The following is a 55396-nucleotide window of genomic DNA, read 5'->3' as shown; positions in this document are numbered from 1 at the left end:
ATGAAGGAGTGCACCCTCGCGGTCGAGAACCAGGAACCGTTCTACGACTACTCGGCGTTGGCGGTCACGACCGAGGGCGTCGAGGCGTGGCTGACCGGGAACCGGAACGTCGATGCCGAACTCATCTCCGTCCAGGGATTTCCAGCAGCGCAGTTCAAGTTCCGCGGTGTCGAGGACGAAGGCTGTGACATCGCGGTCGGCGTGGCGGAGGGGCAGTCTCTCTGGATCGACGTCGTGCCGTTGGAGCGCGTGTTCGAGCAGGACGAGTTGTGCCAGATGGTCAAGGAGGCCACGGAGATGGCCATGACGACGCTGCAGACGTTGAAGTGAGGAAGTGTTATGGCCGGGGACCACGGACTCAGTGATCTGCGCTTCGCGGGCTATTCCCACGGGCAGCTGGCGGACCAGATCGACGCACTGCGCGGCGGCGAAGGGTCGGGCTCGCTCCAGAACGCGATGGAGGCACTCGTCACGATCGCGTTCGGGCTCGCGGAAGCCGATGCCACGCTGCGCGAACAGCTCAAGGCGATCGGGGTGAACTGGCAGGGCGCGGCCGCCGAGGGCGGCACGTCCGCGACCGAGAACGCGAGCATCTACGCCGAGACCGCGATCGACCCGGTGGCGGAGTCGGCGCGGGGGGTCGGCAGCCAGGGCGATACCTTCCACACGACCCGCAACGGAGCGCCCGACTCCAGCGCACTTCGTGGCCCGACCGAGGAGTCGACCGTCGACAAGGTCGCGGGGTTCTTCGGGCACACCACCGATCACGCGCAGCAGGTCAGGGAGACGAACGCGGCCAAGGACGCCGCGATCGACTCGATGACCGGCTATCAGAAGAACAGCTCCGATGCGCTCGGCCAGGCGCAGGCGCTGCCCGTTCCGCCGGGCATGAACCTCGTCGCGCAGCCCGTCGACACCAGTACACACGTCTCCTCCGTCAGCACCTACGTGCCGCCGGGCGGGTACACCCCCGGCGTCGGCACAGGTCCCGGCACCGGCGGTCCCCCCACGTCCTTCTCGCCCGGCACCAATGGCGGTCCCTTCGGTCCGCAGGTTCCCCCCGGTGGCCCCAACGGCCCGCTCGGCACGCCGCCCGTCACCGGTACCGGGCCGACGCCTGGCAACCCGCTCCTGCCCAACGCCGCGAACCCGCTCGCGCCGGCGCTTCGTGCCGTGAACCCCCTGCTCATGGCCGAGGCCGCCACGGTGATGGGCACTGGTGGCGCGGGTGGCGCCGGTGCGGGCGCGAACGGCGATCGGCTCGCTCGCAACTCCGGGGCTCGTGGCGGTGGTGCCGGTGCCGGTGCCGTCAAGAACGGGGTGCCGCTCGGTGCCGCGCCCGACGAGGATGCCCGCGCGGCGCGCAACGCCGAGAAGTTCGGGGCTCGTACCGGCCGGCCGGGTAGCTCCATCATGCAGCCCGCCGCGGCCGGAGCCGGGCGGAACGCGGAGGGCGAGGAGGACCAGGAGCACGTCCGGCGCTACGGGGTCGAGTCGAGCGATGTGTTCGACGACGAACGGGTCGTGGCGCCGGAGTCGATCGGCGACGATGACGACCGGTAGATGATCAGCGGCACCATCGTCCTCTCCAAGCTGGAGTTCGACGTGTTGTGGGAGCACGAGAAGCTCCCGCCCAAGCACGAGGCGCTCACCGTGCCCAGCCCCGGCCGCACGCACACCGAGCGCCGCCGGCTCGTCGCGCAGGCGTTCGCGGACCTCCAGGAGCGGGGGCTCGCCGAGCGGGAGCGGGCCACGCCCGAGCTGCTTGACCGGCTGAACCTGCTCGCGTACCCACAGCTCGCCATCGACAGCTGGGTGTGGACGGACCACCGCATCTCCTCGCTCGCCGTGGTTTCCGGGGCATCGGCGGCGCTGGCGGCCGTGGACGGGGACGAGGTGTGGTTGATCCCCGCGCGGGAGACGGCCATCGCCGAGGCCGCGGTGTCCGTCGCGGGGGACGTGGTCGCCGGGCCGGGGTTGTCGGTCAGCGTGCCGGCCGACGTGCTCGCCGCCGCCGACGGTGCGGCGCGCGGGGACGCGCGGGAGCTCGCCGCCGCCCTGAACCGGTCGGGCGTGTCCGGTCCGGACGCCAAGACGATGGCGGACATGGTGCGCGACATGAACGTGCGCGGCCAGTTCGGTGTCAGCCGGATGCAGCGGGACCAGCGCATGGCCCGTGCCGACCGGGTCGTCGCCTTCCACGACACCCCTCGCGGGCGTTATGTCCACCTCGCGAAGCCCAACGCGGACGGTCGCGTGTGGAGCACCGTCACGCCCGCCGACAGCCGGCGGCTCGTGGCCTGTGTGCAGGAGCTGATGACCGAGGTCTGATCGCGGCGAGCATCGAGCCGGTGCCGGTGGGTTGATCGCGGGTGGGGACCGGCGGCAGGCTGGGGGCATGTCAACCCGCCTGCTGCAGGTCGCCAAGCGCGCGAACATCCCACCCTTCCACGTGATGGACGTGCTGTCCGCGGCCAACGCCCGGCAGCGCGCGCAGGGGGACGTGGTGTCGCTGGCCGCGGGGCAGCCGTCGGCCGCGGCACCACGCGCCGTTCTCGACCGGGCGGCGCAGGCGCTGCGCGGCCCACTCGGCTACACCGAACAACTGGGCGTTCCCGAGCTGCGGGACGCGATCGCCCGCCACTACGACCAGCGGTACGCGCTCGACGTCTCCCGCGAGGACGTCGTCGCCACCACCGGCTCGTCCGGCGGTTTCCTCCTCGCGTTCCTCGCCGCGTTCGACGCGGGTGACCGGGTCGCGCTGGCCCGGCCCGGCTACCCGGCCTACCGCAACATCCTGACCGCGCTGGGCTGCGAGGTGGTCGAGCTGCCCTGCGGTGCGGACACGCGGTTCCAGCCGACGGTCGGGATGCTCGAGCAGGCCGGTCCGCTCGACGGGCTGGTCATCGCCTCGCCGGCCAACCCGACCGGCACGGTGCTGCCCGCCGGTGAGCTGGCCGCCATCGCGGGCTGGTGCGCCGACCGCGGTGTCCAGCTGGTCAGCGACGAGATCTACCACGGCATCGCGTACGGCGAGGAGGCCACGGCGTCCGCGTGGCAGTTCTCCCGCGAGGCGATCGTGGTCAACTCGTTCTCCAAGTACTTCGCGATGACCGGCTGGCGGCTCGGCTGGCTGCTGGTCCCGCGGCGCCTGATGCGCGCGGTCGACTGCCTGACCGGCAACTTCACCATCTGCCCGCCCGCGATCGCGCAGCACGCCGCGACCGACGCGTTCCAGTACGACGAGCTGGACGGCCACGTCGCCGCCTACCGCCGTAACCGGGACCGTCTGGTCACCGGGCTGGCGGAGCTGGGCATCGACAGGGTGGCGCCGGTGGACGGCGCGTTCTACGCCTACGCCGACGTGTCCCACCTGACCACCGACACCATGTCGTGGTGCCAGCGCCTGCTCGCCGAGACGGGCGTCGCGATCGTGCCGGGCGCCGACTTCGACCCCGAGCTGGGCCACCGCTTCGTACGGCTCTCGTTCGCGGGCCCCGCGCGGGACGTGGCGACCGGTCTCGAGCGGCTGGGCGCCTGGCTCGCACCCTGAGGCGCGAACCAGTGGTTTCCCCGATGTACCTGCGGAAAAGGAGTGGTTGACTGAAGGAACCGCCGGGGAGCGCCAGTCGTTCACCCGGTGAGTCCCCGGAGAGGAACCTCACATGCTGTTGAAGATCATCGGCGCGATCATCGTCATCTGGGTGGCGTTCACCGTGCTCGGCTTCGTGTTCAAGGCGCTGGGCGTCCTGCTCGTCGCCGCGGCGGTCGTCACCGTCGGCGCCATCGGGTACACCGCGCTGAAGGGTGGTTCCAACCGGAAGCAGATCCGCTAGGAGTGCAACTTCGCGACCCTGGACAGCACCTCGTTGATGTCCTTGGGCCTGATGTCCCGGTGCAGGGTGAACCGCACGCTCCTGCCGATGGGCAGCCCGAGCACGCCGACCCGCCTGAGCCCGGTCAGGGTCGCGTCGATGTCGGGCGTCGACGCGAGCACGATGTTCGTCTCCGGCTCGTCGACCTCCCACCCGAGGTTCTTGAGCCCGGCCGCGAGTTTCGTGGCGTTGGTGTGGTCCTTCGCGACGTCCTGGATGCGGTCCAGGGCGACCAGCCCGGCCGCGGCCACGATGCCGCCCTGCCGGACACCGCCGCCCAGCATCTTCCGCACGCGGCGGGCCTCGTCGACGAACGACGGCGTGCCGCCGACCAGCCCGCCCATGGGGGCGCCGAGACCCTTGCTCAGGCAGACCTGCACGGTGTCGACGCCGACCGTCAGCGCGGCGGGTGGCACCGACAGCGCCACCGAGGCGTTCCACAGCCGCGCCCCGTCCAGGTGCACGCGCAGGCCGACGTCGCGCGCGTTGGCGACCAGTTTCGCGTGCTCGTCCGGCGGTGTGACCGTGCCGCCCGCCGCGTTGTGCGTGTTCTCCAGGCATAACAACGTGGTGCGCAGCGTGTAGTACGGGCCGCTCCGCGCGGCCTGCCGCACCGACTCGACCGGCATGCGACCCGGCCAGTCGCCCCAGTCGACCGCCTCCGGCATGCCGCCGGCGAGCCACGCGGGTGCGCCGAGCTCGTCGTCCAGCACGTGTGCGCCCCGTGGCGCGATGAACCGGTCGCCTCGCCTGAGGTGGATCATCAGCGCGACGAGGTTGCCCATGGTCGCGCTCGGCACCCACAGGGCGGCGTCGACCCCGAGCAGCTCCGCGGCGCGGTCCTCGAGAGCCCGCATCGTGGGGTCTCTGTCCAGCACGTCGTCGCCGACGTCGGCGCGCGACATCGCGAGCCGCATCGGCTCGTCCGGTTGGGTGACTGTGTCCGAACGAAGGTCGATCTCCCGCACTTTGGTCACGATCTGATCACACCACACCGGCACGCGGACACCCTCAGGGGTCTCCCGGACGTCTTCCAGGGGTGGCGTACGTCACGGCGGAACGGTCGTGCAACCTTATGAGTCTCACGTTCCGTCCCCCGTACGCAGACGACGAGCAGAGAGAGTCCGCGTGGATCAGCGCGACGAGCAGGACTTCGCGGAGTACTTCGCGGCTCGGCGAGACGCCGTGCGGAGGTCCGCGTACCTGTTGTGCGGTGACTGGCACCGTGCGGACGATCTCGCACAGACGGCGTTCGTCGCGCTGCACCGGCGGTGGCGCAAGATCCGGGACCGAGGGGCCCTGGACGCCTATGTTCGCAGGACGCTGGTGCGCGCGGTGATCGACGAGTCCCGTCGCCCCTGGCGGCGGGAGCGGTTCGTCGAGGAGCTGCCAGAGACGCCGAGGACGGACGGCGAGATCGGCGACTCCGTGGCGACGCGGTCGGCGTTGCTCGACGGTCTGCGGGCGGTCCCGCCCCGGCAACGGGCGGTGCTCGTCCTGAGGTTCCTCGAGGGACTGGACGTCGCGGCCACGGCCACGGCACTCAAGTGCTCAGAGGGCACCGTGAAGAGTCAGACAGCCAGGGGGCTGAACGCGCTGCGTGAGGCCCTGGGAGACACGATCGATGACTTGCGGTCGGCGTCATGAGTGCGGGAGGAGGTGGCGGAATGGACGAGAACAAGCTTGCTGACCTGCTGAAAGGCGCGGTTTCGGAGACGCCGCCGGCCACTTTCACCATCACCGACGTCGCCCGGGAGTCCGACCGTCAGCGGGCCCGTCACCGGAATGGCGTACTCGCAGGTTCCGCCTTTGGTGTGGCCGTCCTCGCGGGCGCCACGGCGCTCGGCGTGGCATTGTGGACAGGGCCGGTCTCGACCACCGGCGCGATGAGTGCGGAAAGTAACGCGTCAGGCGGTAACGGAAACGCTGCTCCATACGAGTTACCAGAAGAGGACAACGAAGTGGCCGCGCCGACAGAGCGTGGCCGCGCCGAGGACTCCCCGTCGGAGACGCCCAAGCAGGGGGGCTATCCGGACGGGAGTGGCGGGCCTGCGGGGCCCGCCGGCACCCCTAGTGGGTGCGAACAGGTGGACCGGGAGCTCGCTGCTGCCCTCGCGGGCGAGCTCCCGGCCGCCGCCAGAATCAAGGTCGACGACGCGGTACCGGTCTCTTTGAGCTGCCCCACGGGCGCCACCGGTGCCGCCTACGACCTGCCGGGTGGCCGCATCAGCGTCGTGATCCTGCCGGATGATGTGATGATCGCCACACAGCGGCCGGATGGTGTGCGGGCGGACGCGCCGACTGACGACGGCCGCCAGGTGTTCGTGGTCAGTGAGCCGGTCAGCCCGAACGGCACTGCCCCATTCGGGTCGGACATCCAGCGGATCGCGACCGACCTGGGACAGCTGTACTGAACGTCGGTCCGGACCGGTCGTACGATGCCCCGCAAATGACAGCCGCCAGTACTCCCAAGGGTGAGCGGCGTCGCCAGGCACTGGTCGAGGCCGCGGCGGCGCTGCTGGTCGAGGGCGGCTTCGAGACCCTGCGGCACCGGGCGGTCGCCGAACGGGCCGACCTCCCGCTGGCGTCCACGACCTACTACTTCGACTCGCTGGACGAGCTGATCGCGGCCGCTGTCGAACACCACGGCCGCACGGAGCTGGAACGTGGCCGCGCGCTGCTCGCGGCACTGCCCGCCGAGCACCGCGACCTCGACTCCGTCGTCGACCTCGTGCTCGACCAGCTCCTCGGCCCACCGGCCGGTGTCCGGGACGCCGAGCTGGTGCTGCTGCGCTACGAGCGCCTGGTCGCGACCGGTCGCCGCCCGTACCTGCGCCCGCTCATGCGGACCCTGGGCACCGAGCTGCGCCGCCTCCTGCTGGAGGTGCTCGCCCGTTCCGGCAGCCCGGTCGGCGATCGCCGCCTCGAGCAGCTGATCGCGCTGGTCGACGGTGCCGTGGTCAACGCGCTGATCGAGATCGACCCCGACCCGCGCGCGGTCGCGCGCCGGATGCTCCTGGAGTCCCTGCAACCCTGAGGGCCCCCGCGTCGTGGGTAAGGGGCGAGAGGGGGTCCGATGCGACAGGCCGACGAGGAGAGCTTCCGCCGTTTCGCCGTCGAACACGCGGCGAGGCTGCGCAGGTCGGCGTACCTGCTGTGCGGCGAATGGCATTTCGCGGAAGACCTCATGCAGCAGACTTTGATCAAGATCTACCGGTCCTGGGCACGGGTGCAGAAGGAGGACAGCCTGGTCAACTATGGCCGGACCGTCCTGCTCCGCACCTGGCTCGACGAGAAACGCAGACCATGGCGCCGCTCCGAGCAGACCGAGGCGGCCGTGCCGGACCACCGGGACGACGCCCGCGGTCCCGACGACAGCCCGGAGCGGCTGTGGGCGCGGGACCTCGTCCACCAGGGCCTGTTGCGACTGCCGCCCCGGCAGCGCGCGGTGCTGGTCCTCCGCTACTTCGACGACCTCTCCGTCGCCGAGACCGCGGCGGTCATGGGCTGTTCGCAGGGGACGGTCAAGTCGCAGACGGCTCGCGGCATCGAAGCAATGCGGGCCTCGGTGTCGCGGCTGGTGAGGAGGGTTGCCTCATGAGTGAAGAGGACGTCAGGGGCGGGTTGCTGGACGCCGTGGCCGACGAGCCGCCGTTGCGCTTCGATCCCGACGAGCTGGTCGCGACCGCGCGCAGGCAGGTTCGGCGCCGCTCGCTCGTGGCGGTCGGGCTCGCCACGGTCGCCGTCGCGGTGGCCGCGGTCGCGGTGCCGGTCGCGCTCGGCCGTGACACGACGACGACCCAGGTGGCGCAGCAGCCGACGAGGTCGGCGCCGTCGCCCTCGACCGCGCCGTCGGTGGCGCAATGGCCGCCGCCGGGTGTGGAGCCCGCCTACTACACCGTCGACGACCTGCGGCAGCGCGGTCACGAGATGTCCAAGCACTTACGCGGGGCGCTGCCCGCGACACTGTCGTCCGCGTCGAAGTTCGCCTACGGCGAGTTCGGCGGTGAGGCCGAAGGCGCCTTCTACCCGGAGCAGACCAGCATCAACGCCGCCTTCAGCTTCACCATCGACGGCGCGCGGTACTCGCTCGTGATCACCAGCTGGGTGCCGGGCACGTCCCGGTCACCGGCGGAGACCTGCGTGGCGAACTGCCATCGGCTCGACGACCGGGCGGGGGGCGCGCTCTACGAGCAGACGGAGGACATCGGCGAGGGCGTGATCGAAACCGTCTTCCACTACCGCGACACCGGCGCGATGGTCTCGGTCACCGCCTACAACTACGACATGACGAGCAGCTCGCCGACCTACCACCAGGGCATCCCGCTCGCCATGGAGCAACTGCTGTCGCTCGCGACCGATCCCGAGCTGGAGCTGTAGGTGCTGGAACAGCACCTCGCCGAACGGTTCCGCGCGGTCGTGGCCGACGAGCCGCCGTTCAGGGTGGACCCGGACGAGCTGGTGGACCGGTTGCTGCGAGCAGGCAGCACCGTCCTCCGCTTCCGCCCGCGTGGGTGCGGACGTCGCGTTCTGCGTGCTGATGGCGGTCCGTAAGCTGGGGAAACGTGACGTCCAAGCCGCGCATCCCCAACGTTCTCGCCGGCCGCTACGCCTCCGTGGCACTGGCCGAGCTGTGGTCCCCCGAGCACAAGATCGTGCTGGAGCGCAGCCTGTGGCTCGCCGTGCTCAAGGCCCAGGCCGACTTCGGCATCGACGTCCCGGACGGGGTGATCGCCGACTACGAGCGAGTGCTGGACCAGGTCGACCTGGAGTCGATCGCGGCCCGTGAGCGGGTGACGCTGCACGACGTCAAGGCCCGGATCGAGGAGTTCAACGCGCTCGCGGGCCACGAGCACGTGCACAAGGGCATGACGTCCCGCGACCTGACGGAGAACGTCGAGCAGCTGCAGATCCGCCGGTCGCTGGAGCACGTCCGGGACCGCGTGGTGGCCGTGCTCGCCCGGCTGGCGACGCTCGCGACCGAGCACAGCGAACTGGTGATGGCAGGCCGTTCGCACAACGTGGCCGCGCAGGCCACGACACTCGGCAAGCGGTTCGCGTCCGCGGCGGACGAGTTGCTGGTGGCGTTCGAACGGCTCGACAGCCTGGCCGAGCGGTACCCGCTGCGCGGTGTCCAGGGCCCGGTGGGCACCGCGCAGGACATGCTGGACCTGTTCGGCGGCGACGAGTCGAAGCTGGACGCGCTGCAGCGCAAGATCGCCGACTACCTGGGTTTCTCCCGGGTGTTCGACAGCGTCGGCCAGGTGTACCCGAGGTCGCTGGACTACGACGTGGTGTCCGCGCTGGTGCAGGTCGCCGCGGCGCCGTCGAGCCTCGCGAAGACGATCCGGCTGATGGTTGGCCACGAGCTGGCGACCGAGGGTTTCCGCCCCGGCCAGGTGGGTTCGTCGGCCATGCCGCACAAGATGAACACCCGGTCGAGCGAGCGCGTGAACGGGTTCGCGGTGATCCTCCGCGGCTACGCGTCGATGGTCGGCGAGCTGGCTGGCGACCAGTGGAACGAGGGCGACGTGTCCTGTTCTGTGGTGCGCAGGGTGGCGCTGCCGGACGCGTTCTTCGCGCTGGACGGTCTGATCGAGACGTTCCTGACGGTGCTGGACTCGTTCGGCGCGTACCCGGCGGTGATCGCCCGCGAACTGGACCGCTACCTGCCGTTCCTGGCGACCACGAAGGTGCTGATGGCGTCGGTGCAGGCCGGGGTCGGCCGCGAGACCGCACACGAGGCGATCAAGGAGCACGCGGTGGCCGTGGCGCTCGCGATGCGTGAACAGGGCATCGAACGCAACGACCTGCTGGACCGCCTGGCGGCCGACGACCGCATCCCCCTGGACCGGCGGGCGCTGGACGCGCTGCTGGCGGACCGCCTCCCGTTCACCGGCGTGGCGGGCGCACAGGTGGCTGCGGTGGTCAAGCGGGTCTCGGACGTGGTGTCCCGCTTCGGCGACGCCGCCAGGTACGTTCCCGGCGCGATCCTGTGATCACTGTGGATCTCCACAGTGATCTGTCCGGAAAACCGCACTGACGTCCGCCTTTCCCAGGGCTAGTCTCGCTTCCGTGGCAACCGTCTCGAACCTCCTGCTCTACCCGGTCAAAGGCTGTGCGGGCGCCCCGCTGACGCGGGCGCGGGTCCTGCCGACCGGAGTGGCGCACGACCGCACGTTCATGTTCGTCCGCGCACAGGACGGCGTGTTCCGCAGCCAGCGCAGCACCCCGAAACTGTCCGTGATCCACCCGGATCTGGCGGCGGACGGCGGAAAGCTGACCCTTTCCGCGCCGGACACGCAGTCACTGGCCCTGGACGTGGCGACAGACGGCAGGCGCTTACCGGTGAGCGTGCACGGCGTCTGGGACGGCGAGGGCATCGACCAGGGCGACGAGGCGGCGGAGTGGGCAAGCACCGTCACCGGAGAGCCGTTACGCCTGGTACGCGTGTCGCCGGACCACGCCAGGTCGGTCGACGAGTGGCACGGCACCATCACGTTCACCGACTCGACGCCACTGCACCTGACGTCGCTGTCGTCGCTGGACGACCTGAACGCGCGCATCCTGGAGAAGGGCGCCGATCCCGTCCCGATGGCCCGCTTCCGCCCGAACATCGTGGCGACCGGCTGGGAGACGCCGTACACAGAGGACGGGATCCGCGACTTCAGCATCGGCACCACCCGCCTGCACTGGGTGAAACCAGACGTCCGCTGCCAGGTGACCATGGTCGACCAGCCGACCGGCGAACGCGCGGGCCCGGAACCGCTGCGCACCCTGGCCGACTACCGCCGCGAACCGGAAGGCGGCGTGAGCTTCGGCATCAAGGTCGCGGTGACCAGCCCCGGTGAGATCGAGGTGGGCGACGAGATCAGGCTCGGCTAGATGATTGATTCCGTGAAGGTCGGTGTTCGGTCGTCGTGTGCTGGTCGCGTCGTTTCGGCCCGGGTGTGCTGGCTGCGGCTTTTGTTGTGGGTTTGTCCTCGCCGGACGGGCAGGTCTCGGGGGTGGCGGAGGGGCGGGTCGGCTGCGGCTGGGTTCGGGTCTGCCTGCCATCCCGTCGACCTCCCCGGGGCTATCACACCGCGCCAAGGGGGCCTTTTCCGCATGTTGTGATTCGGGTGTTTGGCCCCCCTTGACACGGTGTGATCGGGCTTCGCCAGGTCGACGGGATGGCAGGGAGCCCCTTTCGGGTGGGCTTGCGCCACCGTCGGTGTTGCGTGGGCCTGGCCCCGCTTCGCGGGGGCCGGGCGCGGAGCGCCCTGGTTTTGGTGCTGTGAAAGGCGCGTTGACGGCATCGGCGGTGCCGTGAAAGGCGCGTTGACGGCGCTCAGAGCCGTGAATGGCCCATTGACGGCACCGGTTGTGCCGTGAACGCGCCTTTCACGGCATCGGCCCCGCCCCGTCTCGGGTGCCCGCAGGGGTGTGGGTGTTGTGCCTGATGACCGGTTCGTGCGCCAAGCCACTTCACTTGATCTTCACGGAATCAAGCGTCCAGACGGGTTGCCGGGGGCGTGCTGGGTTTCGCGCTACCGCGCGAACAGCAGCAGGACCGGGTCGCCGGGGTGGCCGCCGAAGTCGTTCGACGCGGAGCCGCCGTTCACCGCCAGCGCGACCCGGCCGCCCGAGTCGACGTACACGATCAGGCCCTCGGTGATGGCGTCCGCGAACGTGCGGCCCACGGTGGCCTTCACCGAGCGGCCGTTGAGGTGGGCGTGCGCCGTCGTGCCGGGGGTGGCGCCGCTCGCGTCCAGGTCGGCGCCGGTCGCCGCCAGCTGGATGTTGCCGAAGGTGTCCACGTACCGGATCTCGGTGGTCAGTTTTCCTGGTTCCACCGTCGTTTCCGGTTCCGGTAGGCGTACCAGCTCGGCCGGGTCCACCGCCGGGCCGAAGTTCTCCGGGGCCACCCCCGCGGCCAGGTGCGCGGCGGCGGGGGCGAACACGTCCCGGCCGTGGAAGGTCGCCGACACGGTGGACAGCTGGTACGCCGGGTTGACGAGTTCGTACGCGGCGCGCACTCCGCCGAGCAGCTCCGCTGCCGACACCAGCAGGCCGTTGTCCGGGCCGACGAGCACGCCCTCCGCCGCGACCACGACCACGCCGCGCCGGTCGGTGCCCACGCCTGGGTCGACCACCGCGAAGTGCACCGCAGGCGGCAGGTACGGCACCGCCTGGGCGAGGATCGCGGCACCGCGCCGGACATCCTGCGGTGGCACGGTGTGGCTGATGTGAATGACCCGGGGCCGGGGCGCGATCCGCGCGACGACACCCTCGCAGACCCCGACGAATCCGTCATCGATTCCGTAGTCGGTCGTGAACGAGATCCAGTCATAGCTCATCGCCAAACAATGGCACGCATTCGTGCCTGGCATGAATTCCGGGTGAAACCGTGTCCAGTTCGGTGACATGTCATCTCGGTGTCAGGCCTGCGTCATCCACGCATGGCCTCATGGGGGCGTGACCGCTCAACTGATGGTTTCGCTGTCCGGGATCAGCGCGTGGACCCTGGACCGCGGTGCTGGCCTGAGCGACGAGCTCGCGGCCCGCGGCGTGCCGCTCTCGTTGCTGTTCGCGCCGCGGATCGCCGGTGCTGACCAGCCGGAGGCGGTGCTGGCCTGGGTGCGCGGGCAACAGGCCGCGGGCAACGCGCTGCTCCAGCACGGCTACGACCACCCGGCCGACACCAGGACCCGCACGATCCGCCGTCGTGCCGAGTTCGCGTCGCTGCCCGCTCACGAGGCCAAGCTGCGCCTGACCGCGGCGGGCGCCACCATGGAACGTCTCGGCCTGGCCACCGACGCCTTCGTGCCGCCGCGCTGGGTGGCGTCACCGGGGACGCTGCTCGCGTTGCGCCACAAGGGTTTCTCGTTGTGCGCGGACCTGATGGGGGCCCGCGACCTGCGTACCGGCCAGGTCCACCGGGGGCGGGTGCAGGGCTTCGGCTTCGGTGAGCGGGTCGAACCCTGGTGGTGTTTCGCCCTGGTGATGGGTGCCTCCCGCGCGGCACGCAGGGGGCAGCTGATCCGCCTGGCGGTCGACACCGCCGACCTGTCCCGGTCGGGCCCTCGGCAGGCGCTGCTCGACGCGATCGACATCGCCCTGCACCACGACGCGACCCCGCTGACCTACCCGGCCCTGCTGAAGCGCCAGCCGGCCAGGGCCGCGTGACGCGGCGTGGCCTCCGGCCCCCTCGAACCACGCTACGGCACGGCACCCACGGTTCCGGCGCATGACAGCTGCGGCCTGTGGACAACTCGCCGTCCTGTGGACAACTCGGTGTTCTGCGTCGAGGAGCGTCGGTGTTCGCCCGTACGCTGGTCAGCGGGGGCGGGCGGCCACCCCTGGCGAACACGCGTTCGATCCACAGGGTTGTCCACAGCTGTGGACAACCTCAGATCTCGGCCGGTTCGGTCCGCTTCAGGGGACGGAGGTCGGCGTCCGGTGCCAGGCGGCTGATCCAGTTCTGCTGCCCGCGGAAACCCAGCTCCGACAGCAGTGCCTCGTGGATCGGCACCGCCACCCTCGGGCCCACCGCGCGCAGGAAGTCGATCATCTCGCCGGTCTTCAGCCACGGGGCTGACATCGGCAGCCCCAGCACGTCGATCCGCTGCTCGGGCACGAACAGCGCGTCGCCAGGGTGGTAGAAGGCGCCGTCGTCGACGACGTACCCCGCGTTGGCCGGCATCGGCAGGTCCTCGTGGATGGTCGCGTGCCTGCCACCGACCACCGCGACCGACGTGCCGTCGAACGTGAGGGTGTCGCCGGGACGGGCCACCGACGTCGGCGGCAGACCCAGCTTCTCCAGCTCCGCCGCCGAGTCCTCGTCGCACACCAGCGCGGCGCCCGGGTTGGCCCTGACCAGCGCGGGGAGGCGTTCGCCGTCGAGGTGGTCGGGGTGCTGGTGGGTGATCAGGATGGCGTCCAGCTCCGCGACCGTCTCGAAGCCCGCCGAGTAGGCGCCCGGATCGAAGAGCAGTCGTGCCTTGCCGGTCGAGAGCAGCACGCATGAGTGTCCGAAGTGAGCCATCTGCACGCGACCCAGGCTAACCAACTGACCGTCGCGGCGAACGCTACCGACGGGTAGCCTGGGCGGCGGAACGCGATCAGGGAGGCTTGTCATGACCGCCGTGCAAGCGAAGCAGGACACCTTCGACTCGCTGAGTCCCGCGACGGACGAGGTCGTCGGCACCTACCCGGTGCACACCGCGGACGACGTCGCCGCCGCGGTCGCCAGGGGCCGCGACGCGGCGGACTGGTGGGCGGGCCTCGGGTTCGACGGCCGCGCCGACCGCCTCCAGCGCTGGAAGGGCGTCATCACCCGCCGCGCCGCGCAGCTCGCCGAGGTCGTGCACGCCGAGACCGGCAAGCCGCACGCCGACGCCATGCTCGAGATCGTCCTCGCGATCGACCACACCGCGTGGGCCGCGAAGAACGCGTCCAAGGTGCTGCGCCGCAAGCGCCGTCCCGCCGGCCTGCTGATGTCCAACCACGCCGCGTCGGTCGAGTTCCAGCCGCTCGGGGTCGTCGGTGTGATCGGGCCGTGGAACTACCCGGTGTTCACGCCCATGGGTTCCATCGCCTACGCGCTCGCCGCGGGCAACGCGGTCGTGTTCAAGCCGAGCGAGTACACGCCGGGCGTCGGCAAGTGGCTGGCCGACACGTTCGCCGAGATCGTGCCGGAGCGCCCGGTGTTCCAGTTGATCACCGGCTACGGCGAGACGGGCGCGGCGCTGTGCCGGTCCGGCGTGGACAAGCTCGCGTTCACCGGCTCGCCTGGCACCGGCAAGAAGATCATGGCCGCGTGCGCGGAGACGTTGACGCCGGTGCTGATCGAGGCGGGCGGCAAGGACGCGCTGCTGGTCGACGCGGACGCGGACCTCGACGCGGCGGCCGACGCCGCGGTGTGGGGCGGCATGTCGAACGCGGGCCAGACGTGTGTCGGCGTCGAGCGGGTCTATGTGCACGAACGCGTGTACGACGACTTCGTGGCGAAGGTCGTGAAGATCGCCGAGGAGGTACGGGCCGGCGACGACCCGGAGGCGAAGATCGGCCCGATCACGATGCCGGGCCAGCTGAAGATCATCCGGCGGCACATCCACGACGCGCTCGCGCGCGGTGGCCGGGCGCTGGTCGGCGGCAAGGACGCGGTCGGCGAGCGGTTCGTGCAGCCGACGGTGCTGGTCGACGTGCCGGAGGACTCGGAGGCGGTGCGCGAGGAGACGTTCGGGCCGACGCTGACGATCGCGAAGGTCGCCGACATGGACGAGGCGATCGCGAAGGCCAACGACACGAAGTACGGCCTGGCGTCGACGGTGTACTCGAAGCGGCGCGGCATGGAGCTGGCCGCGCGGCTGCGGGCCGGCATGACGTCGGTGAACAGCGTGATCAGCTTCGCGGGCATCCCGTCACTGCCGTTCGGCGGCGTCGGCGAGTCCGGGTTCGGGCGCATCCACGGGCCGGAGGGGCTGAAGGAGTTCACCCGGTCGAAGGCGATCGCGCGGCAGCGGTTCAAGGTGCCGCTCGTGCTGACGACGTTCAGCCGCACGGCGAAGACCGACGCCACGGTAGCGAAACTGATCACACTGCTACACGGCAAACGACGCTGAGAACGCCCGCGGCCCCCCGATCACCAGCGTAAACCGGTAGACCGACACTCCCCGGCACACGGACCAAGGTTGTCCACAGACCAGTCGTCCACAGAGCGATTGTGCAGAAAACCCGCGAGTCCCCCGTTCGGAACCCGCGAGTCCCGCGTTCGGGACCGGCGAGTCTCCCGTTCGGGACCGGCGAGTTCCGCGTTCGGAACTTGCGAGCTGCGTGTTCGGGACCGGTGAGTGGTTGTCCACAGGTCGTCCTTGCGCGCCCCGGAACTGTCGGTGCCGTGCCGTAGCGTGGTTCGAGGGGGCCGGAGGCCAGCCTCGAGCAAGTTGTCCACAGCTGTGGACAACCCTGGGGATGAATCGAACAGCCGTTCTCAACCGCTGGATCGCACCAGGTCGGCGGCCTTCTCCGCGATCATGATCGTGGGTGCGTTCGTGTTGCCGCGCGGCACCGTCGGCATGACCGACGCGTCGACCACGCGCAGGCCCGCGATGTCGTGGACCCTCAGGTCCGTGTCGACCACCGAGCCCATCGCGCACGTGCCGACCGGGTGGTACAGGGTCTGCGTGATCTCCCGGACGTGGTCGCGCAGGTCGTCCTCGGTCGGTTCGCCTGCCGGCGGGAGGAACGGCCCGGCCAGGAACCTCGCCAGCGGGGCCGTCGCCGAGATCTCCAGAAGGACGCGCATCGCCGCGATCATGGTGTCGAGGTCCGTCGGGTCGTCGTAGTACGCCGGGTCGATCAGCGGGCGCCACCTCGGGTTGGCCGACCGCAGCCGCAGCCTGCCGCGCGACTTCACGTCCACCAGCGTCGCGCCCGCCGTGAAACCCGCGATCGACGGCTCGCGCAGGCCGTTGTCGTAGAACAGCGTCGGCGCCACGTGGACCTGCATGTCCGGCGCGGGCAGGCCGTCGCGGGTGTGGAAGAACGCGCCCGCCTCGCCGACGTTCGACGCCAGCGGGCCGCGCCCGCTCGCCTGCCAGCGGAGCAGCCGGCCAGGCGTCACCAGGTTCACCAGGTCGGTGGTGTCCCTGGTGCGCCACAACAGCGGCGCCGCGGGGTGGTCGTGCAGGTTGTCGCCGACACCCGGCAGGTTCGCCACGACCTCGATGCCCAGGTCACGCAGGTGTTCGGCCGGGCCGATGCCGGACAGCATGAGCAGCTGCGGCGAGTTGACCGCGCCCCCGCACAGCAGGATCTCGGTCGACGCGCCGACCTCGACCTGTTCGCCGTGCCGGGAGTACGACACCGCGCCGGCGCGGCCGTCGCGGACGATGATGCGGTTGACCAGCGCGTTCGTGCGGACCGTCAGGTTCTGCCTCGTCATCGCCGGGCGCAGGTACGCGTCGGCCGTCGACCAGCGGCGGCCACCCTTGCACGTCACCTGGTAGAGGCCCGCGCCCTCCTGCAACTCGCCGTTGAAGTCGTCCGTGGGCTTCATGCCCCACGTGACCGCCGACTCCACCCACGCGTGCGACAGCTCGTGCGTGTACCTGCGGTCCTCGACGTGCAGCGGGCCGTCGGTGCCGTGGTACCGGCCCGCGAGCCGCGTGTTGCGTTCGGCGCGGGTGAAGTACGGCAGCACGTCGTCGTAGCGCCAGCCCGCCGGCCACGCGTCGTAGTCGGCGCGGTTGCCGCGGATGTAGATCATCGCGTTCATCGACGAGCAGCCGCCGAGCATCTTCCCGCGCGGCCAGTACGCGCGCCGGCCGCCGAGGTTCTTCTGCTCGACCGTCTCGTGGTTCCAGTCGTACCTGGTCTTGAACAGGGTCGAGAAGGCGACCGGGATGTGCGCCTCGTCGGCGTCGTCCGCACCGCCCGCCTCCAGGAGCAGCACCCTGGCCGCCCCGTCCTCGCTCAGCCGGTTCGCGAGCACGCACCCCGCGCTACCGGCACCGATCACCACGTAGTCGAAGGTCTCGGGCATCCCCCGACCCTGCCACCTCCGCTACAGCTTGGCGAGTAGTTCCTTCTCCTCCTCCCGCGAAAGGCCCGCCTTCCGCGAGCGGTCGAGACCCAGCTCGCGTTCCCGTGCCAGCGCGTCCAGCACCGCGTCCTCGAACGGCGAGAACCGCAGCCCCGCCGCGACCGACGGCGCCGGGTCGTGTGCCTTCAGCCCCTCGTAGCCCGCCGGCAGCCACAGCGGCAGCGACTTCGGCCCGGACCACGGGTTCACCCCTTCCTCGGTCAGCCACTCCGACGACGCCTTGACGATCTCCCCGTCGAAGCCGGTGACCGCCGCGATCTGCTCGATCATCTCGGTCGTCGGCCGGTGCGGGCCGACCGCGTCGTAGGTGCCGCCCGTGCCGTTCTCGGCGGCGTCGACGACCCACCGCGCGAAGTCCTTCACGTCGATGATCTGGATCGGCGAGTCCGTCTCCGGCACCAGCACGGTGCCGCCCCGGGCGAACCGGCCCGGCCAGTAACCGAACCGGTCGCTCCGGTCCCACGACCCGGTCACCAGGCCGGGCCGGGCCACGAACGCGCGGTCGCCCATCGCGGAACGCACCGCGTTCTCGCTCGCGACCTTGATGCCGCCGTAGCGCCGCACACCGTCCTCGCCGCGGGCGATCATGTCGTCGCGGGTCGAGTGTTCCTCGAGCGCGGGGACGAGCGGGCCGGTCGCGGGTGTCTGGCCCGGTGTCGCGTTGTCGGCGTACACGTTGATCGTGGACACGAACGTCCAGTGCCCGGCCCGGTCGCCGAGCGCGTCGAGCGCCCGCCGCACCCACGGGTACGACAGGGGCGCCACGTCCACCACCGCGTCGAACGTCTCACCCGTGAGCGGCGCGAGGCCGTCCTCCGCGTCCCGGTCGACCCGCACCAGGGTCGTGCCGTCCGGGACCGCGCCGGACTCGCCCCGCGCCGCGCACACCACGTCGTGCCCCCGCAGCGACCCCTCGACCGCGACGGCGTGCCCGACGAAGATCGTTCCTCCCAGCACCAGAATCCTCATGCGGCTCACACTGTCCGGTGCGCGGGCGCACCGCCAGTGATCTCGCGCTGGGCGAACGAGTGGCCGGGCGACCCGGATGACGAGGCACGTCAGCCTCCCGCGTCGCGGAGCGCCACGCGCCTGAAAGGGTGAACGCCCAGCTCAGGTAGTCTCGCGGCGTAGAAGACACCCTCGAACCGGGAGCTGCCTGTCGTGGCCCGAGTCGTCGTCGACGTCATGCCCAAGCCCGAGATCCTCGACCCCCAGGGGCAGGCCGTGGCCAACACCCTTCCCCGCCTCGGCTTCACCGGAATCTCCGATGTCCGCCAGGGCAAGCACTTCGAGCTGGAAGTCGACGACACCGTCGACGACGAGACGCTCGCCAAGATCGCGGAGGGTTTCCTTTCGAACCCCGTGATCGAGGACTTCGTCGTCCGGAGGCTCTCGTGAGCCGTATCGGGGTCATCACGTTCCCCGGCACCCTGGACGACACCGACGCGGCCCGTGCCGTGCGGTACGCGGGCGGTGAGCCCGTCGCGCTCTGGCACGGGGACGCGGACCTGCGCGGAGTGGACGCGGTGGTCGTCCCCGGCGGGTTCTCCTACGGCGACTACCTGCGGGCCGGCGCCATCGCCCGGTTCGCGCCGGTGATGGGCGAGGTCGTCACGGCGGCCCGCGGCGGCATGCCGGTGCTCGGCATCTGCAACGGCTTCCAGATCCTGTGCGAGGCCGGGCTGCTGCCCGGTGCGCTGCTGCGCAACGCCAAGCTGCACTTCGTGTGCCGGGACCAGCGGCTGCGCGTCGAGCGGAACACGACGGCCTGGACGAACGGGTACGCGGAAGGCGCCGAGATCGTCGTCCCGCTCAAGAACATGGACGGCCGGTTCGCGGCCGCGAAGTCCACTGTGGACGAACTGGAGGGTGAGGGCCGGGTGGTGTTCCGGTGCCTGGGCGCCGACCCGAACGGTTCGCTCGGCGCCATCGCCGGGATCTGTTCTGCCGACGGCCGGATCGTCGGCCTCATGCCGCACCCGGAGCACGCGATCGACGCGCTGACCGGCCCCGGCGACGACGGCCTCGCCATGTTCCGCTCGGTGCTGGGGACGGTGCTCGCATGACGACGACGGTTCCCGTTGACACGACCGGGGTCGCGGAGTCCACTCCGGACACCGCGCAGCCGTACCGCGAGCTCGGTCTCAAGGACGACGAGTACACGCGGATCCGTGAGATCCTCGGCCGCCGCCCGACCGACGCCGAGCTGGCCATGTACTCGGTGATGTGGTCGGAGCACTGCTCGTACAAGTCGTCGAAAGTGCACCTGAAGTACTTCGGCGAGACCACGACCGACGAGATGCGCGAGAAGATGCTCGCGGGCATCGGCGAGAACGCGGGCGTGGTCGACATCGGCGACGGCTGGGCCATCACGTTCAAGGTCGAGTCGCACAACCACCCGTCCTATGTGGAGCCCTACCAGGGCGCGGCGACCGGCGTCGGCGGCATCGTGCGCGACATCCTCGCGATGGGCGCGCGGCCGCTGGCGGTCATGGACCCGCTGCGGTTCGGCGCCGCGGACGCACCCGACACCCGGCGCGTGCTGCCCGGCGTGGTCGCCGGCGTCGGCGGCTACGGCAACTGCCTCGGCCTGCCCAACATCGGCGGAGAGGTCGTGTTCGACCCGACCTACCAGGGCAACCCGCTGGTCAACGCGCTGTGCGTCGGCTCGATGCGGGTCGAGGACCTGCACCTCGCGCACGCGTCCGGCGCGGGCAACAAGGTGATCCTGTTCGGCGCGCGGACCGGTCTCGACGGCATCGGCGGTGTCTCGGTGCTGGCGTCGGACACGTTCGCGGGCGACGAGGGCGGGGCCGGGCGCAAGAAGTTGCCGAGCGTGCAGGTCGGCGACCCGTTCACCGAGAAGGTGCTGATCGAGTGCTGCCTTGAGCTGTTCGGTGAGGGCATCGTCGTCGGCATCCAGGACCTCGGCGGCGCCGGGCTGTCGTGCGCGACGTCGGAGCTGGCGTCGGCCGGTGACGGCGGCATGCACGTGTACCTCGAACGCGTTCCGTTGCGTGCCAAGGGGATGACGCCCGCGGAGATCCTGTCGTCCGAGTCGCAGGAACGCATGTGCGCGGTGGTCCGTCCGTCCGATGTGGACGCTTTCATGCGCGTGTGCCGCAAGTGGGACGTCATCGCGACGGAGATCGGCGAGGTCACCGACGGCGACCGGCTCGTGATCACCTGGCACGGCGAGACCGTGGTCGACGTGCCGCCGCGCACGGTCGCGCACGAGGGCCCGGTGTACGAGCGGCCGGTCGCGCGTCCTCCCGTACAGGACGACGTGGTCGCCAACGACCCGGCCACCCTGCCCCGTCCGTCCACTTCGGACGAACTGCGGGCGGAGATCCTGCGGATGGCGGGTTCGCCGAACCTGTCGTCGCGGCGCTGGGTGACCGAGCAGTACGACCGGTACGTGCGTGGTGGCACGGTCCTCGCGCAGCCGTCGGACTCGGGCATGATCCGCATCGACGAGTCGACCGGCCGCGGCGTCGCGATCTCCTGCGACTGCAACGGCAGGTACACCTACCTCGACCCGTACGCGGGCGCGCAGCTCGCGCTGGCGGAGGCGTACCGGAACGTCGCGGTGTCGGGGGCCAGCCCGGTCGCGGTCACGAACTGCCTCAACTTCGGCTCGCCCGAGGATCCCGGCGTGATGTGGCAGTTCAGCCAGGCCGTGCGCGGCCTGGCGGACGGCTGCGCCGAGCTGGGCATCCCGGTGACCGGCGGCAACGTGAGCTTCTACAACCAGACCGGCACGACCGCGATCCTGCCGACCCCGGTGGTCGGCGTCCTCGGCGTGATCGACGACGTGGCCACCCGCATCCCGACGGGCCTCGGCGCGGAGGGCGACACGCTGATCCTGCTCGGCGAGACCCACGACGAGCTGGCCGGTTCGGAGTGGGCACACGTCGTGCACGGCCACCTCGGCGGGCGACCCCCGGTCGTGAACCTCGCGCGTGAAGCCGTGATCGCCTCGGTCTTGCGCGCGGGTGGCGTGTCGGCCGCACACGACCTGTCCGAGGGCGGGCTGGCGCAGGCACTGGTGGAGTCGAGCCTGGTCACGGGCCGCGGCTGCGACGTGGAACTGACCGGCGACCCGTTCGTGGCGCTGTTCAGCGAGTCGTCGGCGCGGGTACTGGTGTCGGTACCGGACCCGGCGGCGTTCACCGCCCGCTGCGAGGCGGCCGGCCTGCCGTGGCAGCACCTGGGCACGGTGACCTCGCAGGCGTCGGTGCGCATCGAGGGTGTCGGCGAGCTGACCCTGTCGGAGCTGGAAGAGGTCTGGGAAGGCACGCTGCCCGCGCTGTTCGCCTAGTGTCCCGCGCCGGAAATCAGGCAACCAATTCGGCGGCCCAGCTTCCCGCTGGCGGCGTTGCCGGTCCGCCCAAGTACGACCCAGTACGAGGACGAACCGGCGCCTTGCCAGCAGAAACCTGGATCCACCGACTTGATCACCGCATTTCCGGCGCGGGACACTAGTCGAACTCGTCGGCCGTGCAGTCGTCCACCTCGGGGAGCCGGTTGGTGGGGCAGGTCAGGTACCAACTGGCCACCCACCCCCGGTTCCCACCGGGCGCGTCGACGTACACCCACCACGCGTTCCGCCCGACGAGCTGCCCCTTGCTCTGGCAGACGGGGTAGAGGTTGTCTCCCGGCTCGAGCCCGGCGAGGACGTCCGGGCAGTTCCCGGTGCCGGGGGTGTCGTTGCAGGCGGCGGGCCCGGACCGCAACCGCACCCCGGACTCCCGCACGGTGTAGGACCCCGGCACGTAGACCGACCCGTCGGTCGGCTCACACCCGGTGACCAGCGTGAGGAGCACCAGGCCCCCCGCCAAAGCTCCACCCCGCATGGCGACCTCCCGCAACACTGCGAACCTCGATCAGGTGATCGCAGAGTCACCCACATGCGTGACGCACTGTCAAGATCAGGCAGGCATGCGGACCAGGCGGCCAGACTGGTTTCGTTGCCAGCCCGGGGGTGGTTTCAGTGCGCCGGTGAACTCGGTGTGCGTGAAGTCAGCTTCCTCGGTGAAGACGGTGTCCGCGAAGGAGGTCTCGCCGCTGAACGTGGCGTTCTCGAACTTGGTCTTCTGCCGGAAGACAGTGGCCTCGAAGCTCAGCTTGGAGAAGGTGCGGACCTTGCTGAACCACGCGCGGTCGTGGAACTCCATGTGGTGCAGCCACAGGTTTCCCCAGCTCCTGGACTCGGTGAACCACGCGGGCCCGCGGATCTCGCAGTGGTGGAACGAGTTCGACTGGTACATCTTCAGCGCGCGTGCGCTGAGCTTGCCGATGACCCGGTACGACAGGTCGCAGAACTCGAGTGTGGCGCCGGTCAGGTCGAGGTCGTACGCGGGGGCGTCCCGGGTGCCGGTCCTCGGGAGCAGGTCGGCGAGCAGTCGTTGTGCGGTGAGGCGAACCACGCGCCAGCGGTCCGCCTCCGCGGGGTCGGCGTCCTTGCGTGGCCCGTCACCCCTGGCCTCGCGGTACTCCGGGTGATCGAACGGGCGGCGCAGGTACGAGCAGAGCACGTCGACGACGTCCTGCGTGTAGGCCGGGCGGGCGCGGGCCACCCCGGCGAGCGCGTGCAGCGCGCCCACGCGCACCTGGTCGGTGTCGTGGCCGAGCATCTCCACGGCGCGCAGGAAACGGTCGTCGGCCGCGCGTTCGCGTTCGTGGTCCGCGCGGGCGTTCTCCAGTGCCTGCCGGTCGTGTTCGAGCTGCTGGCGTTCCTCGTCCACGCGGCGTCTGCGGTCGTTGAGCCACAACGCGTACAGCGCGACCACGGCGCCCGCCGCCAGGCCACCGGTCTTCAGCGCGTCCGCTCTCGACGAGACCGGCAGCAGCCAGCCGGTGACCGCGGTCAGCGCGCCGAACGCCAGCAGCATGGTCGCGACGAGCCGCGAGGACACCGCGAACACGACGATGCCGCCGATGATCGCCACAGACCCGGCTATGAGGAGTGTGACTGCCACCGGCGGCATCCGTTCTACGGGTCGGGACTCAGCTGGCGAAGAACGTGTAGATGCACCACGCCCCGTCCTCGAGGAACGCGCTCGTGCGGCCCGTGACCGGGGCGCCCGCGAGTGTGCCCTTGAGGTCGGAGCCGACGTAGGTGTCGTCGGCCGTCGTGCCCGCCGGGTCCATCTCCAGTGCGGCGCCCTGTGCCGCGGCCTCGGTGATGTCGGACTGGCTGGTGCTGTCGGAGCACGACATGGCCGCCGCGCCCGCGCCGTCGCCGCCGTTCAGCTTGTCCAGGAAGGACTGGACGAACTGCTCGCCCTCGGTGTCACCGGTCGCGTCGCTGTCCGGCACGGACGTCGCGGGGGCGTCCTCGGCGGTGTCGTCGGAGCCGCCGGTCGTCTTCGGGGTGCCCGCCTTGATGTCGTGCCAGCACCAGTCCCCACCGTCCTTCTTGACGGTGAAGGTGTCGTCCTCCTGCTTGTCGCCGTAGACGATCGTGACGGTGAACCGGACCTCGTCGTCGGACTCGTCCTTGATCTCACCGAACTCGGCGCTGTCGATCTTGTCGATCGCGCTGATCGCGGAGTCCACAGTGTCCGTCGCTTCCGAACACTTCAGGTCGCGCAGCGTCGACTTGTCCTGCTCGTCGGCGGCCGCGACGAGCTTGTCGATGAGCTCGTCGGAGCCGGAACCCGAGTTCTCCGGCGACTTCTCCGACGACTTCTCCGCACTGGTCGTCTCCCCGGAGCCAGCGTTGTCACCGCTGTCCTTGTCGTCGGACAGGAAGAATCCCGGCGCGACGAAGCCGGTGATGCCGAGGCCGCCGAGCAGGAGCACGACGACCGCCACGACCGCGATGATCGGCCCCGTCTTGCTCTTCGGTGGCTCCGGCGGCCCGCCCATGCCGCCGTACTGCTGGTACCCGCCCCCGTACTGTGCGTTCGGGTCGTAGCCGCCGAACTGCCCGCCTGGCTGCTGCTGGTAGCCGCCGCCGTACTGCGGCGGCTGCTGCTGTCCGTAGGGATCCGGCTGCTGCCCGTAAGGCCCCTGCGGTGGGTAAGTCATTGTCCCTCCCCGATCACGGTCTTCGCGGGTCCGACGTGGTCACGGGGGTCCTCGTTCCCTCATCTCACGCGACACTCACGCGGAGCTTAAATGCACGAAGGGGACCTTCCGCTCCGGGTGGTGGCGGAAGGTCCCCTCCTGGCAGGGGAACGTGCTGGGTCAGTCGGAGTTCCTGGCGAACACCTGCAGCCGGTCGTAGGCGCCGTTGAAGGAGTTCTGGTCGATCGGTGAGGAGCTGTACTGCCACACCGTGTGGAAGCTCCAGCCGATCGGCAGCGTGCCGACCGACGATGCGTACCGCGCGACCCACAGCGGGTTGGTCGCACCGAAGCTCGAGCCGACGCACTGGTTCCACCAGCTGGTGGACGTGTAGATCGCCGGGTACTTGTTCCACCGCGCCTTGTAGGTGTTGCTGAAGTCGCGGATCCAGTTGGTCATGGCGGCCTTGGAGAGCCCGTAACAGGTCGCGCCGTACGGGTTGTACTCCATGTCGAGCGCGCCGGGCAGTGTCCTGCCGTCACCCGACCAGCCGCCGCCGTTGTTGGAGAAGAAGTTCGCCTGCGTCGCGCCGGAGGACCGGTCCGGCAGCGCGAAGTGGTACGCGCCGCGGATGAAGCCCTGGTTGTAGGACCCGTTGTACTGCTGCGCGAAGTACGGGTTCCGGTAGCCGGTGCCTTCTGTCGCCTTGGCCCACACGAACCGCTTGCCCGCGTTCCACTGGGCGGGCCAGTCCACGTTGCCCTGGTGGCCGCTCACGTCGATGCCCGGCACGGTGGCCTGGGCGACGACGTCCTGTGGCACGCCGCGCGGCATCTGCGCGACGCCTTCGTGCTTGCGGATCTGCGAGCCCATCTCGTGGTCGTACTTCTGGACGTACGCGTCGATCGCCGCCTGGCCGCCTGCAGGGGTGGCAGCCGGGTCGGCCTGCGCGGGACTCGCCAGTCCCGCGAGCAACACAGTGGTGGTCACCGCAACGGCGGCGCTCAGCGAGCCCCGTCGTCTCCCACGCCACACAATGTTCATGGGAAGCCCTTTCTGAATCGCCCTCGCGAATGGCAGCACCCGGGCAGGAGCTGCCAGGAAACAGATTGTGGTCGCCCGGTACCGTTTTGTCACGTCGTCCGGTTAATAACTAACGAGCAGTTCGGTAACGTTTGGTGTATGGGTGAGCACGGACGATCACGGTCCGCGACCGGCCGGTTGCCGGTTCGATCGCTGTGACCAGCGAAGACGGTCCGCGCACGAGCATGGACGGAGCGTGCCGACGGTCGTATCCTGGCCCGTGCCACGCAGGCGGGTGCGTGAGTGAACTTCGCCGGAAGGTGTGACGGTGGCAGGCCCGAAAGTCTCAGGCCGTGACGCGTTCTCGGCCGCGTGGACCGACGTGCTCGCGGCGACGGGCTACGTCGCGTCCGGCCACGACGATCTCCGCGCCGAGCTCGACGGGCTGGCGGCCATGCTCACCTCGGTGCTGGCCGACGACCCGTTCGACCCGGCACGGGCCGAGCGGGTCGGGGCGGCGCTCGTCGACCTCCGGTTCCTCGCCGCCGAGTCGCTCGCCGGCACGATCGAGCTGATCGGCAACCGCTTCTCCGGGGATCGCGTGCCGAGGGTCCAGGCCGCCGTGACCGCCGGGTTCGTGCGTGCCGCCCAGTCGCGGATCTTCTCCGAGCAGGAGGCGCTGCGCCGCTCCGCGCTGGAGGCTCGGGACGGCGCGGAGAGCGCGCGGCGGTCCAGCGAGGCACGGTTCCGCGCGATGTTCACCTCCGCCGCCGTCGGCATCGGCATCACCGACACCCGGGGCAGGCTGCTCGAGGTCAACAGCGCGATGGGGAGCATGCTCGACTACCAGCCAGAGCAGCTGCTCGGCCTCGACCTCGTCGACTTCCTGCACCCGGACGACCCGCCGGACCTGCGCAGCTTCTTCAACGAGATGGCGGCAGGCGAACGCGACCACTACCGGATCGAACGCCGCTTCCGCAAACGCGACGGCTCTCCCCTGTGGACGAACGTGACCGTGTCGCTCGTGCGCGACGACGACGGCACACCGCAGTACCTCGTCGGGATGGTCGAGGACAACACCGAGCGGCACGTGCTGTCCGAGCAGCTGCGGTACCAGGCCAACCACGACCACCTCACCGGCCTCGGCAACCGCGCGCTGTTCACCGAACGGCTGCACGCCGCGTTCGGCGGCTCGGTCGGGCAGCGGGTCGGCCTGTGCTACCTCGACCTGGACGGGTTCAAGGCCATCAACGACACGCTGGGCCACGTCGTCGGCGACCAGCTCCTCGTCGAGGTCGGCAGACGGCTCGACCAGCTGGTGTCCGCGCCGTCGCGGCTGGTGGCGCGGATGGGCGGCGACGAGTTCGTGGTGCTGGTCGAGCACACCGAGGGCATGGCCGAGCTGGTGGACCTGGCCGAACGGATCCTCGCGGAGATCGCCGCGCCGGTGCGGGTCGGCGGGCACCGGCTGACGGTGTCGGCGAGCATCGGCCTGGTGGAGCGGTCGGTGTTCGCCGCGTCCCCCGCGGAGACCATGCGGGACGCGGACGTGACCCTGCACTGGGCGAAGGTCGACGGCAAGAACCGGTGGGCGTCCTACGACCCGGAACGCAACGCCCGCGAGATCGCCAGGATCACCCTGTCCCACGCCATGCCTGCGGCGCTGGAACACGAGGAGTTCTACGTCGACTACCAGCCGATCGTGTCCCTGTCGGACGGGGCACTGCTCGGCGTCGAGGCGCTGGTGCGGTGGGCGCACCCGGAGTTCGGCAGGCTCGGCCCGGACCGGTTCATCGGGCTCGCGGAGGAGACCGGGCTGATCGTGCCGCTCGGCCTGTGGGTGCTGGAAACCGCGTGCAGGCAGGCGATGAAGTGGCACGACGCGGACCGGGCGCCGTTCGTGAGCGTGAACCTCGCGGCGAGGCAGGTGGCCGAGCCGGGTCTGGTGGCGGACGTGTCGGCGATCATCGAACGGGTGGGGATCCCGCCATCGTCGCTGCAGCTCGAGCTGACCGAGAGCGCGATCATGGGCACGACCGGCGAGCCCCTGTCCGCGCTGCGCAGGCTGGTCGACATGGGCGTCCGCATCGCGATCGACGACTTCGGGACCGGCTACTCGAACCTCGCCTACCTGCGGCACCTGCCGGTGCACGCGCTGAAGGTCGCCGGGTCCTTCGTGGCGGGTCTGCGCGCGGGTGCCGCGGAGTCGGTGGACGCGCGGATCGTGACGGCGCTGGTGTCGCTCGCGCACACGCTGCGGCTGGACGTGATCGCCGAGGGCGTGGAGACCGGCGAACAGGCGGAGCTGCTGACGCGCATCGGGGCGGACTCGGCGCAGGGCTGGCTGTACGCGAAACCGGGACCGCCGGAGGACGTCGAGCCCTGGCTGAGGTGAGGTTCGTGGCCTCCGGCCCCCTCGAACCACGCTACCGGAGGGCACCGACAGGATCCGCGCGGTGAGCGGTTGGCTGTGGACAGTTGCGGTGGCCTGTGGACAACTCGGGTTCGTGTCACCGTTTCCGTCGGTGCCCTGCCGTAGCGTGGCGACCGGGGGCCGGAGGCCAACGGGGATGGCGGGGTGGCGGGGCCACCGCGGTCGCTCGGTCAGTCCAGTGCGGCGGCCGGGAGCAGTGCGGTGATCGGGCCCGTCGGGTTGACCACCAGCGGGTGGCCGCCGAGCTGCGCTGCCAGCTCGCGGCCGAGGATCTCGCGCCAGCCGGGCCACGCGGACGGGACGCGGGCGACCGACGTGCACGCGGGCACCATGATCCGTCCCGTCCGGTCGGGGAACGCGGTCACCGCGTGGTCGTCCTGGCCGGACGACCAGATCAGCAGCCGGGCCTTCAGCACAGCGGGGGGCAGCTCCGCCTCCGCGCGGTGACCGGTCGTGATCCACTGCAGCAGGCGCTCCAGCTCGGTGGCCGGGGCGGGCATGCGCAGGACAGTCGGGGACGGGCGGTACTCGGTGTTGCGCCGGAACGCCGGGTCGATCTCGCCGGACCGGTCCACTCGGTACGCACCGACGACACCCCACGGCGGGATGTCGGCGTCGGCGTCGAATGCCGGGTCGATCACGTACAGCCAGGAGTTGGGGTTGGCGGTCGCGCTGGCGCGCATCCGAGGGGTGATCGCGGGCGGCGGGGTGTCCGGCATCCGCCCATCGTAGGTCGGTACGTTGCGGTCATGCGCAGGTTGCTGCTCGTGACGGGACTGCTGCTCGCCGGGTGCACGGCCACCGAAAGCGGCTCGCCGACCGGGACCGCCACCGGAGGCACCACGGCACCGACGACCACGACCACGACGACCACCACCACCACCGAGGTCAGCAGGCCCCGGGACATCGACCTGGCCGGGGCCGACCTCTGCGGCGTCGTCGCGGCGCTGCCGCTTGGCACCTTCGGGCTCGACCAGGACCGGCCGCCGACCGGCGGGGACTCGACGAGCTTCCCGGGGTCGCGGGACTGCTTCGCCAACGGGATCGGCGCCAACCTCGGGCTCACGCTGGTCGCGGTCCTCGACCAGGGGGCCGCCGAGTACGTCGAGGGCGCCGACGCCGAGGTCACCGAGTCCGAGGTGGACGGTTTCCCCCTCCACGTGCTGAAGCCGACGGCCCCCGACAGCTGTTTCGGTGCGGTCGACGTCGCCGACGGGCAGATGCTCTTCGTCAACTACGGGCTGAGCGCGCCGGGGACCGAACCGGTCACCCCGCAGGCCACGCTGTGCGAACGTGTGCCGCGGATCGCGGCGGCGGCGCTGGCGGAACTCTGAATCGAGTGAGTGTCCATCTCACACGGTTGACCAAACCGTGAAAAGTTCCTGTGTGTGATCGGTTGCTTGTGGGAACCACTCCACGGCGTCATGCATCAGAGCTACAGTCGTCGCAATCGCAGAGACTGAGGGAGACGAACCGTGTTCCTTGCAGATGGTGGGGGCGGCGGGCGGGTGACGCCGACTCCGACGTTCACCGGTACCCAGACCCTGCACATCGAGCCCTCCGCGATCCCGGAGGCGCTCAAGGCGTTCACCGACGCGTACGACCGGGTGTCCAGAAAGGTGCGCGACCTCGCGGCCCTGCCCATCCACAAGTGGGCGGGCGACCCGGTCAGCGGCGAGACCGCGGAGCAGTTCGCCGAGCGCACGAACGCCGGTGGCGCCGAGTCCGCGTACGCGTGCCTGACCGGCTACCAGAAGCAGCTCAAGGCGGCGATCGACTCGCTGACCAGCGCCCAGGAGGACTACCTCCGTACCGAGGGCACGAACACCGCCCTCTGGGGCAAGTACGACCAGGCCTGATCTCTTTGTGAGGGAATCCCATGGGTTACCGCTGGCGGGGCTTCGAACACCCCGAGCTGTACCGGATGATCAACGCCGGGCCCGGTCCGAAGGCGTCGGACCCGCAGACCATGTACTGGCAGTCGCTGTCCGAGGAGCTCGCGCAGGTCGACCAGGACCTCAACACGAAGCTGACGCAGCTCGGGTCGCGCTGGGAGGGCAAGGCCGCCGAAAGCGCCCGGTCAGGACTCACCCCGCTCGCCGAGTGGGCCGGTGACGCCGAGACCGGTTCGACCGTCATGAAGGTCTCGACGGAGAACCAGGGCGAGTACATCGCCGACGCGCGCGCCAAGATGCCAGAGCCCGTCGAGGTGACCACGCAGGCGCCGTCCGGCTGGGCCATGTTCGCGGCGGGCGCGGCAGCGGTCACCGGCAACGTCGGACCGGCCATGGACGTGGCCGCGCAGGCCGCCGACCACGAGGCGCAGGAGGCCGCGCAGAGCGAGGCCGAGCAGCGGGCCATCGAGACCATGCGGACCTACGAGACGATCAGCACCTGGAACCGGGAGACGCTCGGCACGTTCGTCGCGCCCCCGGACGTCGTGGTCGCCACCCCGGCACCGCAGGGCCACGGCGGCGCCACCCCGGTGGTGGTCAACAGCACGCCGGGCTACGACGGCTCCGGCGGTGGCGGTCCGGCCTCCGGCGGCAGCGGCGGCCCCCCGTCGGTCCAGCAGCAGCCGCCGTCGAACCCCCCGCAGGTCGGGGGCAGCAACCCGGCGCCGAACCTCCCCGGTGGTGGCGGCGGCGGTGGTGGCGGTGGTGGCGGCAACGTCGGGGGCACCGTGCCGCCGACCCCGAACGTGCCGCCCCCGGGCGGGACCACCACGCCGCAGGACGTGTTCGTCCCGCCGGCGACCGGCCCGAACAACCAGTTCCCGCTCCCGAACCAGCTCCCGACCAACCCCTCGCCAGGGCCGTCGTACCTGGGTGGCCAGCCGCCGTACCCCGGCACCGGCCCGGTGCTGCCCGGCCCGAACGACAACGCGAGCGACGTCGCACGGCGTGCGCTGCCGCTGCGGCCGGGCGTGCCGGGTCAGGCCGGTCCGTTCGGTCCGTTCGGCGGTCCCGGCGGCGGTGTCCCGGGTGGTGGCCTGCCGGGCGGTGTCGGCGCGCTCGACGGTGAGCGTTCGCCCTCGCAGCTCGGCCGTGGCGGGCTCCCGGCCGGCGGGGTCGCGGGCGAGGGCGGCGTTGTCCGCAACGGGCCGGGTGCCGCGGGCGCCGCCGGTGCCGGTCGCGGAGCGAACGGTGTCAACGGGCCCATGGGGGCCGGTGGCAGGCGTGCCGACGGCGAGGACGACGACGAGCACTTCGCGCCCGACTACCTGCTCGAGAACGACGACGTGTTCGGTGACGACCGCAGGGTCGCGCCGACCGTGATCGGCGAGTAGAAACCACTGTCCGACCTGGGCGGGGAGTCGTTCCGACGGCTCCCCGCCCGCGGTCTTCGCAGGTAAGGTTGCGCTGTGACCAGCACCTTCTCGATCGGTGACCGGGAGACCGCGCCGATCACGCTGACGGCACTCGAGTTCGACGTGCTGTGGGAACATCTGCGGCTGGGCGCGCTGCCGCTCGTGGTGAAGGTGCCGTCGCCGGGGAAGACCTACGAGGAGCGGGAGCGGATCGAGGCCAGGGTGTGGGCCGATCTGGAGGCCCGCGGTCTCGGGCGGCCGGTCGACGTGAACCCCGACATCGCCGGGCTGCTCTCGGTGCTCGCCCGGCCGGAGCGGGAGGTGGACGTGCGTGCCTACGTCGGCCGCAACGTCCGCGTGCTCGCCGCGTCGGCGGGCGAGGCCGCCGCGGTCGCCGAACTGTCGGAGGGGACGGTGACGTTGCGGTCGGCGTCCACGTCCGGGCTGCCCTCGGCCGCGCTGGCGGTGCTGCCCGCGCTCGCCGCGGGGCCGGGCCAGTCGGTGACGTTGCGGACCGCCGACTTCGAGTCCGCCGCCAACGGTGCGGGTGGGACCAGGGAGGGGTTCGGCCAGGCGTTGCTGGCGACCGGGCTGCGGCACGACGACGCCACCGCCCTCGCCGAGATGATCAAGGACGTCGCGCACATGGGGAACTTCGGCGCCGCGGCCAGGGACCGGCTCGGCAGGCGCAGGCGCGCCGACCGGGTGGTGTCGTTCTTCGACACCGAGGACGGGCGGTACGTGCAGGTCCGGCGGCCCGCGGACGACGGAACGCTCTGGACCACCATCTCGCCCGCCGACCTGCGCAAGCTCACCCACCACGTGAGCGAGCTGCTGGACGAGGTCGTCGACGAGGCCGCCAGGTGAGTGCTTCCGCCGTCGATCCGAGGGCGATGCGGGACGCGGTCGCCGCGGTGCTGCCGTGGGACTCGCCGGCCCGCCCCGACCTGGCGAAGGCCGTGCGGCTGAGCCTGCGGACCCTCGCGCAGGTGGCGCCGGGCCGCAGCGTCGAGGTGCGGGTCCCGCCGTTCGCCGCCGTGCAGTGCGTCGACGGCCCGCGCCACACCCGTGGCACGCCGCCGAACGTGATCGAGATGGACGCCCGCACCTGGCTGGAACTGGCGTCGGGCGCTCTGCTGTGGACGGACGCGGTCGCTGCGGGCCGGGTGTCCGCGTCCGGGAACCGCGCGGACCTCTCCGCCCTGCTCCCGCTGGTGTGGCTGTCCTGATGGTCCTCGTTGGACGGACCGGTCTCTGGGCCGACGTCGTGGTGGGCCGACTGCGGTTGGCGTGGTGAATCCGCGAGTCGCCCGTTCGGGACTCGCGAGTCCACCGTTCAGAACCGCCGAGTTGCCCATTCGGAACCGGTGGGTTGGCTGCGGTTGGCGTGGTGGGCTTGCGCCACCGTCGGGGCTGCGCCGGTGCTGTGAAAGGCGCGTTGACGGCACAACGAGTGCCGCGAATGGGCCGTTCAGGGCGCCCAGCGCCCTGAACGCGCCTGGCAGGCAGACCCGAACCCAACCGCAGCCGGACAACCCCCCGCCACCCCCGAGACCTGCCCGTCCGGCGAGGACAAACCCACCACGCGAACCGGAGCCAGCACTCCCACCCGACCGAAAACCGATCCGACGCGACCAGCACACGACGACCGGCCGCCCACTCACACCGACTTCACGGAATCAATCATCTAGAAGATTCGGCCCAGTGTGTTGTCGTAGAAGGACTTTCCGGCCTCCACGAGGTTGCCCGTGCCGCCGATGAGCACGTCGCCCGCGTCGTTCAGCAGCTCCCGGCCGGTGTCCTTCAGCTCGTCCCAGGCGCCGTCCCAGTCGCCCCGGATGGCGTCCTTGCCGGCGTCCCACAGGCCGCCGCCGGCGTCCGTCACCAGCTCGCCGGTGGCGCTGCCCTCCTGCGTGCCCTGGGTGACCGCGTCGTAGTTGCCGGTCGCGATGTTCGCCAGGTTGTTCAGTGACTGGTCGGAGTAGTACACGCTGTGCGCGCCGAGCAGGTTGTCCTCGCCCTGCACCCCGAACCGGTTCGCGCCGAACTCCTCGTCGTACGGGCCGACCGAGCTGCCGTCGGCGGTGAACCAGCTGCCGCTCGTGCCCTGGACGACCGGGTCGTGTTCGGACGCGCCCGCCCACACGTGCCCGGCGCCCGGCGACAGCTGGCCGACGTCGGAGGCGCCGACCCCGGGTGAGCCGATGAAGGCGATGTCGTCGGCGGCGAGACCGTCCATGGCCGCGTAGCCGACCGCGGTGCTGCCGTAGCTGTGCCCGATGACCGTGATGTGCTGCGGCGTCTCCGCCGCCGCGCGGTAACCGTCCACATCGGACTTCAACAGCTCGCCGCCCTCGATGGCGTTGTCCGGGCCGGCGACCGTGGTGTCCCAGGTCGGGGCGTCGTAACCGAGCCACGCGATCGTGGCGTTGCCGCCCGGTTCCGAGTGGTCCATGGCGGCCCGCAGTTCCTGCGCGCTGTCGTTCGGGAACCCGCTCTCCAGGGTGGTCGTCGTGCCGGGGACCACCACCGCCACGTCGCCGGCCTGGTCGGGGTTGCCGTAGGCGATGGCGAGGGTGCCCTCCTGCCTGCCGGGGCCGACCGGGTCGTAGGCCAGGACGTAGGTGTCGTAGCCCGACCGCATGGCCTCCTCGACCCGCGCGTTCGCCGCGGTCGCGTTGTCCAGCATCCGGTTGGTGTCCTGGCGCTGGTCGAGCAGGTCGGCGAGCGCCGGGTCGCCGCGCAGCGCGCCCTCGTCGTCCGGGTCGATGCCCAGCTGCCCGGCACGCGCCTCGATCTGGTTCGTCAGGTCGGTGTTCGCCGCCGCGAACCTCGTCATGTCCGCTTCGATGCGGTGGTGGTTGGCCTCGTTCAGCACCGGCGCGGGCAGTCCGCGCAGGCGGCCGAGCGCGTCGTACCGGGTGGCGAGCAGCTCGTTCCGCGTCGTCTCCGGTAGTGACTTCCACCACTCCGCGACCCGGTTCGGGTCGGTGCCCGGCGGCGGGACGGTGGCGCCTGACGCCGTGGTCGCCGCCGCGGTCGTGCCCGCCGCGGTCGTGAACGCGGGCCGGATGCCGCGCAGCGCGCCGGCGTACGAGCGCAGCACCTCCTCGTAGCTGCCCCGCAGCTGCGTCAGCACCGAGACGGCCTGGGAATCCGGGATGCCGCCCGCCCGGTAAGCCCGGATGGTCTGGTCCGCCGCGGTGCGCATGCGCCCGTACGCCGCCGCGGCCGCCTCGACGACGGACATGGCGTCGGTCAACCGTGCCGCCGCCGCCGTCACGGCGGTCTTCGAGCTGTTCACGCGGCTGTCGAACGCCGTGGCCGCGGTGCCGGCCCACGCCGTGACCGGCTTCAGTTCGACGTCGGTCAGCAGGTTCCTCGCCGCGCCGAGCGGTTCGAGCACCGCCAGGATCCGGCTCGTGTCGCCGCTCGCGAGCTTCGCGTACAGCTGCTCGGGATCGGTCATATGCGGAACTCCTCACGGCGTAGGTACTCGTCCGCGTTCTCGACCAGGCCGTCGCCGGCGTCGGTCACCCACGACCCGCCGCGCCGGAGATCCTCGGAGTGTTCGCCGACGAACTCGGCGAACGCGGCGGCCAGCTCGTACGCCGCGGCCACCTCGCCGAGGGCCCCTGGCACGAGCTGCGCCACCGACAACCGCGCGGCCGCCTGTGACACCGCGTCCCCGCCCGTGTAAAACCCACCCGACGCGGCTCGCAACGCCGCGGGATCAACCTCATAACCGTCGGCCACGAAACCGACCGTAACGCGGCGACGGCGGGCATAGGGTGGTTCCTCGAACACTGTGTGCGTACGGGAAGGACGACATCACGTGTGGACGGCCCGCCGGTGGACCGGCGTGTTCGCGCAGCAGGCGGGTCTTTTCCGGACCGCTGTCGCCACCGCTGACCAGGCAGACGACGTGCCGTCGTGCCCCGGATGGACCTTCGCCGACCTGACCGTGCACGTCGCGCGGTTCCTGCACACGACGACCCGCTACCTCACCAGCGGCTCGATCGTGGAGCTGCGGCCGCAGCCGGTGCGCAGGGACGTCGACCCGGTCGTCTACCTGGACGAACAGCTCGCCGCGGCGACCCAGGTGCTCAACAACACCTCTGGCAACCGTCCGGTGTGGACGTTCTCGCCGTCGGCGCCCGACCTCGCGTGGGTGTGGCACCGGCGGGTGGCGCACGAGCTGAACCTGCGCCGCTGGGACGCGCAGGCCGCGCTGCGCACCCTCACGCCGACCGACCGCGAGCAGGCCGCCGACGCCGTCGACGAGCTGCTCGGCACCCTGCTCGCCGCGCGGCAGCGGGGCGACTCGCCGCCCGAGTACAGCGGCACGGCACTCGTGTCCTGCACGGACGGCCCGCAGGCGTGGCACGTGCGGTTCACGCCGGGCGAGGTGCCCGAGGTGCGTGCCGCTGACCGGAACGAGAAGGCGGACGCGCGTCTGTCCAATCGCACCGCGAACGTGCTCTACCAGCTGCGCGGCCGGATGCAGCTCACCGGTGAGGGTGATCCCACAGTGTTGAAAGCCCTGCGGATGAACTGAAGGTTGCCGGGTACGACCTACACTGGGAAGTACCTGACGCCATCAAGCGGGGAGTGCTCTTCGGTGGTCACCGATCCGACCGTCACCGACCAGTCCGACCAGATCGACCGACCGGAACCCGAGCCTCGCGAGGAGTGCGGCGTCTTCGGGGTGTGGGCCAAGGGCGAGGAGGTCGCCAAGCTCACCTACTTCGGGCTCTACGCGCTGCAGCACCGAGGCCAGGAGGCCGCGGGCATCTCGGTGTCCGACGGCGAGAAGATCGTCGTGTTCAAGGACCTCGGGCTCGTCTCGCAGGTGTTCGACGAGCAGGTACTGGTCTCGCTGCAGGGGCACATCGCCGTCGGCCACTGCCGCTACTCCACCACCGGGTCCACGACCTGGGAGAACGCGCAGCCGACGTTCCGCACCACCGCCACCGGCAGCGGTCTGTCCCTGGGCCACAACGGCAACCTCGTGAACACGGCCGAGCTGCGGGACCGGGCCCGCGCGATGGGCATCGCCACGAGCGGAGCCGCCGCCATGGGCGCGACCAGCGACTCCGACCTGCTGACCGGGCTGCTCGCCGCGTCGGCCGCGGACATCGGCATCGAGCAGGCCGCGATGAACCTGCTGCCGGACGTGAAGGGCGCGTTCTGCCTGGTCTTCGCGGACGAGACCACGCTCTACGCGGCCCGCGACCCACACGGGGTGCGCCCGCTGGTGCTGGGGCGGCTCGAACGGGGCTGGGTCGTCGCGTCCGAGACCGCCGCGCTCGACATCGTCGGCGCGTCGTTCGTGCGCGAGGTCGAGCCGGGTGAGCTGCTCGCCATCGACGAGCACGGGCTGCGGTCGTCGCGGTTCGCGAACCCCGAGCCGAAGGGCTGCGTGTTCGAGTACGTCTACCTGGCCCGGCCCGACACCACGATCGCCGGCCGGTCCGTGCACGCGGCCCGTGTCGACATCGGCCGCAGGCTGGCGCAGGAGGCGCCGGTCGAGGCCGACCTGGTCATCCCGGTGCCGGAGTCCGGCACCCCGGCCGCCATCGGCTACGCGCAGGGTTCCGGCATCGCCTACGGGTCCGGCCTGGTCAAGAACGCCTACGTGGGCCGCACGTTCATCCAGCCCTCGCAGACGATCCGCCAGCTGGGCATCCGGCTCAAGCTGAACCCGCTGCGCGACGTGATCCGCGGCAAGCGCCTCGTCGTGGTGGACGACTCGATCGTGCGCGGCAACACCCAGCGCGCGCTGGTCCGCATGCTGCGGGAGGCGGGCGCGGTCGAGGTGCACGTCCGGATCGCGTCGCCGCCGGTGCGCTGGCCGTGCTTCTACGGCATCGACTTCGCCTCGCGTGCCGAGCTGGTCGCCAACGGTCTCGACCTGGACGGGATCCGCCGTTCCATCGGCTCCGACTCGCTGGGCTACGTGTCGCTGGACGGCCTGGTCGCCGCCAGTGAGCAGCCGCGCAGCAGGCTCTGCACCGCGTGCTTCGACGGGCAGTACCCGATCCCGATCCCCGAGGAGGACCGGATCGGCAAGCACCTCCTGGAGAGCGTCGAGCGCGGGGTCGCGGGGTCCGCCGCCCCTGTCGTGCCTGCGGGGTACGGTGCCTCGGACGCACTCCAGCGTCCCTGACCCGAACCCGGAGCCATGACCGACACCAGCGCGACCCCCGACTCCCCGCACGCCACCTACGCGGCGGCGGGGGTGAACATCGAGGCAGGCGAGGAGGCGGTCGAGCAGCTCAAGCCGTTCGCCGAGAAGGCGAGCAGGCCGGAGGTGCTCGGCGGCATCGGCGGCTTCGCCGGGCTGTTCAAGCTGCGGCTGGACCGCTGGAAGGAACCGGTGCTCGCGTCGTCGACCGACGGGGTCGGCACCAAGATCGCGGTGGCGCAGGCGCTGGACGTGCACGACACGGTCGGCATCGACCTGGTCGCCATGGTCGTCGACGACCTCGTGGTGTGCGGGGCGGAGCCGCTGTTCCTGCAGGACTACATCGCGGTCGGCACGGTCGTGCCGGAACGGATCGCCGCGCTGGTCAAGGGCATCGCGGAAGGCTGTGTCCAGGCGGGCTGCGCGCTGCTCGGCGGTGAGACCGCGGAGCACCCCGGGCTCATGACCGACGGGGCGTACGACCTGTCCGCGACCGGGATCGGTGTGGTCGAGGCCGACGAGGTGCTCGGCCCGGAGCGGGTCCGGCCAGGTGACGTGCTCATCGGCATGGGGTCCTCCGGGCTGCACTCCAACGGGTTCTCGCTGGCCAGGCACGTGCTGCTGGAGATCGGCCGGATGCCGCTCGAGGGCCAGGTCGAGGAGTTCGGCCGCACCCTCGGCGAGGAGCTGCTCGAACCGACCCGCATCTACGCCAAGGACTGCCTGGCCGCCGCCGCTGAGGCCGAGGTGCGCACGTTCGCGCACATCACCGGCGGTGGCATGGCCGCGAACGTCGCCAGGGTGATTCCCAAGGGCCTGACCGCACGGCTGGACCGCGGCACGTGGACGCCCGCGCCGGTGTTCTCCATGATCGCGCAGCGCGGCCGCGTCGAGCGGCGGGAAATGGAGAAGACGTTCAACATGGGCGTCGGCATGGTGGCCGTGGTGGCCGCCGAGGACGCCGACCGCGTCCTGGCCGTGCTCACGGCGCGGCACGTGCCCGCGTGGGTGCTCGGCGAGATCGCTCCGGAGGTCGACGGCGGGGTGCGCGCCGAACTGGTCGGCAACCACCCGAGGTTCTGAGACAACCGGACCGCGTGTTGCGCCGTATGACCCGGGTAGAGCGAGAGGAACCACAGGGGCGTGCTGCAGGACCGCGACGCGGAGTTCGGGGAGTTCCTCGACAGCCGTGCCGCCGTCATGCGGCGGACCGCCTACCTGCTGTGCGGCGGCGACTGGCATCGGGCGGAGGACCTCGTGCAGACCACGCTGACGAAGATCTACGTCGCCTGGCCGCGGATCCGCCGTGACGGCAGCGTCGACGCCTACTCCCGCAAGATCATGGTGCGGGCGGCGATCGACGAGTCCCGCCGCGCCTACCGCAGGCGCGAGAACGTGGTCGAGGACGTGCCCGAGCCGGCCGCCGCCCCGGCCTCGGGCGTCGAGGACGCCGTCGACGTGCGGCGTGCGCTCGCCCAGCTGCCCGCTGGTCAGCGGGCGGTCGTGGTGCTGAGGTACTGGGAGGACCTGTCCGTCACCGAGACCGCGCACGCACTCGGCAAGAGCGAGGGCACCATCAAGAGCCAGGCCGCGAAGGGCCTCGCCACGCTCCGCAGGCTGCTGGCCGCCGACCTGGCCGAGGCAGGTGACCTGTGAGCGAGGACATCAAGGACCTGCTCGGCAAGGCGATCGGCGACGAGCCACCCATGGGCGTCGACCGCGACGAGGTGTTCCGGGCGGGCAGGCAACGGGTCCGCAGGCGGCGGGGTCTGGCCGCGGGCGGGGTCGTGGCGGCGGTCGTGGCCGCCGCGGTGGGTGCCGCCACGCTGACGAACTTCGTCTCGGTCGAACCGGAGCCGCTGCCGCCCGCCGCGGGCAACTCCCAGTTCGCGCCGCCCGGCCCGGACCTGCCGCTCCCACCGAGGTCGCAACCGAAACCGTCGGTGGCGGGCGCCCCGCCGCTGACGACCGGCCACACCGGCACGCTGACCCAGCGGTTGTTCCAGTCGGGGATCGTGCGGGTGCGGGACGTGCTGCCGTGGCCGAGTCACACGTCGCCGACCGGGTTCCGCATCCAGGACGACACGTACCTGTTCGAGGCGGACATCTCGACGGCGAAGGCCGAAGGCTTCCTGCGGGTGTCGGTCAGTTTCGTGGCGCCGGGCAGCGTGGCGTCCTGCGCCGAGGTCGACGCCGGGTACGACTCGTGCAAGATGGGGTCGAAGGACGGGCTGCCCGTCGCCGAGGCCACGTGGAAGGGCCAGGATGGTGAGCGGCGCGATCTCGCGCTCGTGGCCATGCCCGACGGGACGAAGATCACCGCGATGTCGTCGAACATCTCGCAACGGCTCCGGGACGCGCGGAAGGTGCCGTCGGGCCGGCCGGTGTTCGACGCGGAGACGTTGACGAGGTTGATTGTGAAGTCCGGGTTCAGTGTTTTCTGATCTTGCGGTGACCCCTGGGTTCGTGGTTCCGGAAGCGGAGCTGCGGGAACGGTTCTCGCGCTCGTCCGGGCCCGGCGGGCAGGGGGTCAACACGGCGGACAGCCGGGTCGAGCTGTCGTGGGACGTGGCCGGGTCGCCGTCCGTGCCGGAGTGGCTGCGGTCGCGGTTGCTCGCCAGGCTGGGGCGACGGGTGTCCGGTGGGGTGCTGACGGTGGCGGTCAGCACGCAGCGGGCCCAGTTGGCGAACCGGGCCGAGGCACGGGAGCGGATGGCTTCCCTGTTGCGTGCCGCGGCTTCCCCGCCGCCTCCCCGGCGACGGGCGACCGCACCTTCGCGTGGGTCCGTCGAGCGGCGGTTGTCCGCCAAGAAGCGGCGCTCGCAGACCAAGCGGGGACGGCGACTTCGGTCGGACGAGTGAGCTTGCCCGTGGACGGCGTGCACGGCAGCCGGTTGGGTGATGGACAACCCGCGCAGGGAACCTGACACTGTTTCACGTCCGGTTCCCTGCCCCGGAGGTCGATGACGATGCGCCGGCTGGTCCTGGTTGTGCTGCCCGTTGTGTTGGCGATGCTGGTGCCGGGGGTGGCGTCCGCGGCACCGCCCAAGTACGTGGCACTGGGTGACTCGGCCGCGTCCGGGCCGCTGATCCCGTTGCCGGACCTGACCATGCCGGGCTGTTTCCGGTCCACGGCGAACTACCCGAAGCTGGCGGCGAAGCAGCTCGGGCTGGCGCTGACCGACGTGACCTGCTCGGGTGCCGACACCGGCGACATGTTCGCCCCGCAGGAGACCGACCTCGGCACCGCGCCACCGCAGCTCGACGCGCTGACCGCGGACACGTCGGTGGTGACACTGCAGATCGGCGGCAACGACGCCGGCCTGGTCGGCCTCGCGGAGTCGTGCCTGAACCTCTGGCCGGAGTGGCTGTCCGGCTCGTCGTGCGCCGACGAGTACACCGCGGGCGGCCGGGACGTCTACGGCGAGCGGGTCGCCGGGGTGCGCCAGAAGGTCGACGCGGTACTGGCGGCGATCCACCAGCGCGCACCCGCGGCAGAGGTGTTCGTGCTGGGCTACACGACCTACCTGCCGCACAACGGCTGCTACCCGAGGGTGCAGGTCTGGCCCCGCGACGCGAACTACGTCCAGGCCAAGATCGACCAGCTGAACCAGGTGCTGGCCGACGCGGCCGCGGCCGGTGGCGCGTCCTATGTGGACATCCGCACGCCGGGCATCGGCAAGGACGTGTGCAAGTCCGCGTCGGTGCGGTGGACCGAACCGTTCATCCCGGAGAACGTGGCGGCACCCCTGCACCCGAACGCGACGGGCATGCGGGGCATGGCCACGGTGGTGGCGGCCGCCCTGGCGTCCTGACGCCCACCGGCAGAGCGGACCGCCCTGAAAGGCGCGTTCAGGGCGGTCAGCGCCCCGAACGCGCCTTTCAGGGCATCGGGTCCGGGGCCGGAGGGGGGCCGGTGGTCGCGCGGGTGACCAGGGTCGGGCGCAGCAGGTGGCGCACGGGTTTCGTGCGTTCCCCGCGGACGCGGGAGATCAGCGCCGATGCCGCGAGGCGGCCCATCTCCGCGCGGGGCTGGTCGATCGTGGTCAGCCCGATGTGCCGCAACGCCGCCAGCCAGGTGTTGTCGTACCCCACCACCGACACGTCCGCGGGCACCCGCAGCCCCGCCTCCGCCAGCGCCGAGAGCACCCCGACCGCGTTGAGGTCGTTCGCCGCGATCACCGCGGTGAACGGGCGCCGCAACGCGCGGATCGCCGCCGCCCCGGCGGCTTCGGTGTACTCGCCGTGCACCACGCGCGGCGCGAGACCGTACCGGGCCATCGCGAGCCGGTAGCCCGTCCGCCGCGGTGCCGCCTGTGAACCGGTGCCGCCGTCGATGTGGACGATGTGGCGGTGGCCCAGTGCCACCAGGTGGTCGACGGCCAGTGCCGAGCCAGCCCGGCCGTCGTCGTTCACCGTGTCCACAGTGGACAGACGCGACGAGCGGGAGATCAGTACCAGCGGGATGTCCGCCGCGGCCGTGATCGCGGGGGAGGGCACCACCGGGCCGAGCAACGCGATCCCCGCGGGCCGGAACGACGTCAACGACCGCAACGCCCGCCGTTCCCGCGCGGGACTGCGCCCGCCCGTGTTGATCACCAGTTCGAAGCCCGCCGCGCGGGCGTGCCCGTCGAGGCCGTCGACCACCTCGGCCCAGAACGGGTTGTGCAGGTCCGACACCATCACGCCGAGCACGTGCGAGGTCCGCGACGCCAGCGACCTGGCCATCGCGTGCGGCGAGTACCCCAGCTCGGCCGCCGCCGTCAGCACCGCCGCGCGGCGGGCCGCGCTCACCTTCGGGGAGCCGCGCATCACCAGTGACACCAGCGCCCTGGACACACCCGCCCGCGCCGCGACGTCCTCCATCGTGGGGCGGGCCAACGCGGTCACCTCCTTGACAGTGGTGTGACGGCCATTACAGGATAGGCGGATTAGAGCGCTCCAACACAAGGAGCTGTATGCGTATCGGGGTGGCGGGAGTCGGTCGGATCGGGACGATGCACGCGGCGAACCTGGCCGCGTTGTCCCAGGTGGACGAGGTTCTGCTCTACGACCCGGTGCCGGGCCGGGCGCAACGGGCGGCCACGTTGCCCAAGTCCCGCGCGGTGCCGGACGTGACCGACCTGCTCGGCGACAGCGACGGTGTCCTCGTCGCAACGCCGACCGGCACGCACCCGGAACTGGTCCGCGCGTGTCTCGCGGCCGGCACGCCCGTGTTGTGCGAGAAGCCGATCGCGGCCGACCTGCCCGCGATGTCCGCGCTGGTCACGGAGATCGAGGCCGCGTCGGTGCCGGTGCTCGTCGGGTTCCAGCGGCGGTTCGACCCGGCGATGGTCGAGCTGCACCGCCGCATCAGCTCGGGCGAGCTCGGCGCCATCTACCACGTGCGCGCGACCGGTTTCGACGCCCAGCCACCGGATCTCGCCTACCTTCCCGGTTCCGGCGGCATCTTCCGCGACCTGCTCATCCACGACCTCGACGCGGTGCCGTGGCTGGTCGGCGAGCCGGTGGTGGAGGTGTACGCGTCCGGTTCGGTGCTCGTCGACGAGGCGTTCGCGGCCGCGGACGACGTGGACAACGCGGTGGTGCTGCTGAAGTTCGCGGGTGGCGCGCACGCGGTGCTGACCGCCGGGCGGCACGACCCGCTCGGCTACGACCACCGCATCGAGGTGCTCGGCGCGCGGGACTCGGTGGCGGTCGGGCTCGACGAGCGCACCCCGCTGCACGGCACGCCGAACGCCTACTCCGGGTTCCCCGACCGGTTCCACGACGCCTACCGCAACGAGATGCGGGTGTTCACCGACGTGCTCGCCGGTCGCGCCGAGAACCCGTCGCCCGCGCGCGACAGCCTGGTCAGCCTCCGGCTCGCGGAGGCGTGTGAACAGTCCCGCCGCACCGGTGCGCCGGTGCGGACTCACCAGTGGAGCACAGCATGACGAAGGTCGCGGCGGCGCCGATCTCGTGGGGCGTCTGCGAAGTGCCGGGCTGGGGACGGGTGCTGCCGCCCGCGACGGTGCTCGGCGAGATGGCCGCGCTCGGCGTCACCGCGACCGAACTCGGCCCGCCCGGTTACCTGCCCGCCGCCGCGCCGGACCTCGCCGCGTTGCTTGACGAGCACGGACTCGGTCTCGTCGGCGGGTTCTTCGCAACGCCGCTGCACGAAGGGTCCGCTGTGGACGATGCGGCGGCGGTCGCCGAGCTGCTGGCGAAGGCCGGTGGTGACGTGCTGGTGCTCGCCGCCGCCACCGGGCTCGACGGCTACGACGAGCGGCCCGCCCTGTCCGACCGGGAATGGGCGACGCTGGTCGGCACGGCAGCGCGCATCGCCGACGGCGCGGCAGCGTTCGGGGTGCGGACCGTGCTGCACCCGCACGTCGGCACGCACGTCGAGACCTACGCCGAGGTCGAACGGTTCGTGCACGACTCGGACCTGCTGCTGTGCGTCGACACCGGGCACCTGCTGATCGGCGGCACCGACCCGGTCGACCTGGTGCGCCGCCACCCGAGGCGGATCGGGCACGTGCACCTCAAGGACGTCCGCGAGGACCTCGCCGAACAGGTGCGCACCGGCGCCACCACCTACACCCAGGCCGTCAAGGACGGCATCTACGTGCCGCTCGGCGCGGGCGACGTCGACCTGGCCGCCATGCTGAAACTGTTGCGGGACAACGATTACGACGGCTGGTACGTGCTCGAACAGGACACCGCGCTGCCGGATGACCCGGCGGCGGACACCCTCCCGCGCACGCACACCAGACAGAGCCTGGATCATCTGGCACGACTCATGACGCCCTAGGACACAGGAGACAGGGACAACGATGTCGAGGACCTCCGCCCGGGCACGACGCGCGTTATGGGTGGCCGCCGCGGCCTTCCTGCTCGCCGCGTGCACCGGGCCGTCAGCGGACACCGGAGCGGAGGAACCCGCCCCTGACGGGGGCGTGGACTCCACCGCACCACTGGACTTCGCGGTGATCACCCACGGCAGCGAGGGCGACGCCTTCTGGAGCGTCGTGCAGAACGGCGCACAGGACGCCGCCCGCGACCTCGGCGTGAAGGTCAGCTACCTGGCCGACGGCGAGGCGGCCGCACAGGCCAAGCTCATCGACAACGCCGTGGCACAGGGGAAGACCGGCCTCGTGGTGTCGATGGCGAACCCGGACGCGCTCAGGTCGTCCATCGACGCGGCGGTACGCGCGGGCATCCCGGTGATCACGATCAACTCGGGCGCCGACCGCAGCACCGAGTTCGGCGCGATCACGCACGTCGGCCAGGACGAGACGGTCGCGGGCGAGGCCGCGGGCGCGCGCCTGAAGGAAGAGGGCAAGACGAAGGTCCTGTGCGTGATCCACGAGGCGGGCAACTCCGGCCTGAACGACCGCTGCGAGGGCGCCAGGGAGGGCTTCGGCGGGAACGTCTCGAACCTCCAGGTCGACGTCGCCAACCCGACCGACGCGGAGGCCCGCATCCGCGGCGCGCTGCAGACCGACCCGTCGATCGACGGCGTGCTGACGCTGAACTCGCAGGTCGCCGACCGTGCGGTCGCCGCGGCCGAGGCCGCGGGCTCGGTGGCCGAGGTCGCCACGTTCGACCTCAACACCGACGTCGTGAAGTCCATCAAGGACGGCAGGATTCTGTTCGCCGTGGACCAACAGCAGTACCAGCAGGGCTACCTGCCGGTCGTGATGCTGAAGCTGTACCGCGAGAACGGCAACACCCTCGGCGGCGGGCAACCGGTGTTCACCGGGCCGGGGTTCGTCGACGCGTCGAACGCCGACCAGGTCGAGACCTACACCGAGCGAGGCACCCGATGACCGCCCTGGACGAACGGGTGGCCCAGAACCACCTGGCGCAGCGGCTGGTGGTCCGGCCCGAGATCGGCGCGCTCATCGGCGCGCTGGTGGTGTTTCTGTTCTTCTCGATCGTGACCGACAAGTTCCTCACCATGGGCGGGGTGGCCACCTGGCTGGACGACTCGGCGACGCTCGGGATCATGGCGGTCGCGGTGGCGCTGCTGATGATCGGCGGCGAGTTCGACCTGTCGGCCGGTGTGATGACCGCGTCGACCGCCCTGGTCACGGCCATCTTCGCGACCCAGGTCGGGCTGAACGTGTGGCTCGCGCTGCTGCTGTCGCTGGTCTTCGCACTCGGCGTCGGCGCGCTGAACGGGTGGCTCGTGGTCCGGACCGGGCTGCCGAGCTTCATCGTCACGCTGGGTACCTTCCTGGCGCTGCAGGGCCTGAACCTGGGTGTCACCCGGCTGGTGACGAACAGCGTGCAGGTGTCCGGGATGCGCAGGGCCGACGGCTACGAGTCGACGGGGTTCGTGTTCGCGTCCACGTTCGACATCGGGGACACGTCGTTCCGGATCTCGATCATCTGGTGGCTCGGGTTCGCCGCGCTCGCCGCATGGGTGCTGGTGCGCACGAAGTTCGGCAACTGGATCTTCGCGGTCGGCGGCTCCGCCCCCAGCGCGCGGGCGGTGGGCGTGCCGGTGGCGCGGACGAAGATCCTGCTGTTCATGACGACCGCGACCGCCGCGTGGCTGGTCGGGTCGATCAACATCCTGCGGTACACGACCGCACAGGCCAACGAGGGCATCGGCCTGGAGTTCCAGTACATCATCGCCGCGGTGATCGGCGGCTGCCTGCTGACCGGCGGGTTCGGGTCGGCCATCGGCGCCGCGATCGGCGCGCTGATCTTCGGCATGGCCAGGCAGGGCATCGTGTTCGCGAACTGGAACTCCGACTGGTTCATGCTGTTCCTCGGCATCATGCTGCTCGGCGCGGTGCTGGTGAACAACACCTTCCGGCGGCGAGCGGAAAGGGTGCGGCGATGACCGCTCTTATCGAGGTCGACGGGATCGGCAAGAACTACGGCAGCGTGATCGCGTTGCGGGACGTGTCGACGGTGGTCAACGCGGGCGAGGTGACCTGCGTGCTCGGCGACAACGGTGCGGGCAAGTCGACGCTCATCAAGGTTCTTGCCGGGGTGCACCAGCACGACCGCGGGCGGCTCGTGGTGGCGGGCAAGGACACCCGTTTCACCTCGCCCCGCGACGCCCTCGACGCCGGGATCGCGACGGTCTACCAGGACCTGGCGGTCGTGCCGCTCATGTCGGTGTGGCGGAACTTCTTCCTCGGCTCCGAACCCACCGTCGGCGTCGGGCCGCTGCAGCGGCTGGACAGGAGACGCGGCAAGCAGATCGCCAAGGAAGCGCTCGCCGACATGGGCATCGACCTGCGGGACGTGGAGCAGCCGGTCGGCACGCTGTCCGGCGGTGAGCGGCAGTGCGTGGCCATCGCCCGCGCCATCCACTTCGGCGCGAAGGTGCTGATCCTCGACGAGCCGACCGCGGCGCTGGGCGTGAAGCAGTCCGGGGTGGTGCTGCGGTACGTGGCGCAGGCACGCGACCGCGGCCTGGGGATCGTGCTGGTCACGCACAACCCGCACCACGCGTACCCGGTCGGCAACCGGTTCCTGCTCCTCAAGCGCGGCGCGAGCCTCGGTTCCATGGAAAAGTCGGAGATCACCATCGAGGAGCTGACCCGCCAGATGGCGGGCGGCACCGAGCTGGAAGCACTGGAACACGAACTCCGGGAGGTCTCGGGCTAGCGCCGCCCGCGGTCCGCGGGGGCCGCTGGGCCGGGACCAACACTGTCGAGTTTCGGGGAGGCGGACATGCTGACGACCGCGCAGGCCCTGGTTCGCTGGTTGCTCGCGCAGCGGACCGAGCTGATGGACGGCACGGAGGCGCCGCTCTTCGCGGGCGTGTTCGCGATCTTCGGGCACGGGAACGTGCTCGGCATGGGCACGGCCCTCGCCGAGCATCCCGGCCTGCCGGTCTGGCGTGGGCAGAACGAGCAGGGCATGGCGCTCGCCGCCGTGGGGCTCGCGAAGGCCACGCACCGGCGGCAGGTCGGCGTCGCGACGTCGTCGATCGGGCCGGGCGCGCTGAACATGGTGACCGCGGCCGGGGTCGCGCACGCCAACCGCCTCCCGCTGCTGCTCCTTCCGGGCGACACGTTCGTCAGCCGCGCGCCGGACCCCGTGCTGCAACAGGTGGAGCACTTCGGTGACGGCACCGCGACCGTCAACGACGCGTTCCGTGCCGTCAGCCGCTACTTCGACCGGATCACCCGGCCGGAACAGCTGCTGTCGGCGCTGCCGCAGGTGGCCAGGGTGCTGACCGACCCGGCCGACTGCGGGCCCGTCACGCTGGCGCTGCCGCAGGACGTGCAGGCGGAGGCGTTCGCCTTCCCGGCGTCGCTGTTCGAGCCGGTGGTGCACCGCCCACAGCGGTGCAGGCCGGACCAGCGCACCCTGTCGCACGCCACCAACCTGCTGCGGGCCAGCCGTCGGCCGCTGATGATCCTCGGCGGTGGCGTCCGGTACTCGGGCGCGACCAGGGCCGCGCTGGCGTTCGCCGAACGGCACGGGGTGCCCGTCACCGAGACCACCGCGGGCCGCACGCTGGTGCCGCACGACCACCCGCTGCACGCCGGCCCGCTCGGCGTCACCGGGTCGTCCTCGGCGAACGCCATGGCCGCCGACGCGGACCTGGTGCTCGCGGTTGGCACCCGGCTCCAGGACTTCACGACCGCGTCCTGGTCGGTGTTCGCGCCGGACGTGCGGCTGGTCAGCATCAACACGGCCCGCTTCGACGCGGTCAAGCACGGCGGCTTCGCCGTGGTCGGCGACGCCCGCGACACCCTCGACGAGCTGTCGGTCGACCCGTGGCCGGTCGACAGCCACTGGACGACCCGGGCTGGCGTCGAACGCGCCCGCTGGGACGACTACGTCACCGGGCTGAGGCGGCCCAGTACGGGACTGCCCACGTACGCGCAGGTCGTGGGGGTCGTCAACGACGCGGCCGAGCCGGGCGACTACGTGATGACCGCGTCCGGCGGACTGCCCGGCGAGCTGATCGGCGGCTGGCGCGCGGCGAGCCCTGGCATGGACGTCGAGTACGGGTTCTCGTGCATGGGGTACGAGCTGGCCGGTGCCTGGGGCGCCGCGATCGGGCACACCGGCGGGGTCGTGACCACGCTGCTCGGCGACGGCTCGTACCTGATGCTCAACTCGGAGCTGTACTCCGCCGCGTTCGCCGGACACGGCCTGGTCGCCGTGGTCTGCGACAACGACGGCTATGCCGTGATCGACCGGCTGCAACGCGGGAACGGCGGGTCGGCGTTCAACAACATGTACGCCGACTGCCGCTCACCGCACGCGCAACCGCCCAGAGTGGACTTCGCGTCGCACGCCGCAGCGCTGGGCTGCGCCGTGCTCACGGTCGACAAGCTCGACGGACTGGCCGCCGCGTACGCACAGGCCCGCACGCACGCGCGGGCCGGTACGCCCGCGGTCGTGGTGATCCGCACGCATCCTTCGTCGTGGACGGACGCCGGTGCCTGGTGGGAGGTGGGTGTGCCCGAGGTCTCGACCAAGGCCGAGATCGCCGACGCACGCGCGGCGTTGGACAAGGCCAAGTCGGGCCAGGTCCGCTACCTCACGCATCCCTGAGGCTCGGTGTCTAACGACGATAAACGTCGTCGTCGTAATCGTCGTCGTCGAAGGCCTCGTCGCCGTTGCCGCCCTCTGAGGACTTGGTGCCCGACAGCTCTCGCTGCAGCGCATCGAAGTCCGTCTGGGGAGTGCTGTATTTGAGCTCTCGGGCTACCTTGGTCTGCTTAGCCTTCGCCCGGCCGCGCCCCATGGCTCGACCCCCTCGCACAGTTGCGGGGCGGCCGGGGGAAACGGCGGCCCCGCTGATCTCGACAACTGGTTCCTGCAACTACCGTACCGTGTCGAGGGGGTTCAGTGCGAAGGGGCACGGCGTTCGAGTGCCGACTGATCGCGTACAGCGGAACCGTGAAACCATGCCAACCGTGCCTCGACCGTTCGTCGCCTACCTCCGGGTGTACGAACCGTTGTCCGCATTCGACTCGGACGTCGCCGACCGCCTGCGAGAAGCGGTGCAAAACGGACAGCTGGACTACGCATCGGTCGCGGAGCGCGAGCGAGACCTGTGGTTCAGATCACAGCTGTCCCGGCCACCGACGCTGCTGCCGGGCGAGCTGGCCAACGGTTCGCCCTCCCCGCGTGCCCAGCGCGATGTCCTGGTGCTCGACCCGGCCGAGGTGCCCGGCACCGTGGGCGATGGCCCGCTGGTCTGCCCACTCGACATCCGGGCCCGCTCCGCCGCCGCGCTGGTGGGGTTCCTGTCCACCGCCCACCCCTCGCTGAAGGCGGTCGCGCTGACCGCGTCCGCGGACAGCGTGCGGGAGAAGGCGACCCGCGTGCTGTCCGAGCTGCCCAGCGGGGCGGTGCACATCGTGTCGACGACGTGGACCGTGCCGCTGCCCTGGTTCGCGCTGGTCGATCCCGGGACCCGGCACCTGGTGCTGGCCCCAAGGGACGACGCGCGACGCCAGGTGTGCTGGCGGGTCGCGATGGCCGACGCCAGGGAGCGGATCGAGAAGGCGCACTCGCTGGCCGCCGAGGCCATGGGCGACCAGGGCCCGACGAAGGTGCTGGAGGACACCGGGCGGTGGCTGGAGCACTTCGACCCGATGTCGGCGGTCGAGCTGGACTACGGCGGGCTGGTGCAGCTGCTCACCGACGAGGAGCTGCAGGAGGACACCTCCGCCGCGGACGTCAACGCGATCGTCGACGCGCTGGAGCGGGAGGACGTCGAGGAGATCGCCGCCCGGTTCCAGAAGCTGCGGGACTTCTGGGGCGGTCTCGCCGTCCGTGAGCGGTTCAACTGAGCCTGTGGATGGTTCGCCCGGGTTTGTCGGTGGTGGCGGCTAGGCTGGATTCCGGGGGGCCGGAGGCCGCCTGTTGCGCGCTCGCGCGAAGGGCGGCGATGCCTCGAATGGGCCGTTTAGGGCGCTCAGCGCCCTGAACGCGCCTTTCAGGGCATTCGGCCTCGTGGCGGGCCGGGGGTTTCTTCGTCGCCGCGTTCTGCTGCCAGCAGGGTGTCCACTGAGGCGCTTCCTGCTCGGTAGCGGGCGCCGATCTCGTCGTTCAGGGCGTCCACCACCTTCTGGACCTCGCGTCTGCGGCGGGAGACCGACTCCTCCTCCGCCACGTAGGTGCGGAGCGCGAGGTCGAGGCGCTCGTCTGGCAGCGATGCCACATCGGACAGGTCGGAGTCCGACACGAGAGCTTCCACGTGTCTGCGGTGGGCCTCCGCGCGGGACGGTTCCAGGGTCTGGTGGCGGCCGGAGCCCGACGGTGCGGGGCCCACGACGTTGTCCGCGAGGATCTCCACCAGGCGTTCCACGACCGAGCTGGAGCCGCCCTCGCGGCGTCTCTTCTGCTCGGCCTTCACGATGTCGATCCGGCCGTGCAGCAGCCTGCGCAGATAGGACAGGTCCGTTTCCTCCTGGGCCGCGTCGTCCCGACGGCCGCGCACCTCGGCCAGGTCCAGCCGGCCGAGGTCCTGCACATAGTCCGGCGCGAGCACTCGGTCGATACGCCTGCGTCCACCGGGACGGACTTCGATCACGTGCCTATCCTCCGGTACGCGGCCCCGTGCCGCCAACCTCGCAAGTCAGTTGCTTTGGGCAACCTTCAACAGCGTACGCACCTCGTCGACCGGCATGGGCGGGCGCTGGGCGATCTTCGCCAGGCCCGCGGCCCTGGCGACCAGCTGGGCGTTGTCGCGGACGCGTTCGCCCCTGGCGTAGGACACGGTGTCCTCCATGCCGACGCGCAGGTGGCCGCCTGCCGACAGGGCCGCCAGCATCACCGGGATCGACGTGCGGCCGATGCCCGTCGCCGAGAACGTGGCGCCCTCCGGGATCATCCGCAGTGCCGCGACCAGCGTCTCCGCGTCCCCCGGCATGCCGCCCGGGACGCCCATGACCAGGTCCACGTGCACGTGCCCGCCCGAGGGCAGGCCGTGCTGGTCGAGCAGTCTGTGCAGACTGGCCAGCTGGCCGAGGTCGAAGATCTCGTACTCCGGCACGATGCCGCGGTCCCGCATCCGCTTGTGCAGCTCGACCACGAACTCCCAGCGGTTCATGAACACGTCGTCGCCGAAGTTGACGGTGCCCATCGTGCAGCTCGCCGAGTCCGGCATCGCGTCCAGCACCCGGAGGCGGTTCTCCTCCGGGTCGGTCACCGCCCCGCCCGTGGACAGCTGGACGATCAGGTTGGTCTCTTCACGCAACGCCACGACGGTGTCCTTCAGCCGCCCCGGGTCGAGCGTCGGCCTGGTGTCCGCGTCCCGGATGTGGACGTGGATCATCGCGGCGCCGACGCGCTCGCAGTCCTTCGCGGTCTGGACCAGCTCCTCGAGGGTGACGGGGAGGTTGGGGACGTCGGATTTCGCGTGTTCCGCGCCGGTGGGCGCGACGGTGATCAGCGTGCCGGTGGACATGGCCGCGATCGTAGGCCGAATCAGCCCCGAAGTCGCCGTGCGGCTTCGCGGCCGAGGCCCGGCGTGGCGTCGGGCACCGAGTCCGGGTCGATCGCGGCCTGCACGACGCGGTCGTCCTGGCCCGCGTGCAGCTCGGCGTCCAGCGGCACCGAGTACTTGACCAGGGCCAGCGCGATCGGGCCCAGCTCGTGGTGCCGCACGACCGTGCCGACCCGGCCGACCACGCGTTCGCCGTGGACCACGGGGTCGCCGGTCTCCGGCAGCACCTCCGGTGAGCCGTCCAGGTGCAGCAGCAGCAGCCGCCTCGGCGGGCGGCCGACGTTGTGCACCTTCGACACGGTCTCCTGGCCGCGGTAGCAGCCCTTGGCGACGTGCGCGGCGACGTGCACCCAGCGCACCTCGTGCGGGATCGTGCGGTCGTCGGTGTCGAGGTCCATGCGCGGGCGGGCGGCCTCGACGCGGAACGCCTCGTAGCCCCAGCTGCCCATCGGCCGCGCGCCCGCGTCGGTGAGCCGGGTCCACCAGTCGTCCTTCGCGGCGCGGGGCACGAGCAGGTCGACGCCCAGCGCGCCGCGCCGGACGATCACGTCGTCGCCCGCCGCGACCTGGTCGGGCACCGGAAGACCGGCCTTCGTCAGCAGCGCGCCGGTCTCGGGGCCCAGCAGCGTCAGCACGGCCCGCTCCCCGGTCGCGTCCCGCAGCTCGACCTTGGACCAGAACACCATCGACTCGAGGTAGTCGAGCAGCGGCTGCTGCCCGCCCCTGACGCCGGTGGCGTGCGCGCCGGGGTCGGTGTCCAGCCACACGGTGTCGCCGAGGTGGGCGACCGCCATGTGGGTGTCCACGCGGCCCTGGCTGTCGAGCACGAGCGCCTCGGTGGCGGAGCCGTCGGGCAGGTCGGTCATGTGCTGGGAGATCACGAGGTGCAGCCACGACAGGCGCTCCGGCCCGGTGACCGCGATGACCTCCCGGGTGGACCGGTCGACGACGGCCACCTTGCGGGCGGCGGCGCGCTGCTCGGCGAACGGGTCACCGAAGTGCCACGGCACACCCGCGTCCGGTGAGCCTTCCGGGGCTGGCACCGCGGTCATGTGATCTCCTTCTGGCAGTTCTCGCACAGGCCGGACAACGCGAGATGGCTCGCATCGAGTGCGAACCCGTAGCGGGCGCGCAGTGTTCCGCGCAGGTCGTCCATCACGTCGCACGGCGCCTCGAGGACCCGGTCGCAGCGGTGGCAGACGAGGTGGACGTGCTTGTGTTCGTGCACGGAGTAGTTCGGGGCGCCGTGCCCGAGGTGCGTGTGCCGGACGACGCCGAGTGACTCCAGCAGTTCGAGCGTGCGGTAGACGGTGGTGATGTTGACCGTCGGCGTGCTGCGCTGCACGTGCTGGCAGACCTGTTCCGGGGTGGCGTGTTCCAGCTCGAGCAGCGCGTCGAGTACGAGCTGGCGCTGCGGCGTCATGCGCATGCCCCGCTCGTGCAGCGTGGTCCTCAGCTGCGCGCGTTCCTCCTGGATGTTGGTCTCCACAACCACGATCGTAGGCCCGCGTACGCTTTGCCCATGCGCGTGCTGGCGATGCTCGACGGAACTCCTGCCGATCCGCTCACCCCACTGATCCGGGTCGACGACCTGGGCCTCACCAGGGGCGACGGCGTCTTCGAGACGATCCTCGTGGTGGACGGCAAGCCACGTGAGCTGGGCCCGCACCTCGACCGGCTCGCCAACTCGGCCGCCATGCTCGGGCTCCCGGTGCCCGACCGCGCGCGGTGGGAACGTTGCGTCCAGGTGGTGCTGGACAACTGGCGGGGCGGCGGCGAGATGGCGCTGAAGCTCATCTACACCCGCGGCCCGGAGTTCGGCGACGGCACCCCGACCGGCTACGCGATGGGCCTGCCGATCGGCGAGAAGGTGCTGGCCGCCCGCGCGGCCGGGGTGTCGGCGGTGCTGCTGGAACGCGGCTACGACCCGGCGATCGTGGCGCGCGCGCCGTGGCTGCTGCTCGGCGCGAAGTCGTTGTCCTACGCGGTGAACATGGCGGCCCTGCGGCACGCGGAGTCGATGGGCGCCGCCGAGGTGATCTTCACCGCGGCCGACGGTTCGGTGCTGGAGGGCCCGACGTCGACGGTGGTCGTCGCGTCCGGCAGGACGCTGCGCACGACCCCGCCGTCGAGCGGCATCCTGCGCGGCACCACCCAGGGCGCGCTGTTCCGCGCGGCGGAACGGGCGGGCTGGGTGACGAAGGTCGAGCCGCTGACCGTGCGGGAGCTCAAGGACGCGGAAGGCGTGTTCCTCGCGTCGAGCGTCCGCAAGATCACCCGCGTGCACACGCTGGACGGCGTGGCGCTGCCGGAGACCGGCGCCCTGCACAAGGAACTGACCGCGCTGTACGAGTCGGAGTACTGAGCCGCCGACCGAGCGATCCCAGCTTTCTGAGCAGGACGCGGACGCGTGTAGGTTTGTCACGCCAAGGCCCTGTAGGCCGAGGAAGTGGGCCCGTGATGCGTCCGGACGGTCGTCTCACGGGCTTTGCGCTGTTCTGGTCCGGCCTTCATCCGAGGTCGACGACCGTGCCCACACTCGGACCGTGCGGACCCGTACCGGGTGCTGCTAACCGGCGGTCCGGCGCAGGTACGCGGAGGTGTGCGGCTGCAGCGGCTGGCCGACCATGGCGCGTTCCTCGACGTAGGCGAGATCGCCGTTGTTGACCAGGCCGTACAGCCGTTTCGCGCCGTTGACCTCCTTGGCCGACCCCGTCCGCATGGTGACGTCCGTGGCCAGCTCCCACGAGGTCTGCGTGCGGGCCTCGCCGTAGAAGATCTCGATCACGCCGGTCGCGTGGGTGAGCAGCAGCTCGATCGTGCCGTCGGGCTGGGGGCGCCACCAGCCCATCTCGCGGGCGGCGGGCCGGATGACCTTGCCGTCGGCGTCGAGCAGCCACGCGCGGCTCTCGTAGTACACGAACGGGCGGCCGTCGTGCGCGAACACGATCTGCTGCCCGAAGTGCTGCTGCTCGATGGTCGGGTACACGACCTCGCCCTCGCCGCGCCACACGCCGATCAGCGGCAGCAGCGGCAGCAGGGCGTCGTGCAGGTCGGCGCCTTCGCGCAGGTTCGCGGTGTCGCCAGGGACCGGCAGGTCCGGCCACTGCGGGAGGTTGCGCTCGCGGGTGGTGTTCGCGCGTTCGGCCGCGACGCGCACCGCCTCGTCGCCGCTGCCGGGAACGGGCTGGTCGGGGGTGGTCACGAGCGTCGTCCGGAGATTCGTACGGCCAGGCGGCCGAGCAGCGCGGTGCCCGCGAGCGCGGCGGCGATCAGCGACAGGGTGACGAACAGTTCCACCCGGAGAGGATAGGGCAACGCGGGGCGGCCGAGTTCAGGCCGCCCCGCGTTTCGGGATGAGCTTCTCTCAGGCGACCGACACGGCCACCGGATGCAGGCCGGGTCCGTCGGCGGTCACCTTCGCCTCGCCGTTGCCGGAACGGTGCAGCGCACGCACCGTCCACTGGCCCGCCGCGGCGAAGAACCGGAAGTCGCCGTCCTGCGAGGACACCACCTCGGCGGTGAACTCGCCGCTCG

The 55396-nt window shown here is 71.1% G+C and carries 59 protein-coding genes (2 of these 59 running past the window's edge); 39 read left to right on the top strand and 20 right to left on the bottom strand.

What is annotated here, in order from left to right; translation table 11 throughout:
- The 5 genes from ACFPCV_RS35805 to ACFPCV_RS35785 form a co-directional block, all read left to right on the top strand.
- Positions 1-330 carry the 3' portion of a DUF3558 domain-containing protein gene (locus ACFPCV_RS35805; protein ID WP_378061614.1) on the top strand. It extends 297 nt beyond the left edge of the window, so the window shows 330 of its 627 coding nt (coding positions 298-627); its start codon lies beyond the left edge, outside the window; the stop codon is at positions 328-330.
- Between the two features lie 9 nt (positions 331-339).
- Positions 340-1563 carry a hypothetical protein gene (locus ACFPCV_RS35800; RefSeq protein WP_378061612.1) on the top strand — a complete coding sequence of 408 codons (1224 nt, stop codon included), beginning with the start codon at positions 340-342 and terminating at the stop codon, positions 1561-1563.
- Positions 1564-2331, top strand: a complete 768-nt coding sequence (locus ACFPCV_RS35795; protein ID WP_378061610.1) for an ESX secretion-associated protein EspG — start codon at positions 1564-1566, stop codon at positions 2329-2331.
- A 67-nt stretch (positions 2332-2398) separates the two neighbouring features.
- Positions 2399-3553, top strand: a complete 1155-nt coding sequence (locus tag ACFPCV_RS35790) for a pyridoxal phosphate-dependent aminotransferase (protein WP_378061609.1) — start codon at positions 2399-2401, stop codon at positions 3551-3553.
- 112 nt (positions 3554-3665) lie between these two features.
- Positions 3666-3836, top strand: coding sequence for a hypothetical protein (locus tag ACFPCV_RS35785; protein WP_378061607.1), 171 nt, complete (start codon positions 3666-3668; stop codon positions 3834-3836).
- On the opposite strand, the gene ACFPCV_RS35780 is transcribed toward ACFPCV_RS35785, so the two are convergent.
- A complete protein-coding gene (locus tag ACFPCV_RS35780) occupies positions 3833-4852 on the bottom strand; it encodes a threonine aldolase family protein (RefSeq protein WP_378061605.1) in 1020 nt (339 codons plus the stop codon). The genes ACFPCV_RS35785 and ACFPCV_RS35780 overlap by 4 nt on opposite strands.
- A gap of 151 nt (positions 4853-5003) precedes the next feature.
- Between ACFPCV_RS35780 and ACFPCV_RS35775 the strand changes: the two genes are divergently transcribed.
- The 8 genes from ACFPCV_RS35775 (at position 5004) to ACFPCV_RS35740 (ending at position 10760) form a co-directional block, all read left to right on the top strand.
- The gene (locus tag ACFPCV_RS35775; protein WP_378061603.1) at positions 5004-5522 is read left to right on the top strand and encodes a SigE family RNA polymerase sigma factor; all 519 of its coding nucleotides are present in this window, start codon (positions 5004-5006) and stop codon (positions 5520-5522) included.
- A 20-nt stretch (positions 5523-5542) separates the two neighbouring features.
- On the top strand, positions 5543-6289 hold the full coding sequence (locus ACFPCV_RS35770; RefSeq protein WP_378061601.1) for a hypothetical protein: 747 nt from the start codon (positions 5543-5545) through the stop codon (positions 6287-6289).
- Between the two features lie 35 nt (positions 6290-6324).
- Positions 6325-6912 (top strand): TetR/AcrR family transcriptional regulator, encoded by a 588-nt coding sequence (locus tag ACFPCV_RS35765; protein ID WP_378061599.1) that lies wholly within the window; start codon positions 6325-6327, stop codon positions 6910-6912.
- A 39-nt stretch (positions 6913-6951) separates the two neighbouring features.
- Positions 6952-7476, top strand: coding sequence for an RNA polymerase sigma factor (locus tag ACFPCV_RS35760; RefSeq protein ID WP_378061597.1), 525 nt, complete (start codon positions 6952-6954; stop codon positions 7474-7476).
- Positions 7473-8255, top strand: coding sequence for a hypothetical protein (locus ACFPCV_RS35755; RefSeq protein ID WP_378061596.1), 783 nt, complete (start codon positions 7473-7475; stop codon positions 8253-8255). Before ACFPCV_RS35760 ends, ACFPCV_RS35755 begins: the two co-directional genes overlap by 4 nt.
- The gene (locus ACFPCV_RS35750; RefSeq protein WP_378061593.1) at positions 8256-8429 is read left to right on the top strand and encodes a hypothetical protein; all 174 of its coding nucleotides are present in this window, start codon (positions 8256-8258) and stop codon (positions 8427-8429) included. It abuts the gene before it with no gap.
- Positions 8430-8440: 11 nt separating this feature from the next.
- Positions 8441-9874 carry an adenylosuccinate lyase gene (gene purB, locus ACFPCV_RS35745; RefSeq protein WP_378061591.1) on the top strand — a complete coding sequence of 478 codons (1434 nt, stop codon included), beginning with the start codon at positions 8441-8443 and terminating at the stop codon, positions 9872-9874.
- Between the two features lie 76 nt (positions 9875-9950).
- Positions 9951-10760: an MOSC domain-containing protein gene (locus tag ACFPCV_RS35740; protein ID WP_378061589.1), complete on the top strand. Its 810-nt coding sequence runs from the start codon at positions 9951-9953 to the stop codon at positions 10758-10760.
- Positions 10761-11404: 644 nt separating this feature from the next.
- Here ACFPCV_RS35740 and ACFPCV_RS35735 read toward each other — a convergent pair.
- Positions 11405-12214, bottom strand: coding sequence for an SAM hydrolase/SAM-dependent halogenase family protein (locus ACFPCV_RS35735; RefSeq protein WP_378061587.1), 810 nt, complete (start codon positions 12212-12214; stop codon positions 11405-11407).
- A gap of 118 nt (positions 12215-12332) precedes the next feature.
- Between ACFPCV_RS35735 and ACFPCV_RS35730 the strand changes: the two genes are divergently transcribed.
- The gene (locus ACFPCV_RS35730) at positions 12333-13043 is read left to right on the top strand and encodes a DUF2334 domain-containing protein (protein WP_378061585.1); all 711 of its coding nucleotides are present in this window, start codon (positions 12333-12335) and stop codon (positions 13041-13043) included.
- Between the two features lie 223 nt (positions 13044-13266).
- On the opposite strand, the gene ACFPCV_RS35725 is transcribed toward ACFPCV_RS35730, so the two are convergent.
- Complete coding sequence (locus tag ACFPCV_RS35725) at positions 13267-13908, bottom strand: MBL fold metallo-hydrolase (protein WP_378061583.1); 642 nt, start codon at positions 13906-13908, stop codon at positions 13267-13269.
- An 85-nt stretch (positions 13909-13993) separates the two neighbouring features.
- Here ACFPCV_RS35725 and ACFPCV_RS35720 point away from each other — a divergent pair, with 85 nt between their 5' ends.
- Complete coding sequence (locus ACFPCV_RS35720; RefSeq protein WP_378061581.1) at positions 13994-15481, top strand: aldehyde dehydrogenase family protein; 1488 nt, start codon at positions 13994-13996, stop codon at positions 15479-15481.
- A 368-nt stretch (positions 15482-15849) separates the two neighbouring features.
- On the opposite strand, the gene ACFPCV_RS35715 is transcribed toward ACFPCV_RS35720, so the two are convergent.
- A complete protein-coding gene (locus tag ACFPCV_RS35715) occupies positions 15850-17403 on the bottom strand; it encodes a GMC family oxidoreductase (protein WP_378061579.1) in 1554 nt (517 codons plus the stop codon).
- A 21-nt stretch (positions 17404-17424) separates the two neighbouring features.
- Positions 17425-18432, bottom strand: a complete 1008-nt coding sequence (locus ACFPCV_RS35710) for a Rossmann-fold NAD(P)-binding domain-containing protein (protein WP_378061577.1) — start codon at positions 18430-18432, stop codon at positions 17425-17427.
- A 192-nt stretch (positions 18433-18624) separates the two neighbouring features.
- Here ACFPCV_RS35710 and purS point away from each other — a divergent pair, with 192 nt between their 5' ends.
- Genes purS through purL form a run of 3 tightly spaced genes read left to right on the top strand, consistent with a single transcriptional unit; the run spans position 18625 to position 21784 of the window.
- A complete protein-coding gene (purS, locus tag ACFPCV_RS35705) occupies positions 18625-18861 on the top strand; it encodes a phosphoribosylformylglycinamidine synthase subunit PurS (protein WP_378061575.1) in 237 nt (78 codons plus the stop codon).
- On the top strand, positions 18858-19529 hold the full coding sequence (gene purQ, locus ACFPCV_RS35700; RefSeq protein WP_378061573.1) for a phosphoribosylformylglycinamidine synthase subunit PurQ: 672 nt from the start codon (positions 18858-18860) through the stop codon (positions 19527-19529). Before purS ends, purQ begins: the two co-directional genes overlap by 4 nt.
- Entirely contained in the window at positions 19526-21784 is a 2259-nt protein-coding gene (purL, locus tag ACFPCV_RS35695) for a phosphoribosylformylglycinamidine synthase subunit PurL (RefSeq protein ID WP_378061571.1), read from the top strand. The genes purQ and purL overlap by 4 nt, the downstream gene beginning before the upstream one ends.
- 160 nt (positions 21785-21944) lie before the next feature.
- Here the strand turns inward: purL and ACFPCV_RS35690 are convergent, their stop codons facing one another.
- From ACFPCV_RS35690 to ACFPCV_RS35675, 4 genes are all read right to left on the bottom strand, one after another.
- Positions 21945-22304 (bottom strand): SH3 domain-containing protein, encoded by a 360-nt coding sequence (locus tag ACFPCV_RS35690; protein ID WP_378061570.1) that lies wholly within the window; start codon positions 22302-22304, stop codon positions 21945-21947.
- A 90-nt stretch (positions 22305-22394) separates the two neighbouring features.
- Complete coding sequence (locus ACFPCV_RS35685; protein ID WP_378061569.1) at positions 22395-23444, bottom strand: pentapeptide repeat-containing protein; 1050 nt, start codon at positions 23442-23444, stop codon at positions 22395-22397.
- Positions 23445-23472: 28 nt separating this feature from the next.
- Positions 23473-24498, bottom strand: a complete 1026-nt coding sequence (locus ACFPCV_RS35680) for a hypothetical protein (RefSeq protein ID WP_378061567.1) — start codon at positions 24496-24498, stop codon at positions 23473-23475.
- A 159-nt stretch (positions 24499-24657) separates the two neighbouring features.
- Positions 24658-25521, bottom strand: coding sequence for a lysozyme (locus ACFPCV_RS35675; protein WP_378061565.1), 864 nt, complete (start codon positions 25519-25521; stop codon positions 24658-24660).
- A 307-nt stretch (positions 25522-25828) separates the two neighbouring features.
- On the opposite strand from ACFPCV_RS35675, the gene ACFPCV_RS35670 reads away from it, so the two are divergent.
- On the top strand, positions 25829-27895 hold the full coding sequence (locus ACFPCV_RS35670) for a putative bifunctional diguanylate cyclase/phosphodiesterase (RefSeq protein WP_378061564.1): 2067 nt from the start codon (positions 25829-25831) through the stop codon (positions 27893-27895).
- A 209-nt stretch (positions 27896-28104) separates the two neighbouring features.
- Here the strand turns inward: ACFPCV_RS35670 and ACFPCV_RS35665 are convergent, their stop codons facing one another.
- Positions 28105-28653, bottom strand: coding sequence for a type VII secretion system-associated protein (locus ACFPCV_RS35665; RefSeq protein WP_378061562.1), 549 nt, complete (start codon positions 28651-28653; stop codon positions 28105-28107).
- Positions 28654-28683: 30 nt separating this feature from the next.
- On the opposite strand from ACFPCV_RS35665, the gene ACFPCV_RS35660 reads away from it, so the two are divergent.
- From ACFPCV_RS35660 to ACFPCV_RS35640, 5 genes are all read left to right on the top strand, one after another.
- Positions 28684-29268: a DUF3558 family protein gene (locus ACFPCV_RS35660; RefSeq protein ID WP_378061560.1), complete on the top strand. Its 585-nt coding sequence runs from the start codon at positions 28684-28686 to the stop codon at positions 29266-29268.
- A 141-nt stretch (positions 29269-29409) separates the two neighbouring features.
- Complete coding sequence (locus ACFPCV_RS35655; RefSeq protein WP_378061558.1) at positions 29410-29793, top strand: transcriptional regulator; 384 nt, start codon at positions 29410-29412, stop codon at positions 29791-29793.
- 20 nt (positions 29794-29813) lie between these two features.
- Positions 29814-31223: a PPE domain-containing protein gene (locus ACFPCV_RS35650; protein WP_378061556.1), complete on the top strand. Its 1410-nt coding sequence runs from the start codon at positions 29814-29816 to the stop codon at positions 31221-31223.
- Between the two features lie 75 nt (positions 31224-31298).
- Positions 31299-32111, top strand: coding sequence for an ESX secretion-associated protein EspG (locus tag ACFPCV_RS35645; protein WP_378061555.1), 813 nt, complete (start codon positions 31299-31301; stop codon positions 32109-32111).
- Between the two features lie 26 nt (positions 32112-32137).
- Positions 32138-32473 carry a sterol carrier family protein gene (locus ACFPCV_RS35640; protein WP_378061731.1) on the top strand — a complete coding sequence of 112 codons (336 nt, stop codon included), beginning with the start codon at positions 32138-32140 and terminating at the stop codon, positions 32471-32473.
- A 458-nt stretch (positions 32474-32931) separates the two neighbouring features.
- On the opposite strand, the gene ACFPCV_RS35635 is transcribed toward ACFPCV_RS35640, so the two are convergent.
- Together ACFPCV_RS35635 and ACFPCV_RS35630 are read right to left on the bottom strand one after the other, a co-directional pair.
- Positions 32932-34713, bottom strand: a complete 1782-nt coding sequence (locus ACFPCV_RS35635; RefSeq protein ID WP_378061554.1) for an alpha/beta hydrolase — start codon at positions 34711-34713, stop codon at positions 32932-32934.
- Positions 34710-35000, bottom strand: a complete 291-nt coding sequence (locus tag ACFPCV_RS35630; protein ID WP_378061552.1) for a hypothetical protein — start codon at positions 34998-35000, stop codon at positions 34710-34712. The genes ACFPCV_RS35635 and ACFPCV_RS35630 overlap by 4 nt, the downstream gene beginning before the upstream one ends.
- Positions 35001-35079: 79 nt before the next feature.
- Here ACFPCV_RS35630 and ACFPCV_RS35625 point away from each other — a divergent pair, with 79 nt between their 5' ends.
- The 7 genes from ACFPCV_RS35625 (at position 35080) to ACFPCV_RS35595 (ending at position 41246) form a co-directional block, all read left to right on the top strand.
- Positions 35080-35802: a maleylpyruvate isomerase N-terminal domain-containing protein gene (locus ACFPCV_RS35625; protein WP_378061551.1), complete on the top strand. Its 723-nt coding sequence runs from the start codon at positions 35080-35082 to the stop codon at positions 35800-35802.
- A 63-nt stretch (positions 35803-35865) separates the two neighbouring features.
- Entirely contained in the window at positions 35866-37413 is a 1548-nt protein-coding gene (gene purF, locus ACFPCV_RS35620) for an amidophosphoribosyltransferase (protein ID WP_378061550.1), read from the top strand.
- A gap of 15 nt (positions 37414-37428) precedes the next feature.
- On the top strand, positions 37429-38514 hold the full coding sequence (purM, locus tag ACFPCV_RS35615) for a phosphoribosylformylglycinamidine cyclo-ligase (protein ID WP_378061548.1): 1086 nt from the start codon (positions 37429-37431) through the stop codon (positions 38512-38514).
- 63 nt (positions 38515-38577) lie between these two features.
- Complete coding sequence (locus ACFPCV_RS35610) at positions 38578-39087, top strand: SigE family RNA polymerase sigma factor (protein ID WP_378061729.1); 510 nt, start codon at positions 38578-38580, stop codon at positions 39085-39087.
- Entirely contained in the window at positions 39084-39875 is a 792-nt protein-coding gene (locus ACFPCV_RS35605; RefSeq protein WP_378061547.1) for a hypothetical protein, read from the top strand. Before ACFPCV_RS35610 ends, ACFPCV_RS35605 begins: the two co-directional genes overlap by 4 nt.
- A 7-nt stretch (positions 39876-39882) precedes the next feature.
- Positions 39883-40293: an alternative ribosome rescue aminoacyl-tRNA hydrolase ArfB gene (gene arfB / locus ACFPCV_RS35600; RefSeq protein WP_378061546.1), complete on the top strand. Its 411-nt coding sequence runs from the start codon at positions 39883-39885 to the stop codon at positions 40291-40293.
- Positions 40294-40400: 107 nt separating this feature from the next.
- Positions 40401-41246, top strand: coding sequence for an SGNH/GDSL hydrolase family protein (locus ACFPCV_RS35595; RefSeq protein WP_378061544.1), 846 nt, complete (start codon positions 40401-40403; stop codon positions 41244-41246).
- A 67-nt stretch (positions 41247-41313) separates the two neighbouring features.
- On the opposite strand, the gene ACFPCV_RS35590 is transcribed toward ACFPCV_RS35595, so the two are convergent.
- Positions 41314-42312, bottom strand: coding sequence for a LacI family DNA-binding transcriptional regulator (locus tag ACFPCV_RS35590; protein ID WP_378061728.1), 999 nt, complete (start codon positions 42310-42312; stop codon positions 41314-41316).
- A 77-nt stretch (positions 42313-42389) separates the two neighbouring features.
- Between ACFPCV_RS35590 and ACFPCV_RS35585 the strand changes: the two genes are divergently transcribed.
- The 6 genes from ACFPCV_RS35585 to iolD all read left to right on the top strand — a co-directional run bounded on the left by ACFPCV_RS35585 (position 42390) and on the right by iolD (position 48954).
- Positions 42390-43367: a Gfo/Idh/MocA family protein gene (locus tag ACFPCV_RS35585; RefSeq protein ID WP_378061543.1), complete on the top strand. Its 978-nt coding sequence runs from the start codon at positions 42390-42392 to the stop codon at positions 43365-43367.
- On the top strand, positions 43364-44227 hold the full coding sequence (locus ACFPCV_RS35580; protein WP_378061541.1) for a TIM barrel protein: 864 nt from the start codon (positions 43364-43366) through the stop codon (positions 44225-44227). The genes ACFPCV_RS35585 and ACFPCV_RS35580 overlap by 4 nt, the downstream gene beginning before the upstream one ends.
- 22 nt (positions 44228-44249) lie before the next feature.
- Complete coding sequence (locus ACFPCV_RS35575) at positions 44250-45245, top strand: sugar ABC transporter substrate-binding protein (RefSeq protein ID WP_378061539.1); 996 nt, start codon at positions 44250-44252, stop codon at positions 45243-45245.
- On the top strand, positions 45242-46270 hold the full coding sequence (locus tag ACFPCV_RS35570; protein WP_378061538.1) for an ABC transporter permease: 1029 nt from the start codon (positions 45242-45244) through the stop codon (positions 46268-46270). Before ACFPCV_RS35575 ends, ACFPCV_RS35570 begins: the two co-directional genes overlap by 4 nt.
- Positions 46267-47046 carry an ATP-binding cassette domain-containing protein gene (locus ACFPCV_RS35565; protein WP_378061536.1) on the top strand — a complete coding sequence of 260 codons (780 nt, stop codon included), beginning with the start codon at positions 46267-46269 and terminating at the stop codon, positions 47044-47046. The genes ACFPCV_RS35570 and ACFPCV_RS35565 overlap by 4 nt, the downstream gene beginning before the upstream one ends.
- Positions 47047-47112: 66 nt before the next feature.
- A complete protein-coding gene (iolD, locus tag ACFPCV_RS35560; RefSeq protein ID WP_378061534.1) occupies positions 47113-48954 on the top strand; it encodes a 3D-(3,5/4)-trihydroxycyclohexane-1,2-dione acylhydrolase (decyclizing) in 1842 nt (613 codons plus the stop codon).
- 10 nt (positions 48955-48964) lie between these two features.
- Here the strand turns inward: iolD and ACFPCV_RS35555 are convergent, their stop codons facing one another.
- A complete protein-coding gene (locus ACFPCV_RS35555; RefSeq protein WP_378061533.1) occupies positions 48965-49147 on the bottom strand; it encodes a DUF3073 domain-containing protein in 183 nt (60 codons plus the stop codon).
- 172 nt (positions 49148-49319) lie between these two features.
- On the opposite strand from ACFPCV_RS35555, the gene ACFPCV_RS35550 reads away from it, so the two are divergent.
- The gene (locus ACFPCV_RS35550) at positions 49320-50201 is read left to right on the top strand and encodes a DUF8083 family protein (protein WP_378061726.1); all 882 of its coding nucleotides are present in this window, start codon (positions 49320-49322) and stop codon (positions 50199-50201) included.
- A 146-nt stretch (positions 50202-50347) separates the two neighbouring features.
- Here ACFPCV_RS35550 and ACFPCV_RS35545 read toward each other — a convergent pair whose 3' ends face one another.
- Genes ACFPCV_RS35545 through ACFPCV_RS35530 form a run of 4 tightly spaced genes read right to left on the bottom strand, consistent with a single transcriptional unit; the run spans position 50348 to position 53288 of the window.
- Positions 50348-50944 (bottom strand): RsiG family protein, encoded by a 597-nt coding sequence (locus ACFPCV_RS35545; RefSeq protein WP_378061531.1) that lies wholly within the window; start codon positions 50942-50944, stop codon positions 50348-50350.
- Between the two features lie 45 nt (positions 50945-50989).
- Positions 50990-51820, bottom strand: coding sequence for a beta-keto acid cleavage family enzyme (locus ACFPCV_RS35540; RefSeq protein ID WP_378061530.1), 831 nt, complete (start codon positions 51818-51820; stop codon positions 50990-50992).
- A gap of 20 nt (positions 51821-51840) precedes the next feature.
- On the bottom strand, positions 51841-52911 hold the full coding sequence (gene ygfZ / locus ACFPCV_RS35535; RefSeq protein ID WP_378061528.1) for a CAF17-like 4Fe-4S cluster assembly/insertion protein YgfZ: 1071 nt from the start codon (positions 52909-52911) through the stop codon (positions 51841-51843).
- Positions 52908-53288 carry a Fur family transcriptional regulator gene (locus ACFPCV_RS35530; protein ID WP_378061725.1) on the bottom strand — a complete coding sequence of 127 codons (381 nt, stop codon included), beginning with the start codon at positions 53286-53288 and terminating at the stop codon, positions 52908-52910. Before ACFPCV_RS35530 ends, ygfZ begins: the two co-directional genes overlap by 4 nt.
- Positions 53289-53381: 93 nt before the next feature.
- On the opposite strand from ACFPCV_RS35530, the gene ACFPCV_RS35525 reads away from it, so the two are divergent.
- Positions 53382-54224 (top strand): aminodeoxychorismate lyase, encoded by an 843-nt coding sequence (locus ACFPCV_RS35525; protein WP_378061527.1) that lies wholly within the window; start codon positions 53382-53384, stop codon positions 54222-54224.
- Between the two features lie 204 nt (positions 54225-54428).
- Here the strand turns inward: ACFPCV_RS35525 and ACFPCV_RS35520 are convergent, their stop codons facing one another.
- Together ACFPCV_RS35520 and ACFPCV_RS35515 are read right to left on the bottom strand one after the other, a co-directional pair.
- Complete coding sequence (locus ACFPCV_RS35520; RefSeq protein ID WP_378061526.1) at positions 54429-55064, bottom strand: heme-binding beta-barrel domain-containing protein; 636 nt, start codon at positions 55062-55064, stop codon at positions 54429-54431.
- Positions 55065-55226: 162 nt separating this feature from the next.
- Positions 55227-55396 carry the 3' portion of a DUF1416 domain-containing protein gene (locus tag ACFPCV_RS35515; protein WP_378061525.1) on the bottom strand. The gene runs 142 nt beyond the window's last position, so only the last 170 of its 312 coding nucleotides appear in the window; its start codon lies off the right edge, out of view; it ends in the stop codon at positions 55227-55229.

It is taken from the genome of Actinophytocola glycyrrhizae (assembly GCF_042653545.1).
Classification (GTDB): domain Bacteria; phylum Actinomycetota; class Actinomycetes; order Mycobacteriales; family Pseudonocardiaceae; genus Actinophytocola; species Actinophytocola glycyrrhizae.
This window is presented reverse-complemented; position numbering and strand designations above follow the sequence as displayed.

Coding starts and splice junctions, on each gene's coding strand:
- ACFPCV_RS35800 (WP_378061612.1), top strand. CDS start 340: ATGGCCGGGGACCACGGACTCAGTGATCTGCGCTTCGCGGGCTATTCC.
- ACFPCV_RS35795 (WP_378061610.1), top strand. CDS start 1,564: ATGATCAGCGGCACCATCGTCCTCTCCAAGCTGGAGTTCGACGTGTTG.
- ACFPCV_RS35790 (WP_378061609.1), top strand. CDS start 2,399: ATGTCAACCCGCCTGCTGCAGGTCGCCAAGCGCGCGAACATCCCACCC.
- ACFPCV_RS35785 (WP_378061607.1), top strand. CDS start 3,666: ATGCTGTTGAAGATCATCGGCGCGATCATCGTCATCTGGGTGGCGTTC.
- ACFPCV_RS35770 (WP_378061601.1), top strand. CDS start 5,543: ATGGACGAGAACAAGCTTGCTGACCTGCTGAAAGGCGCGGTTTCGGAG.
- ACFPCV_RS35765 (WP_378061599.1), top strand. CDS start 6,325: ATGACAGCCGCCAGTACTCCCAAGGGTGAGCGGCGTCGCCAGGCACTG.
- ACFPCV_RS35760 (WP_378061597.1), top strand. CDS start 6,952: ATGCGACAGGCCGACGAGGAGAGCTTCCGCCGTTTCGCCGTCGAACAC.
- ACFPCV_RS35755 (WP_378061596.1), top strand. CDS start 7,473: ATGAGTGAAGAGGACGTCAGGGGCGGGTTGCTGGACGCCGTGGCCGAC.
- ACFPCV_RS35735 (WP_378061587.1), bottom strand. CDS start 12,214: ATGAGCTATGACTGGATCTCGTTCACGACCGACTACGGAATCGATGAC.
- ACFPCV_RS35720 (WP_378061581.1), top strand. CDS start 13,994: ATGACCGCCGTGCAAGCGAAGCAGGACACCTTCGACTCGCTGAGTCCC.
- ACFPCV_RS35715 (WP_378061579.1), bottom strand. CDS start 17,403: ATGCCCGAGACCTTCGACTACGTGGTGATCGGTGCCGGTAGCGCGGGG.
- ACFPCV_RS35710 (WP_378061577.1), bottom strand. CDS start 18,432: ATGAGGATTCTGGTGCTGGGAGGAACGATCTTCGTCGGGCACGCCGTC.
- purL (WP_378061571.1), top strand. CDS start 19,526: ATGACGACGACGGTTCCCGTTGACACGACCGGGGTCGCGGAGTCCACT.
- ACFPCV_RS35680 (WP_378061567.1), bottom strand. CDS start 24,498: ATGACTTACCCACCGCAGGGGCCTTACGGGCAGCAGCCGGATCCCTAC.
- ACFPCV_RS35675 (WP_378061565.1), bottom strand. CDS start 25,521: ATGAACATTGTGTGGCGTGGGAGACGACGGGGCTCGCTGAGCGCCGCC.
- ACFPCV_RS35665 (WP_378061562.1), bottom strand. CDS start 28,653: ATGCCGGACACCCCGCCGCCCGCGATCACCCCTCGGATGCGCGCCAGC.
- ACFPCV_RS35660 (WP_378061560.1), top strand. CDS start 28,684: ATGCGCAGGTTGCTGCTCGTGACGGGACTGCTGCTCGCCGGGTGCACG.
- ACFPCV_RS35650 (WP_378061556.1), top strand. CDS start 29,814: ATGGGTTACCGCTGGCGGGGCTTCGAACACCCCGAGCTGTACCGGATG.
- ACFPCV_RS35640 (WP_378061731.1), top strand. CDS start 32,138: ATGCGGGACGCGGTCGCCGCGGTGCTGCCGTGGGACTCGCCGGCCCGC.
- ACFPCV_RS35635 (WP_378061554.1), bottom strand. CDS start 34,713: ATGACCGATCCCGAGCAGCTGTACGCGAAGCTCGCGAGCGGCGACACG.
- purM (WP_378061548.1), top strand. CDS start 37,429: ATGACCGACACCAGCGCGACCCCCGACTCCCCGCACGCCACCTACGCG.
- ACFPCV_RS35595 (WP_378061544.1), top strand. CDS start 40,401: ATGCGCCGGCTGGTCCTGGTTGTGCTGCCCGTTGTGTTGGCGATGCTG.
- ACFPCV_RS35585 (WP_378061543.1), top strand. CDS start 42,390: ATGCGTATCGGGGTGGCGGGAGTCGGTCGGATCGGGACGATGCACGCG.
- ACFPCV_RS35580 (WP_378061541.1), top strand. CDS start 43,364: ATGACGAAGGTCGCGGCGGCGCCGATCTCGTGGGGCGTCTGCGAAGTG.
- ACFPCV_RS35575 (WP_378061539.1), top strand. CDS start 44,250: ATGTCGAGGACCTCCGCCCGGGCACGACGCGCGTTATGGGTGGCCGCC.
- ACFPCV_RS35570 (WP_378061538.1), top strand. CDS start 45,242: ATGACCGCCCTGGACGAACGGGTGGCCCAGAACCACCTGGCGCAGCGG.
- ACFPCV_RS35565 (WP_378061536.1), top strand. CDS start 46,267: ATGACCGCTCTTATCGAGGTCGACGGGATCGGCAAGAACTACGGCAGC.
- iolD (WP_378061534.1), top strand. CDS start 47,113: ATGCTGACGACCGCGCAGGCCCTGGTTCGCTGGTTGCTCGCGCAGCGG.
- ACFPCV_RS35555 (WP_378061533.1), bottom strand. CDS start 49,147: ATGGGGCGCGGCCGGGCGAAGGCTAAGCAGACCAAGGTAGCCCGAGAG.
- ACFPCV_RS35540 (WP_378061530.1), bottom strand. CDS start 51,820: ATGTCCACCGGCACGCTGATCACCGTCGCGCCCACCGGCGCGGAACAC.
- ygfZ (WP_378061528.1), bottom strand. CDS start 52,911: ATGACCGCGGTGCCAGCCCCGGAAGGCTCACCGGACGCGGGTGTGCCG.
- ACFPCV_RS35530 (WP_378061725.1), bottom strand. CDS start 53,288: ATGCGCATGACGCCGCAGCGCCAGCTCGTACTCGACGCGCTGCTCGAG.
- ACFPCV_RS35525 (WP_378061527.1), top strand. CDS start 53,382: ATGCGCGTGCTGGCGATGCTCGACGGAACTCCTGCCGATCCGCTCACC.